Source organism: Actinoplanes sp. NPDC051388 (genome assembly GCF_055586225.1).
The window spans coordinates 56899-111867 of the sequence record NZ_JBVJIP010000014.1 but is presented as its reverse complement, the minus strand read 5'-3'; the positions used below and the strand labels follow the sequence as shown (position 1 = coordinate 111867).

The 54969-nt window shown below is 71.9% G+C and carries 54 protein-coding genes and 3 pseudogenes (2 of these 57 cut by a window edge); 24 read left to right on the top strand and 33 right to left on the bottom strand.

Annotation, left to right across the window (positions count from 1 at the left end):
- From ACZ6TI_RS31275 to ACZ6TI_RS31260, 4 genes are all read left to right on the top strand, one after another.
- On the top strand, nucleotides 1-479 hold the 3' portion of the coding sequence (locus ACZ6TI_RS31275; protein WP_465348770.1) for an energy-coupling factor transporter transmembrane component T family protein. 310 nt of this gene lie to the left of the window's left edge; only the last 479 of its 789 coding nucleotides appear in the window; the start codon falls outside the window, past its left edge; it ends in the stop codon at nucleotides 477-479.
- A 90-nt stretch (nucleotides 480-569) separates the two neighbouring features.
- The gene (locus ACZ6TI_RS31270) at nucleotides 570-2237 is read left to right on the top strand and encodes a histidinol-phosphatase (protein ID WP_465348769.1); all 1668 of its coding nucleotides are present in this window, start codon (nucleotides 570-572) and stop codon (nucleotides 2235-2237) included.
- A complete protein-coding gene (locus ACZ6TI_RS31265; RefSeq protein WP_465348768.1) occupies nucleotides 2234-2620 on the top strand; it encodes a hypothetical protein in 387 nt (128 codons plus the stop codon). The genes ACZ6TI_RS31270 and ACZ6TI_RS31265 overlap by 4 nt, the downstream gene beginning before the upstream one ends.
- Before the next feature lie 26 nt (nucleotides 2621-2646).
- Nucleotides 2647-3375 (top strand): hypothetical protein, encoded by a 729-nt coding sequence (locus tag ACZ6TI_RS31260; RefSeq protein ID WP_465348767.1) that lies wholly within the window; start codon nucleotides 2647-2649, stop codon nucleotides 3373-3375.
- Here the strand turns inward: ACZ6TI_RS31260 and ACZ6TI_RS31255 are convergent.
- Complete coding sequence (locus tag ACZ6TI_RS31255; protein WP_465348766.1) at nucleotides 3356-3745, bottom strand: nuclear transport factor 2 family protein; 390 nt, start codon at nucleotides 3743-3745, stop codon at nucleotides 3356-3358. The genes ACZ6TI_RS31260 and ACZ6TI_RS31255 overlap by 20 nt on opposite strands.
- 19 nt (nucleotides 3746-3764) lie before the next feature.
- Here ACZ6TI_RS31255 and ACZ6TI_RS31250 point away from each other — a divergent pair, with 19 nt between their 5' ends.
- Nucleotides 3765-4286, top strand: coding sequence for a TetR/AcrR family transcriptional regulator (locus tag ACZ6TI_RS31250; protein ID WP_465348765.1), 522 nt, complete (start codon nucleotides 3765-3767; stop codon nucleotides 4284-4286).
- Nucleotides 4287-4290: 4 nt separating this feature from the next.
- Here ACZ6TI_RS31250 and ACZ6TI_RS31245 read toward each other — a convergent pair whose 3' ends face one another.
- Nucleotides 4291-4467 carry a hypothetical protein gene (locus ACZ6TI_RS31245; RefSeq protein ID WP_465348764.1) on the bottom strand — a complete coding sequence of 59 codons (177 nt, stop codon included), beginning with the start codon at nucleotides 4465-4467 and terminating at the stop codon, nucleotides 4291-4293.
- A gap of 180 nt (nucleotides 4468-4647) precedes the next feature.
- Here ACZ6TI_RS31245 and ACZ6TI_RS31240 point away from each other — a divergent pair, with 180 nt between their 5' ends.
- Together ACZ6TI_RS31240 and ACZ6TI_RS31235 are read left to right on the top strand one after the other, a co-directional pair.
- Entirely contained in the window at nucleotides 4648-4956 is a 309-nt protein-coding gene (locus ACZ6TI_RS31240; protein ID WP_465348763.1) for a hypothetical protein, read from the top strand.
- Nucleotides 4940-5386 (top strand): pentapeptide repeat-containing protein, encoded by a 447-nt coding sequence (locus tag ACZ6TI_RS31235; RefSeq protein ID WP_465348762.1) that lies wholly within the window; start codon nucleotides 4940-4942, stop codon nucleotides 5384-5386. Before ACZ6TI_RS31240 ends, ACZ6TI_RS31235 begins: the two co-directional genes overlap by 17 nt.
- A gap of 9 nt (nucleotides 5387-5395) precedes the next feature.
- Here the strand turns inward: ACZ6TI_RS31235 and ACZ6TI_RS31230 are convergent, their stop codons facing one another.
- Nucleotides 5396-5857, bottom strand: coding sequence for a CGNR zinc finger domain-containing protein (locus ACZ6TI_RS31230; protein ID WP_465348761.1), 462 nt, complete (start codon nucleotides 5855-5857; stop codon nucleotides 5396-5398).
- A 71-nt stretch (nucleotides 5858-5928) separates the two neighbouring features.
- Between ACZ6TI_RS31230 and ACZ6TI_RS31225 the strand changes: the two genes are divergently transcribed.
- Nucleotides 5929-7290, top strand: a complete 1362-nt coding sequence (locus ACZ6TI_RS31225; RefSeq protein ID WP_465348760.1) for an MFS transporter — start codon at nucleotides 5929-5931, stop codon at nucleotides 7288-7290.
- Here ACZ6TI_RS31225 and ACZ6TI_RS31220 read toward each other — a convergent pair.
- Both ACZ6TI_RS31220 and ACZ6TI_RS31215 read right to left on the bottom strand, forming a co-directional pair.
- A complete protein-coding gene (locus tag ACZ6TI_RS31220; protein WP_465348759.1) occupies nucleotides 7265-8485 on the bottom strand; it encodes an RNA polymerase sigma factor in 1221 nt (406 codons plus the stop codon). The two genes, ACZ6TI_RS31225 and ACZ6TI_RS31220, sit on opposite strands and share 26 nt — an antisense overlap.
- A complete protein-coding gene (locus ACZ6TI_RS31215; RefSeq protein WP_465348758.1) occupies nucleotides 8482-8838 on the bottom strand; it encodes a YciI family protein in 357 nt (118 codons plus the stop codon). The genes ACZ6TI_RS31220 and ACZ6TI_RS31215 overlap by 4 nt, the downstream gene beginning before the upstream one ends.
- Nucleotides 8839-9394: 556 nt before the next feature.
- On the opposite strand from ACZ6TI_RS31215, the gene ACZ6TI_RS31210 reads away from it, so the two are divergent.
- Genes ACZ6TI_RS31210 through ACZ6TI_RS31200 form a run of 3 tightly spaced genes read left to right on the top strand, consistent with a single transcriptional unit; the run spans nucleotide 9395 to nucleotide 11305 of the window.
- Entirely contained in the window at nucleotides 9395-10309 is a 915-nt protein-coding gene (locus tag ACZ6TI_RS31210) for a hypothetical protein (protein WP_465348757.1), read from the top strand.
- 28 nt (nucleotides 10310-10337) lie between these two features.
- The gene (locus ACZ6TI_RS31205; RefSeq protein ID WP_465348756.1) at nucleotides 10338-10631 is read left to right on the top strand and encodes an MTH1187 family thiamine-binding protein; all 294 of its coding nucleotides are present in this window, start codon (nucleotides 10338-10340) and stop codon (nucleotides 10629-10631) included.
- On the top strand, nucleotides 10631-11305 hold the full coding sequence (locus ACZ6TI_RS31200) for an HAD family hydrolase (protein ID WP_465348755.1): 675 nt from the start codon (nucleotides 10631-10633) through the stop codon (nucleotides 11303-11305). The genes ACZ6TI_RS31205 and ACZ6TI_RS31200 overlap by 1 nt, the downstream gene beginning before the upstream one ends.
- On the opposite strand, the gene ACZ6TI_RS31195 is transcribed toward ACZ6TI_RS31200, so the two are convergent.
- Together ACZ6TI_RS31195 and recO are read right to left on the bottom strand one after the other, a co-directional pair.
- Nucleotides 11295-12074 (bottom strand): isoprenyl transferase, encoded by a 780-nt coding sequence (locus ACZ6TI_RS31195; RefSeq protein WP_465348754.1) that lies wholly within the window; start codon nucleotides 12072-12074, stop codon nucleotides 11295-11297. The genes ACZ6TI_RS31200 and ACZ6TI_RS31195 overlap by 11 nt on opposite strands.
- Nucleotides 12071-12847: a DNA repair protein RecO gene (recO, locus tag ACZ6TI_RS31190; RefSeq protein ID WP_465348753.1), complete on the bottom strand. Its 777-nt coding sequence runs from the start codon at nucleotides 12845-12847 to the stop codon at nucleotides 12071-12073. Before recO ends, ACZ6TI_RS31195 begins: the two co-directional genes overlap by 4 nt.
- A 117-nt stretch (nucleotides 12848-12964) precedes the next feature.
- Between recO and ACZ6TI_RS31185 the strand changes: the two genes are divergently transcribed.
- Together ACZ6TI_RS31185 and ACZ6TI_RS31180 are read left to right on the top strand one after the other, a co-directional pair.
- On the top strand, nucleotides 12965-13744 hold the full coding sequence (locus ACZ6TI_RS31185; RefSeq protein ID WP_465348752.1) for a DUF4097 family beta strand repeat-containing protein: 780 nt from the start codon (nucleotides 12965-12967) through the stop codon (nucleotides 13742-13744).
- A 7-nt stretch (nucleotides 13745-13751) separates the two neighbouring features.
- The gene (locus ACZ6TI_RS31180) at nucleotides 13752-14498 is read left to right on the top strand and encodes a thioesterase family protein (protein WP_465348751.1); all 747 of its coding nucleotides are present in this window, start codon (nucleotides 13752-13754) and stop codon (nucleotides 14496-14498) included.
- Here ACZ6TI_RS31180 and ACZ6TI_RS31175 read toward each other — a convergent pair.
- From ACZ6TI_RS31175 to ACZ6TI_RS31125, 11 genes and pseudogenes are all read right to left on the bottom strand, one after another.
- The gene (locus ACZ6TI_RS31175) at nucleotides 14467-15693 is read right to left on the bottom strand and encodes an MFS transporter (RefSeq protein ID WP_465348950.1); all 1227 of its coding nucleotides are present in this window, start codon (nucleotides 15691-15693) and stop codon (nucleotides 14467-14469) included. The genes ACZ6TI_RS31180 and ACZ6TI_RS31175 overlap by 32 nt on opposite strands.
- Nucleotides 15590-16720, bottom strand: coding sequence for an acyltransferase family protein (locus tag ACZ6TI_RS31170; RefSeq protein WP_465348750.1), 1131 nt, complete (start codon nucleotides 16718-16720; stop codon nucleotides 15590-15592). The genes ACZ6TI_RS31175 and ACZ6TI_RS31170 overlap by 104 nt, the downstream gene beginning before the upstream one ends.
- Nucleotides 16721-16798: 78 nt before the next feature.
- Complete coding sequence (gene era, locus ACZ6TI_RS31165) at nucleotides 16799-17689, bottom strand: GTPase Era (protein WP_465348949.1); 891 nt, start codon at nucleotides 17687-17689, stop codon at nucleotides 16799-16801.
- Between the two features lie 890 nt (nucleotides 17690-18579).
- Nucleotides 18580-18954, bottom strand: a complete 375-nt coding sequence (locus tag ACZ6TI_RS31160) for a cytidine deaminase (protein WP_465348749.1) — start codon at nucleotides 18952-18954, stop codon at nucleotides 18580-18582.
- Nucleotides 18947-20281, bottom strand: coding sequence for a hemolysin family protein (locus ACZ6TI_RS31155; protein ID WP_465348748.1), 1335 nt, complete (start codon nucleotides 20279-20281; stop codon nucleotides 18947-18949). Before ACZ6TI_RS31155 ends, ACZ6TI_RS31160 begins: the two co-directional genes overlap by 8 nt.
- Before the next feature lie 5 nt (nucleotides 20282-20286).
- On the bottom strand, nucleotides 20287-20757 hold the full coding sequence (ybeY, locus tag ACZ6TI_RS31150) for an rRNA maturation RNase YbeY (RefSeq protein ID WP_465348747.1): 471 nt from the start codon (nucleotides 20755-20757) through the stop codon (nucleotides 20287-20289).
- A gap of 56 nt (nucleotides 20758-20813) precedes the next feature.
- Nucleotides 20814-21179, bottom strand: a pseudogene (locus ACZ6TI_RS31145) (PhoH family protein); the annotation flags it as partial.
- A gap of 255 nt (nucleotides 21180-21434) precedes the next feature.
- A pseudogene (locus ACZ6TI_RS31140) lies at nucleotides 21435-21992 on the bottom strand (LAGLIDADG family homing endonuclease); the annotation flags it as partial.
- A 261-nt stretch (nucleotides 21993-22253) separates the two neighbouring features.
- Nucleotides 22254-22961 (bottom strand): annotated as a pseudogene (locus ACZ6TI_RS31135) (PhoH family protein); the annotation flags it as partial.
- A 95-nt stretch (nucleotides 22962-23056) separates the two neighbouring features.
- The gene (locus ACZ6TI_RS31130; RefSeq protein ID WP_465348746.1) at nucleotides 23057-24442 is read right to left on the bottom strand and encodes a serine hydrolase domain-containing protein; all 1386 of its coding nucleotides are present in this window, start codon (nucleotides 24440-24442) and stop codon (nucleotides 23057-23059) included.
- On the bottom strand, nucleotides 24439-24792 hold the full coding sequence (locus ACZ6TI_RS31125) for an HIT domain-containing protein (RefSeq protein ID WP_465348745.1): 354 nt from the start codon (nucleotides 24790-24792) through the stop codon (nucleotides 24439-24441). The genes ACZ6TI_RS31130 and ACZ6TI_RS31125 overlap by 4 nt, the downstream gene beginning before the upstream one ends.
- Nucleotides 24793-24815: 23 nt before the next feature.
- Between ACZ6TI_RS31125 and ACZ6TI_RS31120 the strand changes: the two genes are divergently transcribed.
- The 4 genes from ACZ6TI_RS31120 (at nucleotide 24816) to ACZ6TI_RS31105 (ending at nucleotide 28917) form a co-directional block, all read left to right on the top strand.
- Entirely contained in the window at nucleotides 24816-25616 is an 801-nt protein-coding gene (locus ACZ6TI_RS31120; protein ID WP_465348744.1) for an SDR family NAD(P)-dependent oxidoreductase, read from the top strand.
- Nucleotides 25617-25646: 30 nt separating this feature from the next.
- On the top strand, nucleotides 25647-28025 hold the full coding sequence (locus ACZ6TI_RS31115) for a beta-glucosidase (protein ID WP_465348948.1): 2379 nt from the start codon (nucleotides 25647-25649) through the stop codon (nucleotides 28023-28025).
- Nucleotides 28026-28604, top strand: a complete 579-nt coding sequence (locus ACZ6TI_RS31110) for a hypothetical protein (protein ID WP_465348743.1) — start codon at nucleotides 28026-28028, stop codon at nucleotides 28602-28604.
- Nucleotides 28605-28767: 163 nt separating this feature from the next.
- Complete coding sequence (locus ACZ6TI_RS31105) at nucleotides 28768-28917, top strand: hypothetical protein (RefSeq protein ID WP_465348742.1); 150 nt, start codon at nucleotides 28768-28770, stop codon at nucleotides 28915-28917.
- Here ACZ6TI_RS31105 and ACZ6TI_RS31100 read toward each other — a convergent pair.
- From ACZ6TI_RS31100 to hrcA, 5 genes are read right to left on the bottom strand one after another with little or no spacing between them, the layout of a single operon-like run.
- A complete protein-coding gene (locus ACZ6TI_RS31100) occupies nucleotides 28866-30614 on the bottom strand; it encodes an ABC transporter ATP-binding protein (RefSeq protein ID WP_465348741.1) in 1749 nt (582 codons plus the stop codon). The genes ACZ6TI_RS31105 and ACZ6TI_RS31100 overlap by 52 nt on opposite strands.
- Nucleotides 30611-32284 (bottom strand): ABC transporter transmembrane domain-containing protein, encoded by a 1674-nt coding sequence (locus ACZ6TI_RS31095; protein ID WP_465348740.1) that lies wholly within the window; start codon nucleotides 32282-32284, stop codon nucleotides 30611-30613. The genes ACZ6TI_RS31100 and ACZ6TI_RS31095 overlap by 4 nt, the downstream gene beginning before the upstream one ends.
- The gene (locus ACZ6TI_RS31090) at nucleotides 32278-33012 is read right to left on the bottom strand and encodes a 16S rRNA (uracil(1498)-N(3))-methyltransferase (RefSeq protein ID WP_465348739.1); all 735 of its coding nucleotides are present in this window, start codon (nucleotides 33010-33012) and stop codon (nucleotides 32278-32280) included. Before ACZ6TI_RS31090 ends, ACZ6TI_RS31095 begins: the two co-directional genes overlap by 7 nt.
- Before the next feature lie 3 nt (nucleotides 33013-33015).
- Nucleotides 33016-34158 carry a molecular chaperone DnaJ gene (dnaJ, locus tag ACZ6TI_RS31085; protein WP_465348738.1) on the bottom strand — a complete coding sequence of 381 codons (1143 nt, stop codon included), beginning with the start codon at nucleotides 34156-34158 and terminating at the stop codon, nucleotides 33016-33018.
- A gap of 34 nt (nucleotides 34159-34192) precedes the next feature.
- Nucleotides 34193-35215: a heat-inducible transcriptional repressor HrcA gene (hrcA, locus tag ACZ6TI_RS31080; protein ID WP_465348737.1), complete on the bottom strand. Its 1023-nt coding sequence runs from the start codon at nucleotides 35213-35215 to the stop codon at nucleotides 34193-34195.
- A gap of 538 nt (nucleotides 35216-35753) precedes the next feature.
- Between hrcA and ACZ6TI_RS31075 the strand changes: the two genes are divergently transcribed.
- Complete coding sequence (locus ACZ6TI_RS31075; protein WP_465348736.1) at nucleotides 35754-36089, top strand: DUF4870 domain-containing protein; 336 nt, start codon at nucleotides 35754-35756, stop codon at nucleotides 36087-36089.
- Between the two features lie 24 nt (nucleotides 36090-36113).
- Here the strand turns inward: ACZ6TI_RS31075 and hemW are convergent, their stop codons facing one another.
- Nucleotides 36114-37307, bottom strand: a complete 1194-nt coding sequence (hemW, locus tag ACZ6TI_RS31070) for a radical SAM family heme chaperone HemW (RefSeq protein WP_465348735.1) — start codon at nucleotides 37305-37307, stop codon at nucleotides 36114-36116.
- Nucleotides 37308-37343: 36 nt separating this feature from the next.
- Here hemW and ACZ6TI_RS31065 point away from each other — a divergent pair, with 36 nt between their 5' ends.
- The 3 genes from ACZ6TI_RS31065 (at nucleotide 37344) to ACZ6TI_RS31055 (ending at nucleotide 40839) form a co-directional block, all read left to right on the top strand.
- A complete protein-coding gene (locus tag ACZ6TI_RS31065) occupies nucleotides 37344-38111 on the top strand; it encodes an enoyl-CoA hydratase-related protein (protein WP_465348734.1) in 768 nt (255 codons plus the stop codon).
- A gap of 66 nt (nucleotides 38112-38177) precedes the next feature.
- Entirely contained in the window at nucleotides 38178-39035 is an 858-nt protein-coding gene (locus tag ACZ6TI_RS31060) for a hypothetical protein (protein WP_465348733.1), read from the top strand.
- 160 nt (nucleotides 39036-39195) lie between these two features.
- Entirely contained in the window at nucleotides 39196-40839 is a 1644-nt protein-coding gene (locus ACZ6TI_RS31055; RefSeq protein WP_465348732.1) for a PAS domain-containing protein, read from the top strand.
- Nucleotides 40840-40943: 104 nt separating this feature from the next.
- Here ACZ6TI_RS31055 and ACZ6TI_RS31050 read toward each other — a convergent pair whose 3' ends face one another.
- From ACZ6TI_RS31050 to ACZ6TI_RS31035, 4 genes are all read right to left on the bottom strand, one after another.
- A complete protein-coding gene (locus tag ACZ6TI_RS31050; protein WP_465348731.1) occupies nucleotides 40944-41225 on the bottom strand; it encodes a GlsB/YeaQ/YmgE family stress response membrane protein in 282 nt (93 codons plus the stop codon).
- 124 nt (nucleotides 41226-41349) lie between these two features.
- Nucleotides 41350-43221, bottom strand: a complete 1872-nt coding sequence (gene lepA, locus ACZ6TI_RS31045) for a translation elongation factor 4 (protein ID WP_465348730.1) — start codon at nucleotides 43219-43221, stop codon at nucleotides 41350-41352.
- A gap of 319 nt (nucleotides 43222-43540) precedes the next feature.
- On the bottom strand, nucleotides 43541-44353 hold the full coding sequence (locus ACZ6TI_RS31040) for an MOSC domain-containing protein (protein WP_465348729.1): 813 nt from the start codon (nucleotides 44351-44353) through the stop codon (nucleotides 43541-43543).
- A 39-nt stretch (nucleotides 44354-44392) separates the two neighbouring features.
- Nucleotides 44393-44926, bottom strand: coding sequence for a DUF4240 domain-containing protein (locus ACZ6TI_RS31035; RefSeq protein ID WP_465348728.1), 534 nt, complete (start codon nucleotides 44924-44926; stop codon nucleotides 44393-44395).
- Between the two features lie 55 nt (nucleotides 44927-44981).
- Between ACZ6TI_RS31035 and ACZ6TI_RS31030 the strand changes: the two genes are divergently transcribed.
- Nucleotides 44982-45932 (top strand): phosphotransferase family protein, encoded by a 951-nt coding sequence (locus ACZ6TI_RS31030; protein WP_465348727.1) that lies wholly within the window; start codon nucleotides 44982-44984, stop codon nucleotides 45930-45932.
- A 119-nt stretch (nucleotides 45933-46051) separates the two neighbouring features.
- Nucleotides 46052-46318 (top strand): 30S ribosomal protein S20, encoded by a 267-nt coding sequence (gene rpsT, locus ACZ6TI_RS31025; protein WP_465348726.1) that lies wholly within the window; start codon nucleotides 46052-46054, stop codon nucleotides 46316-46318.
- 9 nt (nucleotides 46319-46327) lie between these two features.
- Here rpsT and ACZ6TI_RS31020 read toward each other — a convergent pair whose 3' ends face one another.
- From ACZ6TI_RS31020 to ACZ6TI_RS31005, 4 genes are all read right to left on the bottom strand, one after another.
- On the bottom strand, nucleotides 46328-47458 hold the full coding sequence (locus ACZ6TI_RS31020) for a phosphotransferase (RefSeq protein ID WP_465348725.1): 1131 nt from the start codon (nucleotides 47456-47458) through the stop codon (nucleotides 46328-46330).
- Nucleotides 47459-47705: 247 nt separating this feature from the next.
- A complete protein-coding gene (locus tag ACZ6TI_RS31015) occupies nucleotides 47706-48257 on the bottom strand; it encodes a hypothetical protein (protein WP_465348724.1) in 552 nt (183 codons plus the stop codon).
- Nucleotides 48258-48262: 5 nt separating this feature from the next.
- Nucleotides 48263-49243, bottom strand: coding sequence for a DNA polymerase III subunit delta (gene holA, locus ACZ6TI_RS31010; RefSeq protein WP_465348723.1), 981 nt, complete (start codon nucleotides 49241-49243; stop codon nucleotides 48263-48265).
- 291 nt (nucleotides 49244-49534) lie between these two features.
- Nucleotides 49535-51922: a GH92 family glycosyl hydrolase gene (locus tag ACZ6TI_RS31005; protein WP_465348722.1), complete on the bottom strand. Its 2388-nt coding sequence runs from the start codon at nucleotides 51920-51922 to the stop codon at nucleotides 49535-49537.
- A 136-nt stretch (nucleotides 51923-52058) separates the two neighbouring features.
- On the opposite strand from ACZ6TI_RS31005, the gene ACZ6TI_RS31000 reads away from it, so the two are divergent.
- Nucleotides 52059-52805 carry a VOC family protein gene (locus tag ACZ6TI_RS31000; protein ID WP_465348721.1) on the top strand — a complete coding sequence of 249 codons (747 nt, stop codon included), beginning with the start codon at nucleotides 52059-52061 and terminating at the stop codon, nucleotides 52803-52805.
- 5 nt (nucleotides 52806-52810) lie between these two features.
- Here ACZ6TI_RS31000 and ACZ6TI_RS30995 read toward each other — a convergent pair whose 3' ends face one another.
- Nucleotides 52811-54969, bottom strand: the 3' portion of a protein-coding gene (locus ACZ6TI_RS30995; RefSeq protein ID WP_465348720.1) for a ComEC/Rec2 family competence protein. It continues 256 nt past the right edge of the window; only the last 2159 of its 2415 coding nucleotides appear in the window; the start codon falls outside the window, past its right edge; the stop codon is at nucleotides 52811-52813.

Genomic DNA, 54969 nt, shown 5'->3' with positions numbered 1-54969 from the left:
CCGGCGTGCTGTCCGGCGCGCTCGCCCTGGTGCTGCGGATCTTCGCGGTGGCGCTGCCCGGGATCATCGTGTTCGCCACCACGGATCCCACCGACCTGGCCGACGCGCTGGTGCAGAACGCGAAGGCGCCGGCCCGGTTCGCGATCGGCGCCCTGGCCGCGTTCCGGCTGATCCCGCTGCTCGGCCAGGAGTGGCAGACGATCACGCTGGCCCGCCGGGCGCGCGGGCTCGAGGTCAACCGGTTGCGGCTCTTCGTCTCGACCGCGTTCGCGCTGCTGGTGGGGGCGTTGCGGCGCGGCGGACGGCTGGCCACGGCGATGGACGCGCGCGGGTTCGACGCGGGCACGCCGCGCACGTTCGCCCGGCGGCAGGTCTTCGGGCTCGGCGACTGGCTGCTGCTCGTGGGCGCGGCGGTGCTCGGCGGCGGTGCGGTCGCGGTGAGTGTCGTGACCGGACTGTTCAACCCGATCATCGGTTGATCTTCGCTCGGGGCAGCTTTGCCGGCGAGTTTGCCCGGCGGCCAACTCGTCGACATCTGCCGTTGGGGCGGCACACCGAGATTGACCTTCATGAGCCACGGCCATCATCACCACCATGACGACCTCGAGCACGGCGCTGCGGACGTACCCGCGGCATTGGATCTGAGCGTCCCCGACAGCGAGCTGTCGCCCGCTGACGTCTCCCGGCGCGGCTTCCTGCGTGGCGCCGGCCTTCTGGGCGCGGGAGCGGCCGCGTCCGTGCTCGGCACGCCCAGCATGGCCTCCGCCTCGTCCGCGAAATCAGACGGCGGGCTGACCTGGTTGGCGGGCGATCACCACATCCACACGCAATACAGCTCGGACGCGCAGTACCGGGTGCTCGACCAGGCCCGGCACGGTCGCGCCTACGGCCTGGACTGGCTGGTGATCACCGACCACGGCAGCAACGCGCACGCCAAGATCGGCGTGGAGAAGGTCAATCCGGACATCCTGGTGACCCGCTCCGAGCTGCCCGACCTGCTGACCTTTCAGGGTCTGGAGTGGAACATCCCGGCCGCCGAGCACGCCACCGTGTTCGTGCATCCCGGCCGCAACGAGGTGTCCGTGCTCAAGCAGTTCGAGCAGACCTTCGACGGCTCGCAGCTGCCGCCGACGAACACCACCGAGCAGAACGAGGCGGCCGCGATCGCCGGCATCCAGTTCCTCGGTGAGCAGGTGCGTGCCCGCAAGGTGGCCGGCGCGCTCTTCCTGGCGAACCACCCGGCCCGGCGCGGCATCGACTCGCCGCACGAGATCCGCAACTGGCGCGACGCCGACCCGACCGTGGCGATCGGCATGGAGGGCGCGCCCGGACACCAGGCGGCCGGCATCCCGGCGCCGAACGGGCGCGGCGGCGCTCGCGGCTACTACGACAACAACCCGTCGGCGGCGTCGTTCCCCGGCTATCCGCCGGAGAGCTACCGCACCTGGGGCGGCTTCGACTGGATGACCGCGACGGTCGGCGGGCTGTGGGACAGCCTGCTCGCCGAGGGACGCGCCTGGTGGGTGACGGTCAACTCGGACAGTCATGTCAACTACCTCGACCAGTCGGACCGCGGGCCGGGCAGTGACTTCGAGCTCAACGGCAGGTACAACGACCCGGTCTACACCGGCACGGTCAACACCGGCGCCGGCGACTTCTGGCCCGGCCTCTACGGGCGCACCAACGTGGGGGCGCGGAACCGGTCGTACCAGGGGGTGATGGACGGGCTGCGCGACGGCCGGGTGTGGGTGGACCACGGCCGGTTGATCAAGAACCTGGACATGCGGGTACGGTCCGGCGGCGGTTCCGGGGTGCCGATCGGTGGCGTGTTGCGCGTCAACCGCGGCGCCACCACCGAGCTGCTGCTCGACATCGACCTGCAGGACGTGCCGAACTGGCGGCAGTTCGTGCCGGTGCTCTCCCGGGTCGACCTGATCGTCGGGACGGTCACCGGTCCGGTCGCCTCGCGCGATGCGTTCACCGCGCCGGACACCCGGGTGGTCAAGTCCTTCGAGATCGCGCCGGGGACCGGCCGGGTCTCGTTGCGGTATGCCTTCCCGCGGCTGGACAAGCCGTTCTACCTGCGGGTTCGCGGGACTGACGGGCGGCGTACGCAGCCCGGGCTGATGGGCGCCGCGATCGACCCGGCCGGCCCGGCGCTGGACGCCATCGGCAACGCCGACCCGTGGAACGACCTGTGGTTCTACACCAACCCGATCTGGGTCCTGCCCCGGTGACGTTCTTCGCCGACGTGGCCGCCGCCGAGCACTGGATCCACTCGCTGGATCCGGTGCCGGCTTTGGCTGGGACCGTGTTCTCTCTTGGCGAGGTCGCCGTCGTTCTGCAGGCGACGCCGGGCGCGCGGGCGGTCCGGTTTCCCGGCGTCAACGAGCTGGCCGGCACTCTGCCGGTCGCCGAGGTGCTCGCCCGTTCGGCGATCACCCGGGTCGAGGTGCTGGGCGGCACGGTCGCTCCGGCCGGGGCAATCCTGGACACTCAGGACTTCGTCCGTCCGGTGTGGAGGGACGACGAGCTGGTGTTGATCACGATGCCCGCGTGCGGCGACGTGCTGGTCCCGTTCGAGACCCGCAACCCGACCCCCTGCTGCGCCGCACATTGAACACCCCTTTTCGATACGGTGACCTCATGGTCTCCGTGTTCTTCGTCGACGCCGGCACCGGCGAGACCTTCGCCCGCAGCGAGATGCCGGCCGGCCAGTTGCCGGAGAGCTTCGCCACGGCGACCACCCTGCAGATCGGCGGTGAGTCGTGGCAGGTCGAGCGGGCCGAGCCGGCGAGTGCCGCGGAGTTCGTCGAGGCCGGGAAACTCGTGCTGACCCTGCGCAAGCTCGACCTGATGCCGCCCGGCGACATCCTCTACTCGCTGCCGACCATCACCGACCGGCTGCCGCCGACCGGTCCGGGCCGGTCCGCCGGACCGTCGCTCGACCTGCACGAGGACGACTGGCGGCAGGTAGAGCTCGTCTCCCGGTCGCTGACCGATCAGGTGGAGGCGGAGTTCGCGCAGGTCCGCGCCGTCTTCGAGGAGCACGCCGAGCGCGACGCGGACGGCCGGGTGGCCGGCTTCCGCCAGATCCACCTGCGTGCGATCGACTCGTTGACCACGCCGGTGCCGTGGCCCGGGCGCGACGCCGGCGAGGTGCGGCTGGGCGGGGCGCCGGTGGCCGGATCGTTCGCGCACAACCTGGGCGCCGCGTGGTGTTACGGCGTGGCCGGGCCGGCCGGGGCGACCACGATCGGTTTCCACCCGCACGCCGCGCCGGTCGCCGACTCGCTGCGGCCGCTGCTGGCCGAGCACGACCTGATCCTGGTCGACTGGGCCCACCGCACGATCGTCAGCCCTTTCGCGGGGTGACCGTGCGGCGCGTGATTCGCCAGCCTTCGGGCCGGCGCTCGACCGTGTCGGCATAGGTGACGCTGCCGACCGTCCCGTCGGCGTTCACGCCGAAGCCTTTGGAGAGCGCGTGCACCGTCGTCTCACCAGCGGGCGTCAGCACGATGTTGGTCACGTGGTGGGCGACCGGGTTGCGATCGCCCAGGGCGAGGGCCGCCTCGCGGATGGCGGCCAGGCCGGCCAGCACGCCACCACCGAGCGCGGTCACGTCATAGGTCACGTCCTCGGTGAAGAGCGCGGCCAGCCCGGCGAAGTCACCGCGGTCGGTCAGATGCCCGTGCAGATTGATCACATCGGTGATGGCGGTCCGGTCCTCGGTGCTCAAAGCCATTCCGGTACCGTAAGTGGGGATGTCCCCGGATAGCAAGCGCGCCGACGCCTCGCGCAACGCCGAGCGCCTCCTGGCCGCCGCCCGCGCGGTGATCGCGGAGAGCGGCAACGACATCGCCCTCGACCAGGTGGCCCGCCGTGCCGGCGTCGGCAACGCCACGCTCTATCGCCACTTCCCGACCCGCGCCGACCTGCTGGCCGCGGTCTACGCCGACGAGGTGGCCGCCCTGTGCCGCCGGGCCGCCGAGCTGGACCTCTTCGCCTGGCTGGACGAGTTCGTGGTGCACGTGGCCGCCAAGCGCCCGCTGGCACAGGCCGCCACCGAGGGCCCGGCCACCCGCCGCACTCCCCTGTTCGACGCCTGGCACGCGGCCATCAACGCCGCGGCCGACGACCTGGTCGCGCGAGCCCGGCCGGCCCTGCGCCCGGGTGTCACGACCGCGGACGTGCTGGCCCTGGCGACCGGCGTCGCGCTGGCCACCGACGAGGCCCACGCCCGGCGGCTGGTCGCGCTCCTCCGCACCGGCCTGACCGATCGGTGAGCCCTCAGGACGCCTCGCGGTCGGGACCCTTGCCGGCAAAAGCCGGTGTGTCCCGGCGCAGCGCGCTGAGGAGCGATCCGAAGAATCCGGCCGGGCTGCGCCGAGGGCGTGCCTGAAAGGCGGCGGTGTCCCGCCGCAATGCGCGGATCAGCTGACCGCCGAAGCCCTCGTCGCGTTGCATGACCAACAGCTAACGGCGGCGCGGTTGCCGATCCCGGTGCCAAATGGTTGCGCGCAGGTTGTCCCCGCTGACGGGTCGGTGACCTCGGGCACATTCGATGCCGCTTACGACGCTACGGGCGCTCGGGTGCAGTTCGGTTGCAAAGCCGGTGCTGTCCGTTTTGCGTGGTTACCTTGAGTCATGAATCCGTGGGTGGCCGCGCTCTGCGGTGCGCTTGGCGGCGTCATTTTGGAGCTCTTGGAGATTCACAGTGCGATACGAAGGACGGGTGGTCTGCCGTGGCGACAACCGGGCGAACCGACCGGGACGGTCTTTCTCTCTTCGGTGGTGATCAGGGTTCTCACCGGCGGAGTCTTCGCGTGTCTCTCCGCTGCGAGCGGTGAGATCTGCAACGAGCTGGCGGCATTCTTCGCGGGCATCGCGGCGCCCGTGCTGATCATGGAAAAGATCCCGGCACTCCTCAGGAGAACAGATGACGCTCGCGGATGATTCCAGGAAGTCCGCGCTCCGGTCGTTCCTGAGCGCACTCGGTGCGGCGCTGCGCCGCGACACGCCGGCGTTCCGAGGAGAGTCCACGAAGACCGACGGCGCGGATGACACCGAGCGACCGGTTCTGCGGAACGCCGGCCTGGACAACGCCGACCTGCACGACGCCCGCCTGGCCCACGCCGATCTGCACGGCGCCGATCTGCGCAACGCCGATCTGGCGAATGCCAGCCTCGACGAGGCCGACTTGAGCGGCGCACACCTCGAGGGCGCCAATCTGATGCACGCCCGGATGGAGAACGTGAACCTCGCCGCGTCTCTGTACACCGATTCGACGCTGTTTCCGGCCGAGATCAAAGAGCAGATCGAGCACAGCTCGACCGAGGTGCGTCCCGGCCTCTATCGGGTGGGCAGGGATTTCGTCGCCCCCTGATCCACTGTCTCAGCGCGCCCGCCGGCGCTCGCGGAAGGCGGCGACCCGGGTGCGGGTCTGGCAGGTGGGTGAGCAGAACCGGCGGTGGCCCGCGGGCGAGGCGTCCACATAGACGTCGGCGCACTGCCGGTCGGCGCACACGCCCATTCGGTCCGGATGTGCGGCGAGGTGTTCCCGCAGGGCGAGCGCGGCGGACGCGATCAGGGCGTCGCCCGGATCCGGCACCGACCACCCGGCGCCGCCGTCCGGCGTCACCTCCGGCCGCACCGCGGTCTCGGCGAGCATCGCGGTGACCAGCCGGGCCCGCTCGGCGATGTCCTCGGCGGCGAAGACGGCGTGCAGCCGGTCGGCGACCGCGATGCTCTCGCCCGGATCGCCGCCCGGCGGCACGGTCCGGCCGCCCACCTCTCGCGGCAGCGTGCCCCAGCCGTTGACCAGCGCCACGAGTTCCGGCAGCTCAAGGGGGTGCATGCCGCCATCGTAACGCAATGAATGGGTTCTTCGCGTTGCGCAATCCGGATCCCGATCGTAACGTGACCAGCATGTCCAATGCGTTACAGGCCTCGAGACGCGCCTGGGCCGGGCTCGCGGTGCTGGCGCTGCCCTGCTTCCTGGTGTCGATGGACGGCAACGTGCTCAACCTCGCCGTCCCCGCGGTCGTCGCCGACCTGCACCCGAGCGGCGCCCAGCTGCTGTGGATCGTGGACGGTTACGTCTTCCTGGTGGCCGGATCGCTGCTCACGATGGGCGCGATCGGCGACCGGATCGGCCGGCGCCGGCTGCTGCTGATCGGGGTGACGCTGTTCTCCGCCGCGTCGCTGGCCGCCGCGTTCGCCGGCAGCGCGGCCCAGCTGATCGTGGCCCGGCTCCTGATGGGGCTGGCCGGCGCGTCGCTGATGCCGTCGACGCTGGCGCTGATCCGGGGCATGTTCGCCGACGACCGGCAGCGCACCACCGCGCTCGGGATCTGGACCGGCAGCTTCTCGCTCGGCGGACTGCTCGGACCGCTGATCGGCGGCGCGCTGCTCGAGCGGTTCTGGTGGGGTGCGGTCTTCCTGGTCGCGCCGCCGGTCACGCTGCTCCTGCTGGTGCTCGGGCCGCGGCTGCTGCCCGAGTTCCGTGATCCGGACGCCACCGGCTTCGACCTGGTCGGCGCCGTGCAGAGCCTGGTGGCGCTGCTCGCTGTGGTGTTCGGGATCAAGCGGGTCGCGGAGGGCGGCGGCCTGCTGGTGGCGGGTGCGGCGGTGCTGTTCGGGCTGGGGCTCGGCGCGGCGTTCGTACGCCGCCAGCGCCGCACCCCAACCCCTCTCGTCGACCCGGCGTCGTTCCGCGGCCGGCCGGTCCGGACCGGCCTGATCGGCGTCGGCCTGACGTTCTTCGCGCTCTACGGCACCCAGGTGGCCATCGCGCAATACCTGCAGTGGGCGCTCGGCCTGACCGCGCTGCGGGCCGGCCTGTGGACGGTCCCGTCCGTGCTCGCCTACCTGCTGAGCACCTCGCTCGCGCCGGTCCTCGCCGCTCGTTTCGCCAAGCTGCGGGTGATCCGCGCCGGGCTGGCCGTGGCGGCCACCGGCTGCGCCCTGTTCGCGCTGGTCGCGGTCGGTGCCGGTCTCGCGGCGGTGGTCGCCGGCACGGTCGTCTTCGGTCTCGGTTTCGGCCCGGTGCACACGCTCTCCACCGACCTGATCGTCACCGGCACCCGGTCCGAACGGGCCGGCGCGGCGGGCGCCGTCGCGGAGACCGGCGCCGAGCTGGGCGGCGGGCTGGGCATCGCGCTGCTGGGCGCGCTGGGCCTGATCGTGGGCCAGCGGTCCTTCGTCGCGATCGCCGTCGCCGCCTCCCTCACGGTCGTCGCCGCGCTGATCGCGATCACCCTGGTCAACCGGCCTCGAGCCGCCCGATGAGAAAGCGCCGCTCGGCATCGTTGTCGGTCAGCGCGAGCGCCTCCGCATAGGCCGCGGCGGCCTCCGCCGCCCGGCCCGACCCGCGCAGGAAGTCGGCCCGGGTCGCGCTCAGATACGGGTACGTGGCCAGCGCCGGATCGTCGAGCAGCGGAGCCAGCGCATCCAGCCCGGCCCGCGGACCGTCCCGGAAACCGATCGCCGCGGCGTGGTTGAGCCGCACCACCGGCGACGGCCACAGCCGCAGCAACAGCTCGTAGAGCGCGACGATCTCCGCCCAGTCGGTTGCCTCCCAGGACGGCGACTCGGCGTGCACGGCGGCGATCGCGGCCTGCAGCGAATACCGGGTCGGCGGCCGCCGGCGCAGCGCATCGGAAAGCAGCGCGGCGCCCTCGCCGATCAGCGCGGTGTCCCAGCGGCTGCGGTCCTGCTCGGCGAGCAGCAGCATCCGCCCGTCGTCCGAAACCCGGGTCGCCGACCGCGCGTCGATCAGCAGCATCAGTGCCAGCAGCGCACTCACCTCGGCGTCGGCCGGCATCAGCAGGTGCAGCAGCCGGCCCAGGTCGAGGGCGCTGTCGAGCAGATCGTGCCGCATCAGCCGGGGGCCGATCGGCGCGGTGTGCCCGGTCGTGAAGATCAGATGGACGACCTCGAGCACGGCCGCCACCCGCTCGGCGAGCTGATCGACGGCCGGCACTCGATAGGGGATCCGGGCCGCCGCGATCTTCTTCTTCGCGCGGGTGATCCGGGCCGCCATGGTCGGCTCGGACACCAGGAACGCCCGGGCCACCTCGGCAGTGGAGAGCCCGCACACCAGCCGCAGGGTGAGCGCGGTCTGCGCCTCCCGGGACAATGCCGGATGGCAGCACGTGAAGATCAGCCGGAGCCGGTCGTCGTCCAGCACGTCCTCCGGGCCCGGCATCGAGTCGTCGGTGACCAGCAACGGCATCCGCCGGCGAAACCCGGTCTGCCGGCGCAGCACGTCCCGAGCCTGGTTGCGGGCGACCTGGGTGAGCCAGGCGCCGGGCCGGGCCGGCACCCCGCTGCGCGGCCAGACCGTCAGCGCCTGCACGAACGCGTCCTGCGTGCACTCCTCGGCCAGGTCGAGGTCGCCGGTGACCTGCGCGGTGGTGGCGAGCACCTGGGCCCACTCGCGGCGGTGGGCCGACGCCACCGCCGCGGTGACCGTGTCGCTCACCCGTGATCGACCATCGGGCGGATCTCCACGGCGCTGTGCGCGGCGCGTACCTCGGGCAGCAGCGCGGCCAGCTCGAGCACCTCGTCGAGGTCGGCGGCCTCCAGCACGTAGTAGCCGCCGAGCGCCTCCTTGGTCTCCAGGAACGGCCCGTCGGTGGTGATCAGGCCCCCGTCGACGTCGGCGCGCAGCGTGGTCGCCGTCGGCGCGAACTCCAGCTCGCCACCGCCGATGATCCGGTCACCGGCGGCCTTGCTGAACGCCGCGTGCGCGGCATCGTGAGCGGTCCGCTCGTCCGGCGTCATCGCCTCCCATTGCTGATCGTCGCCATAGATGAGCAGGGTGTACTTCGCCATGTCCCTAACCTTCCCGCAGTCGGTTCCACTTTCACTGCACCGACGTCCCACCGACCCCCGAATTCGACAAGCGCAACCAGAAAGCTCAGCGCGACACCCCGACGGACAGCCGCTCAAGACCCGCGCCCGGCTCCCACAGCCTGCCTGAAGCGCGCCGTCGTCGACGAAACCGCCTTGTCCACAGCCAAGCCGACCGGCGTCGAAATCTGTCACACCCCAGCCCTACATTGATGCCCACCCAGTGCCGGGGTGGCGGCGGCGGGGCGGCGAGAGCAACGGCGGCGCAAACGACAGCGGACCGCAACAGCAGCGCGAGCGACAGCGGGCCGCAACGGCGGCGACGGCCCGGGTTCGAGCGAGGCGATCGGCCCGGCCGGTCGCGCGCAGCGCGAAGGAGAGTGGGCACTCACTCAGCCGGCAGGGAGCGCAGCGACCGGTGTCGGCGGGAGCAGCGACCTGCACCCACCACCCACCTGCGACCTGATCTGCTGTTTCGGAATGACCGCAACCGGCCACGGATCGCCCCGTCGGCGCCGAGCGTCCACACTGGAACGCGATGGTTGACGCACATGAGGAACGACGCAGCGCGGTCGCGGCCGTGCTGGCCCGGGCGCTTCCCCGGGCTGCCGCCGACGTCCCGCTGGCGATGGCGCGTGAGATCCTCGCCGTGCTGCCCGATCTGCATTTGCTCGACCAGGCGCGGCAGGCGGGCGCCGCGATCGAGCAGACGCTCGAACGGATCCACGCCGAGCTCGACCGGCGGCCCTGGGAGGTGGAGCTGCCCCCGCCGGGCACCACGCTGCGGGAGGCGGTGGCGGCCGAGGCGGAAGCGTTGCGGCGGAGCACCGCGGCCATGTCCGGTGCTTACGCGATGGGCTTCGGCGCCGGGCGCGACGCCTTCGTCCGCGCGCTGCAGGCCCGGGCCACCATGGCCGGCCACGACCGGCGGCCCGGTCTCGCCGATGGCCCGGCTGATCCGGTGACGCCGGACGATCGGCCGCACAACGCCCGGCTCGCGATCACCCAGCGCATCGCCGCCCAGCACGACGACCCGGCCGATCGCACGCAGCGCCGGCGCGTGCTGGTGGCGAACGAGCTCATCCGATTCGAGTTCGACACCGGCGTGCGATCGACCGAGGCCGCGACCCACACGGCGGACCTGGTGCTCGCCGCACTGCCGGAGATCGACGCGCTGGCGGCGGCGGCCGACACGCTGCGCGGCCAGGAGGCCGAACTGCTCGCCGGGTGGCAGCGGCTGGCCGCCGTGCAGGCCGAGGCCGGGCTCACCGAGGCCGAGAAGCGCTGGCGCAACGCGTTCGCCGGCGAACTGAGCCTGCAGGCCGCGTCGGTCACCGCGAACTCCGGGATGGCGGACAGCTTCACGATCGGCTACAACCTGGCGAGCAACGGCCTGGCCCGCAAGGTGCGGGCCCGCGCGGACGAGATCCGGTGCCTGCTGATCTCCGGATGACAGCGCGCACGACCCTACGATGGGCGGCATGCTGGTTGCGTTCTCAGTCACGCCGATCGGGGCGGGCGAATCGGTCGGTGACGCGGTCGCCGAGGCGGTGCGGGTGGTGCGCGCCTCCGGGCTCCCCAACCGCACCGATGCCATGTTCACCACCATCGAGGGCGAGTGGGACGAGGTGATGGCCGTCGTCAAACAGGCGGTCGACGTGCTCAACGAGAAGGCGCCGCGGGTCAGCCTGGTGCTGAAGGCCGACATCCGGGCCGGCGTGACCGGTGCGCTGGAGAGCAAGGTCGCGCACGTGGAGCGGCGGCTGGCGGAGTAGTGCGCACCCTGGTCATGTGGGACATCGACTACACGCTGCTGCGCGGCGGCGGGCTGGCGCTGCGGGCCTGGCGGACGGCGTTCGCCGAGGTGACCGGGGTGGCGTGGCACACCACGCCGCACTACGGCGGGCGCACCGACCTGGATCTGTGCGCCGAGGTGTTCAGCACGCACGGTGTCACGGACTGCACGCCGGAGATGTTCTTCGCGCGCTATGTCGAGGAGGTGCTGGCCGATCAGCATCTCTTCGCCGAGCAGGGCGCGCTGATGCCCGGCGTGCGCGCGGTGCTGGCCGAGCTGAGCGCCGACGACACCGTGGTGCAGACGCTGGTCACCGGCAACCATCCGGCGGTGGCCGCGGCCAAGGTCGGCGCGTTCGGGCTCACCGACGTGTTCGACGTGGAGGTCGGCGGCTATGGCACCGACGACGCCGTGCGGGCCACCCTGGTGCGCCGGTCCGCCGAGCGCGCCGCCCGGAAATATGGCGAGGACTTCCGCGCCGTGGTGATCGGCGACACCGCGAACGACGTGGCGGCCGCGCTGGCCAACGACGCCGTCGCGGTGGGCGTGGCGACCGGCGGGGTGAGCGCAGACGAGCTGCGCGAGGCCGGCGCCCACGTCGTGCTGGACGATCTGTCCGATGTGGCCGCCGCGCTGCGGGCGATCAGGGCTTGACCGGGTTGGGGACCGCGCCCCCGAACCGCCGGTCGCGACTGGCGAAGAGCTCGCACGCATACCAGAGGTGACGCCGGTCGAAGTCGGGCCACAGCGTGTCGAGGAAGACCAGCTCGGCATAGGCCGACTGCCAGAGCAGGAAGTTCGACGTGCGCTGCTCCCCGGACGGCCGCAGGAACAGATCCACCGCCGGCACCTCGGGGTGATAGAGGTATTTCGCGATCGTCTTCTCGTTGATCCGGTCGGCCTTGAGCCGGCCGGCCACCACGTCACGCGCGATCGCGGCGGTCGCGTCGGCGATCTCCGCCTGCCCGCCGTAGTTGACGCAGAACTGCAGGGTCAGCTTGGAGTTGCCGCGGGACATCTCCTCGGCGGTCTGCAGCTCGCTGATCACGCTCTTCCACAGCCGCCCGGCCCGGCCCGACCAGACCACCCGGACGCCCAGGTCGACCAGCTGGTCGCGGCGCCGCCGGATGACGTCGCGGTTGAAGCCCATCAGGAAGCGCACCTCTTCGGGCGAGCGTTTCCAATTCTCCGTCGAGAACGCATATGCCGACAGATAGGGAATGCCCAGCTCGATCGCGCCCTCGATGGTGTCGAAGAGCGAATGCTCACCCTGCTCGTGGCCCTTGGTGCGGGACAGCCCGCGCTCCTTGGCCCAGCGCCCGTTGCCGTCCATGACCAGCGCGACGTGCTTGGGCAGCGCGTCACGCGGGATCTGCGGTGGTGTGACACCGGAGATGTGCGGGGTGGGCGGACGTGGGCTCACGGACTCTCCCGTCGATCGACCAGCGGCAGCGAGCGCAGCGCCCGCTCCATGTGCCATTGCAGATGCGCCGCCACCAGGCCGCTGCACTCGCGGCGGACCGGCGGCTCGGCGGCGTCGGCGACCGGCCAGTCGCCGGCGGTGAGGGCGGCCATCAGGCCGATGGTGGCCGGCGCGGGATGCGCGGCGCCGGGCGGGCGGCAGTCGGGGCAGACCGACCCGCCCGCCGGCACCGAGAACGCGCCGTGCTGCCCGGGATCGCCGCAGACCGCGCACTCGGTCAGCGCGGGCGCCCAGCCGGCGGTGCCCATCGCGCGCAACAGATAGGCGTCGAGCACCAGCGGGCCGGCGTGCTCACCGGCGGCCAGCGCCTTGAGCGCGCCCAGGGTGAGCTGGAACATGCGCAGCGACGGCTCACGCTCGATCGGGGTGAGCCGCTCGGCGGTCTCGGCGATCGCGCAGGCCGCCGTGTATCGCGGGTAGTCGGCCAGGACCTGCTTGCCATAGAGCGCCACCGCCTCGACCTGGCTCACCGAGTGCAGCGAACTGCCCACCCCCTCGGGCGAACCGGCGAGCTGCAGGTCGACGTGGCCGAACGGCTCGAGCCGGGCGCCGAACCGGGACATGGTGCGGCGCACTCCCCGGGCGACCGCGCGGAGCCGCCCGTGCCGCCGGGTGAGCAGCGTGATGATCCGGTCGCTCTCGCCGAGTTTCTGCACGCGCAGAACCACCGCGTCGTCGCGGTAGAGCTGGCGTCGATATCCTCCGGCGGGCACCCGGTCATTCTGCATGGTCGGTACGACAAACCCTGAGGAGTCTCAGGGTGTTTTCGGGGGCGGGTGGGTGATGGGACCGATGGCGTCCGCGGAGGCGCAGGTCATAGCGTCTACGGCATGACCCGCAGAGTGCTCGCCGTCACCCTGATCGCCGCTGCTGCCGCCACCACGCTCGCCGGGTGCGGCGGGGTCGGCGCCCGGCTCACCTTCAGCGACGTGGAAAAGGTGAAGGTCACCGAGATCGTGGTGACCGGCGACAGCGGCGACGTGCTGGTCCGGACCGCGGCGATCGCGGAGACCCGGATCAACCGGGTCATCCACCGCAGCACCGACCCGGACCCGTCCTATCAGCTGGCCGGCACCGTGCTGACCATCGACACGCACTGCGGGCCGGACTGCACGGCGTCCTACGACATCACCGCGCCGGAGGGCGTGCTGGTGCGCGGCGAGCTGCAATCGGGGGACATCGGCCTGACCGGCGTCCGCTCCGCCGACATCACCCTCACCTCCGGCAACGTCGCGGTGCGCGGCGCCACCGGAGACGTCGCGGTGCACGCCACCTCCGGCGACGTCGACGTGCTCAACGCGGCCGGCAAGGTCACTGTGGAGTCCACCTCCGGCGACATCCGCGCGATCAACGTCGCCGGGCCGGTCGACGCGCAGGTGAGCTCGGGCGACGTGGAGATCAAGCTCAGCGCGCCGGCCTCGGTGAAGGCCGCCGCCTCCAGTGGCGACGTCAACGTGCTGGTGCCCGCTGGCAGCTACAACGTCACCGTCGACGCGGACTCGGGCGAGCAGACGATGGCCGGCGTGACGCCGGACGCCGGGTCGAAGTTCGTGCTGGATCTCACCGCGGACAGCGGCGATGTCACGGTCGCCGCGGTCCCGGCGGCATGATCGGTGAATGACCGCGTTCTATCAGCCGCTGGGTGACAACCGCTTCGAGCCGACCGGATCGACCGAGAGCCCGTGGGACTCGCGGATGCAGCACGGCGGGCCACCGGCCGCGCTGCTCGGGCACCTGATGGCCCCGGGTGGCGACCTGCGTCTGGCCCGGATCTCGGTGGACTTCCTCGGCCCGATCCCGCGCAAGCCGTTGTCGGTGGAGGTCGCGCCGGTCAAGCCGGGCCGGCTCACCGCGCTGATCGAGGCCCGGATGCTGATCGACGGCAAGACCGCGGTGGTGGCCCGGGGCTGGCATCTCGCGGCCGGGCCGAAGCCGCCGGTGGTCACCAGCTATGCGCCCGTCCCGGAGATCGGCGGCTCGACGGCGCCGTTGATGAGCGGGTGGGGATACGGCGAGTCGATCGAGTGGCGCTTCCAGGACGATCGCACCCCGGGATATGCGAACGTGTGGACCCGGGTGAAGCACCCGCTGATCGAGGGCGAGGACCTCACCGGGCAGGCGCGGGCACTGATCGTGGCGGACTCGGCCAACGGCGTGTCCGCGGCGCTGCCGATGAACGAGTGGCTCTCCATCCCGCCGGGCATGACCACCACCCTGCTGCGCCCGGCCGACGGCGAGTGGGTCCAGCTGGAATGCCGCAGCGAGCTGACGGACGACGGCCTGGGCCTGTGCAGCGGCACCCTCGCCGACCCGGCCGGCAAGATCGGCGAGGTCAGCCAGCCACTGCTGGTGCGGGAGCGCTGACCTCCTGCTCGTCGGCCGGCGCCCGCTCCCGGCGGGACAGCCAGACGAACGGCATCGCCAGCGCGGCCAGCAGTGCGGAGAGCCCGAAGGACACCGGGTAACCCCACGCGTCCGCGGACCGGCCCAGCAGCGGCTGGGCCGCCGCGCCACCGGCCGACGCCATCAGCGAGTCGAAGGAGAGCAGGGTGGCCCGCTGCTGGGACGGGATCATCCCGTTCAGATAGGCCTGCCGCACCGGCATCTCCGCGGTGCTCGCCAGTCCCCAGATCACGATGAACACCAGCACCAGCCAGAAGCTGGGGACGGCGGCGATCAGCACCACGGCGACCACGGTGATGCCGGTCATCGTGAGGATCATGCCGGTGCGCCGCCGGAACAGGTGGCGCACCCGGCCACCGAGCAGGCCGCCACCGATCTGGGAGGCGGCCAGCAGGGCGGCGGACAGACCGGCCACCCAATAGGCCCGGTCGTCGCCCCAGAGGTCGAGCAGATGCGGCTGCAGCGCATAGCCCACATAGATCCCCACGCCACCGGTGGCCAGCCCGGCCACCATCAGCCAGCGCACCGGGCGGACCCGCAGGCCGTACCGCACCGAGTCACGGGTGATCTTGCGCATCTCGGCGAGCGCGCCGTGCCCCCGCTCGGGCGTGAAACCCAGGTCGCGCATCAGCATCGCGGCCACCACGAACATCACCACCAGCACCGCGGCGCGCAGCAGGTAGGGCGCGCCCAGGCCGAGCCACTGGGCCAGGAACCCGCCGCCGGCCGAGCCGATCAGCATGCCCGCGCCCATGAAGACCTGACCGCGGGCGAACACCGGGTCGAGCGGGCTGTCGTCGCCGGTGGCGTGCAGGGCGTCGACCAGCCACGCCTCGACCGCGCCGGAGAAGAACGTGAAGCCGAGCCCGATCAGCAGCGACGACACCGCCCACGCCCAGAACGGGCCCTGCACCGACCAGAGCCACACGTAGAACACCGTGGTCACGGCCAGCGTGACCGTGCCGAGAAGATAGGAAGCCCGGCGCCCCCAGGAGTCGGCGACGATGCCGGTCGGCACCTCGAAGAGCACCATGCCGGCGGAGAAGAGCGCGTTAGCGGCGAACGCCTCGAAGTTGGACAGGCCGGCGTCGAGCAGAAAGATCGTGTTGACGCCCCAGATGAGCGACGCGGCCAGGGTGTTGCCGAAGCCGAGCACGTAGTACGTGCGCCGGACCTGGGCGGACGTGGACGTCATGCCGACCATCTTGACTCGCGGGTACGACATTCGCCGGGACCAGCACGGGCTTGCGCCCACCGGCCAGATCCTCGACCCAGCCCACCGCCAGCACCACGAGACCCAGCATCGCGAGCACCACGACGAGCCGCCAGCCGACGCCCACGCCGCCGCGCACCGGCCAGCCCGCCGCCTCACCGGCGTGCGTGATCGCCACGATGATCGGCACGTGCCACAGATAGATCGTCAGTGCCCGCGCGTTCAGCGCGGTGATCACCCGGCGGGGCTGGATCACCGGCGAGAACCGCAGCAGCACCAGCATGAACGCCAGCGACCAGAGGGCGTTGCCGAGCGGCACGTCGTTGAGGTCGAAGCCGCGCGGTCCGGGATGGGTCACCACCCACGCCACCGCGGCCAGCGCGACCGCCGCCGCTGCCCAGAGCAGCTTGCGGGCGCGGAGCAGCCCGTCGTGGTGGGCGAAGCCGATCAGCCAGGCGCCGCCGTAGAGCGCCATGTCCCGCACGATCGGGTGCGGGGTCAGCCCGGCGAACGTGATGACCGCCAGCGCGACATAGGGCGTCGCGATGGTGAGCAGCGGAAACTTCCGGAAGATCGGCAACAGCACCGGCGACAGCAGCACGAACCACAGGAAGTCACGCAGGTACCACATGGCGCTCAGCGCCTCGGTCCACACGCCGCCGGCCGGCGGGTCCTGCAGTGGGAAGAACCACAGCAGCAGCCGCGGGTCCCAGGCCAGCCCGTCGAGCATCATGGCCGGCACCGCCACCGCGGAAAGCACCCAGACCGACGGCAGCAACCGGCGCATCCGGCTCTCCACCGCGATCGGCCCGGACCGGTCGAGCGATGCCGCCATCATCGAGCCGGCCAGCGCGAACATCACCGACATCGCCGGGAACACGATGGTCAGCAGCGGCCAGCCGGTCACGTGATAGAGCACCACCCGGCCGACCGCGGCAGCACGCAGCAGGTCCAGGTACCGGTTTCGCATGACTCCACCAGTACCCATCCGGGGGGCCGCGATCAAACCAGCGTGACAGAACCCACATAACCGATAGAAAAGGGTTAATTAGAACCCAAGCTTGCGCAGCTGCTTGGGGTCACGCTGCCATTCCTTGGCAACCCGCACGTGCAGATCCAGGTAAATTCGCCGGCCCAGCAGCGCCTCGATCTGAGCGCGCGCCTTGATCCCGACGTCCTTCAGCCGCGCGCCCCGGGTGCCGATCACGATCGACTTCTGGCTGTCCCGCTCGATGTAGAGATCGGCGAAGATGCGCAGCAGGTTCTCCTCCTCGACCATCTCCTCGACCAGCACCGCGATCGAGTGCGGCAGCTCGTCGCGCACCCCTTCGAGCGCCGCCTCGCGGATCAGCTCGGCGATCAGCACCTGCTCCGGCTCGTCGGTCAGCACGTCGTCCGGATAGAGCTGCGGCGATTCCGGCAGGTGCCTGATCAACACGTCGACCAGCGTCTCCACCTGATGCCCGGAGACCGCGCTGACCGGCACGATCTCGGCGAAGTCATAGAGCGCGCTGACGTCCAGCAGCCGCTGCGCCAGGGTCGCCGGATCGACCAGGTCGACCTTCGTGACGACCGCGATCACGGTGGCCTTGAGCTCGGCGACCTCGGAGGAGATGAACCGGTCGCCCTTGCCGATCGGCTCGTCCGCCGGGAAGCAGACGCCGATCACGTCGGTCTCGCTCCAGACCTCTTTGACCAGGTCGTTCAGCCGCTCCCCGAGCAGCGTGCGGGGCCGGTGCAGCCCCGGCGTGTCGACCAGCACGAGCTGCGCGTCCGGCCGGTGCAGGATCCCGCGGATCACATGCCGGGTGGTCTGCGGCTTCGACGACGTGATCGCGATCTTCTGCCCGATGATCGCGTTCGTCAGCGTCGACTTGCCCGCGTTGGGCCGCCCCACAAAACAGGCGAAACCCGCGCGATAGACATCCGCCACGGCCACCTGCCGCGCCGCCGCCTTGTGCCGGCCCTTCTTCTTCCCGATACGCGCGCCGCTCTGCTCGGCCAACGGACGGGCCCCAGTCTTCCCGCCTCCCCCGGCAGTCCCACCATCGGCATCGTCCCGCCGCGCATCAGCACGCGCTGTGCTCACGGCTCCGCCGCTCCGCGCAGTGCTGGCTCCGCTGCGCTCCGCCGCTCCGCCCTGCTCCGCACCCACAGCTGCGCCGCTCCGCGAGGTGCTCCCGGCTCCGCCGCTCCGCGAGGTGCTCCCGGCTCCGCCGCTCCGCGAAGTGCTCCCGGCTCCGCCGCTCCGCACCCCGCCTGCGGCTCCGCCGCCCCCGGCCTGCGTCTTACCCGGCAGCCCAGCCGCCCTCCGAGAGCGACGCTCCTGGCGAAGCCGCTCATTGCGCTCCCCCGGCGTCAGCCGCCGCTCCTGCCCACCACCGGCCCCACTCACAGCAGCCCCGCCCGCAACGCCCACTCCCGCCGCGACCCCAGCCCCGGCCCCGGCCTTGGCCCCACCCGCAGCCTTCGCCCCGCCAACAGCAGTGGCCCCGCCCGCAGTCCTTGCTACGCCCGCAGCCTTAGCCCCGCCTGCAGCCTTAGCCCCGCCCGCAGTCCTTGCTACGCCCGCAGCCTTAGCCCCGCCTGCAGCCTTAGCCCCGCCCGCAGCCTTAGCCCCGCTCGCAGCCTTAGCACCGCTCGCAGCCCTTGCCCCGCTACCACCGTGGGCCCTGCTCGGAGTCTCGGCCCCACGCGCGGTCTTTCCGCCGCCAGCAGCCTCGGCCCCGCCCGCGGCGTTCACTCCGCCAGCAGACTTGGCCCTTCCCCGAACCTTGGCCGCGCCCCGCCGCTCAGGCTGTGCCGCTCGCTTGGGTCCGTCCGAGTCGGTCATGTGGTTACCGTGCCGAGCAGTGTCCCGTTCGGGGCCGCCACGTGGATCGGCGCCTCGGGTCCCAGGTCACGCACCGCGGCGTGCCCGGCGCCCTCCAGCGTCGACGCCTCGGTCACCACCGCCGCCGCCTCCAGGGACTTCGCTCCCGCGGCCGCCGCCGAGGCCACCGCCAGCTGCAGGGCGGTCACCGCCAGGCTGGGCAGCGCGACACTCGCCGCCGCATACGTGCGGCCGTCCTGGTCGCGTACCGAAGCACCCTCCAGCGCGCCCACCCGGGCGCGCGAGCTGCGTGCCAGGGTGACCAGCTTCTGATCCTCCGCGCTCAGCGGATCGCCGGCCGTCGACGACGGAACGGTGCTGCCCTCAAGCATCGGCGTGCTGCCTCTCCTCGGTGTCGGAATTGTCATCGGCCTCGTCCGGTTCGGCGGGCGCGATGCGATGCACCAGCACCGAGTCGATCCGGTTGCGCCGGCCGGTAGTGCCCTCGGCGACCAGGTGCAGGCCGTTCACGTCGACCGACGCTCCCGGGATGGGCACCCGGCCGAGCGTCTGCGCGAGCAGGCCGCCGACCGTCTCCACCTCGTCGGCCGGCAGCTCGACGCCGAAGATCTCGCCCAGGTCCTCGATCGGCAGCCGCGCGGTCACCCGCACCGCGCCGTCCTCCAGCGTCTCCACCGGCGGGCGCTCCACGTCGTATTCGTCGGTGATCTCGCCGACGATCTCCTCGAGGATGTCCTCGATGGTGACCAGGCCGGCGGTGCCGCCGTATTCGTCCACCACGATCACCAGGTGGGTGCGCGCCGCCTGCATCTCGGACAGCAGGTCGTCGACCGGCTTGGACTCCGGCACGAAGGTCGCGGCCCGCATCAGCTCGGCCACCGGCATCGCGGTCGCCGCCGGATCGCCGTTTTGCGTGCTCCGCACGACGTCCTTCAGATAGACGACGCCGAGGACGTCGTCCACGCTCTCCCCTATCACCGGGATGCGCGAGAAGCCCGACCGCAGGAACAGGTACAACGCCTGCTGCAGCGTCTTCGCACTCTCTATCCACACCATCTCGGTGCGCGGCACCATCACCTCGCGGGCGATCGTGTCACCCAGCGCGAACACCGAGTGGATCATCTCGCGCTCGCCGTGCTCGACCACGCCGCGCTGCTCGGCCAGGTCGACCAGCTCACGCAACTCGACCTGGCTGCCGAACGGCCCCTCCGGGAAGCCCTTGCCGGGCGTCACCGCGTTGCCGATCAGGATCAGCAGCGACGCCAGCGGGTTGAACACCCGGCCGATCCAGCGCACCAGCGGCGCCGTGGCCCGGCCCACCACATAGGCGTGCTGGCGGCCCACCGTGCGCGGTGCGACGCCCACCACCACGAAGCTGACCAGCGTCATCGCGCCGGCGGTGACCAGCGCGGCCTGCCAGCCGGCCCCCCACGTGTCGACCGCGACGAGCGCCACCAGCGTGGTCGCGGTCAGCTCGCAGAGCAGCCGCAGCAGGAGCAGCAGATTGAGGTGGCGGACCACGTCGCCGGCCACCGCGGTCAGCGCCGCGGCGCCCCGCTTGCCCTCGCGGGCCATCTCGGCCGCGCGGGCCGACGAGACGGTGGCGAGCGCGGCATCGGTCATCGAGGCGAGCCCGGCCAGGAACACCAGGATCACCGCGTAAATCAGCAGTTGAAGATCGGGAAGGCCGCCGTCCATGGGGATCAGCCGGCCCGCCGTCCGGATCGCCAGCTCTGCAGCAGCCGCGCCTGGAGCGCGAACATCTCGCGCTCCTCCTCCGGCTCCGCATGGTCGTAGCCCAGCAGGTGCAGCACCCCGTGCACGGTCAGCAGGTGCAGCTCGTCCGCCGCGGTGTGCCCGGCGGCCGCCGCCTGTTTCGCGGCCACCTCGGGCGCCAGCACGATGTCGCCGAGCAGCGCCGGCTCACCGGTGCCGGCCTCACCCGGACCGTGGTCGACGCTGCCCTCGTCCATCGGGAAGGCGAGCACGTCGGTCGGGCCGTCGCTGCCCATCCACCGATGGTTCAGCTCGGTCATGTAGTCGATGTCGACGAGGAGGATCGACAACTCGGCGAGCGGGTTGACCCCCATCTCGTCGAGCGCGTGCCGAGCCACCGCGAGGATCGCGTCGGTGTCGACCTCGACTCCGGACTCGTTGGCGATCTCGATGGACATTAGGACTTTCCTCTGTAATGCGGCGAAGCCGCTTCGGTGGCTCTCATTGTCGTGATTCAGCGCCGCCGGCCGGCGCGGCCGCCGCCGGCGGCTCGACCCGGCACGGCACGCACGGATTGCGCGGCGGCCTGCTCCTCCTGCGCATCGTCGAATCGCGCATAGGCATCGACGATCTCCGCCACCAGCCGGTGCCGCACGACGTCGGAGCTGGACAACTCGGCGAAGTGCACATCGTCGACGTTGCGCAGGATCTCCCGGACGATCCGCAGCCCACTGGTCGTGCCACCGGGCAGGTCGACCTGCGTCACGTCACCGGTGACCACGATCTTGGCACCGAACCCGAGCCGCGTCAGAAACATCTTCATCTGCTCGGGCGTCGTGTTCTGCGCCTCATCAAGAATGATGAACGCGTCGTTGAGCGTGTTGTGGGTGACGATCAGATCGTCGGTGATGTAGAGCGAATCCTCCGCCGCGACCTGGATGCACACCGTCTCGTCCTCGCCGATCGGCTCGATCGAGTGGATGAAACGCATCGGGCGACCGCCGCCGCTAGCGTCGTAAAGTGCACGCTTGCGCGCCAGCCGGAACGGATCGAGGTTGGCCGGCAGGCGGATGTCCAGCACGAATGCGTCGTTACGGTGGTGCACCTCGCGTCCCCGGGCGAGGCCGGGCTTACGGCCCTCAGCGACCCGGCGGCGCACATACGCCACCCCGCCCAGCGACCTGACCAGGAAGATCACGTCGTCGCGCAGCCGCTCGGAGGATGTCGTGTACTGAATCCGACAGGTGCGCCCGTTCTGGACCACCGGGCCGCCGTCGCTGTCGAGGAGTCCCTGCAGCAGGTAGAGCCGAGCCACCCCGCTATTGATCTTGTAGATCTCCGGCACGAACTTGGTGTCCGACCGCGTGCCGGCGAGGCCGAGTTCACGCAGGGCGACGGTCACCGGGTTCGCGGTGATCACACCACCGCGCCCACCCGACTCGTTGTGCAGCACATAGTCCACCTCGTTCTTGCGGACCACGGTGATGCCGGGCAGTGCGCGTTCCAGGCTTTCGGCCAGCTCAGGGTCCGCGGTCGTGAACGACGGCGTGGTGCTCGTGGTCAGGCAGCCGTCACCCAGCAACAGGCCCAGCGCATACGGATCGATCGGCAGCTCAGGGCTGATGAACTCGGCCGGCTCGGTGAGCGGCAGCTCGTACCGGTGAACCGCGCCGCGGCGCAGCTTGCCGATCATCTCCTGGGTTTCGAGCGTCCGCCACGGTCGGCCGTGGCTGCGGTCGTCCACGGTCCGCACGGTCCATAGGTGCTCGCCGCACGCCACCGTCGAGGCGCCATCCTGCGTGGTGACCCGGTAGACCTGCTTCCGGCCTTGCGGGTAAACGCCCAGCACCGGCGTGGGCAGTCCGTCGGAGGCCACCACCATGTCGCCGACCCGCAGGTCGCCGATCTGGCGCCAGCCGACCGGAGTGAGCACCTTGGCCGTCAGCGGCTGCGCCCGGCCTCGCATGTACGCCAGCGGCGCGACCTCGATCGTGCCGGCCTGCATCAGGCGCGGGATCGACTCGGGGTCGAGCATGTCGTGCAGGGCGTCGTAGAGCGGCCGCAGATAGGGGTCGATCTTCTCGTTGAGCGTGCCGGGCAGGAAGCCCAGCCGCTCGCCCGCCTCGACCGCCGGCCGGGTCAGGATGATGCGGCTGACCTGCTTGGCCTGCAGCGCCTGGACCGCCTTGGCCATCGCCAGGTAAGTCTTGCCGGTGCCGGCCGGGCCGATGCCGAAGACGATCGTGTTCTCGTCGATCGAGTCCACATATCGCTTCTGACCCAGGGTCTTGGGGCGGATGGTGCGCCCGCGCCGGGAGAGGATGTTGAGCGTCAGCACCTCGGCGGGGCGCTCCGAGGTGTTCTGCTCGAGCATCGCGACGGTGCGCCGGACGGCGTCGACGGTCAGCGTCTCGCCCTTCTCCACCAGCTCGATGAGCTCGGAGAAGAGACGCTCGGCGGTCGCGTTGTCGGCCGGCGAGCCGGTCACGGTGATCTCGTTGCCACGGACATGCACGTCACTGGTGAGTGTGCGCTCGATCAGGCGCAGGATCTCGTCCTTGGCGCCCAGCAGGTTCACCATGATCTTCGGATCCGAGACCGAGATCCTGGTTTGCACCCGAGCCGCGCCGGACGCGCTCGAAGGGTGGTCAGTGCTGGTCATAGGGGCGGCCCCGGGGGCCTACGCCACCTGCTCTCTGTCTTGCGCCGTAAGGACCGTGCCATCGTATCCGCTCGCCGCCGCACACGCCGACACCATTAGGGCCGCTCACCGGCTGATGCGGGAACACCGTCGAAGGCTTCCAACTGCCGGGTGAGGCGGTAGGTGGCCCAGTGCATCCGCGTGGTCACACCGCGCTCATCACGGTCGAGCCGGAGCAACTCGCCGGCCTCCCGCCCGGAGATCGTGCGGAGCACGTCGGGGTTGTCCGGCAGCGGCCGGAACACGGCCGGCGGCCGGTCGGCGGGGGCGTCCGGCGCGCGCGCCCGCAGGGTGCCGTCATGCCAGGAGAACACGAACGGGAAGCCCTCGCTCCACCACTGGCCGAGCACCGACTGATAGGCCGCCGGGGCGGGCTCGCCGATGCTCCACGCCTTGATCGCGGCCGGCTCGAGCTCGATGGCGAGCCGCAGCAGCTCGTGCGGCAGGTCGCCGATCGAGGCGGCGGTGCCGGAGGAGGCCAGCACCGCGCAGCCGAGCGCGCCGGGGTTGCCCTCGCCTCCGCGCCGCCCATAGACCGCGGCGAGGAAGCCGGGCATCGCGCCGTCGTGGCCGACGTGCACGACCCGCTTGCCCATCGGCTGCAGGATCAGGCCGAGGCCGAAGCCGGCGCCCCAGAGCTGCTCGTCGGTGGTGGTCAGCGGCCAGCGCATCTCGTCGACCGAGTCGGCGGCGAGCACCTCGCCCTTGGGGTCGACGATCTCGGGGCTGGTCAGGAAGGCGGCCCATCGGGCCTGGTCGGCGGCGGTGCTCCAGAGCTGGGCGGCGGGTGCGGCGCCGCCTGCGTCCACCCGGGGCTCGGGGTGCGCGGCGTCGGAGAAGGCGTCCACCAGCCAGCCGACGGCGGCGTGATCGGTCGGCTCATAGGTGGTCGCGTCGAGGCCGAGCGGGGTGAGCACGCGCTCCTGCAGCACCTCGGCCCAGGTGCCGCCGCGCAGCCGGGCGACGAGCTGGCCGAGCACGGCGAGGGCGAGGTTGGAGTAGTGGAAGCGGCGCGCGTTGGGCAGCACCCGCTCGGCGCGCTCGAGGTCGGCGAGCATCCGGTCGGGGGCCGGCATCTCCAGCTTGTCCCACACGTCGCCGTGCGGCTCGCGCTGGAAGCCGGAGGTGTGCGAGAGCATCCGCCGGATCGTGGCGTCGCCGTGCGCGGGCACGTCGAGGTGCCGGGACACCGGGTCGTCGAGGTCGAGCAGGCCGTCGTCGCGGGCCTGCATGACCAGCACCGCGGTGAACGTCTTGGTGACCGAGCCGATCCGGAAGCGGGAGTCGGCGTCGAGCGGGTGCCCGGTGTTGCCGGAGTCGCCGATCGTGCAGGTCCAGAGGCTCTGGTCGGCTCGGTGCAGCGCGACCGAGAGGGCGGGCACCCGGGCGTCGGCCTGGACCTTGCGGACGGCCCGCTCGAGGCGGGAGTGGGCGGCGCTCACCCGGCCACCACCATGGGTCCGAGCGGACGGCCGCCGACCACGTGACCGTGGGCGTGGAACACTTCCTGGCCCGCCCATCCCCCGTTGTTGAAGATCAGCCGGAATCCGTCGCCGCGCAGCCCCTCGGCCTCGGCGACCGCGGCGGCCGCGGCCAGCACGTCGGCGGCGCCGGCCGGGTCGGCCAGGGCGAGCGCGACCACGTCGGAGTGATGCTCCTTGGGGATCACCAGGACGTGCACCGGCGCCTTCGGGTCGATGTCGCGGAAGGCCAGCGTGGTGTCGGTCTCGTGCACGACCGTGGCCGGGATCTCCCCCGCGACGATCCGGCAGAACAGGCAGTCGTTGTCCACCCGAAAGATCCTAGGGTGCTGGTATGACAAATCGCGCGGTACTGGTGACCGGTTCATCGCGGGGGCTGGGCAGGGCGATCGCGATGCGGTTCGCGGCGGGCGGCGATCGGGTCGCGGTGCATCACCGCGCTTCCGCGGCGATGGCCGAGTCGCTGGTCAAGGAGCTGCCCGGAGAGGGCCACGTCGTGGTCCGGGCCGACATGGCAGACCCCGAGGGGGTACGCGCCATGGTGGACGACGCCGCGGCCCGGCTCGGCGGCCTGGACGTGCTGGTCAACAACGCCGGAATTTACGGTGCCTTCAGTCCGGTCAAGGGTGGCGGCGGGGCTGTGGATGGCAGCCCACCGGCCGTGAAGTTTCTGGAGAACGGCTACGAGGCGTGGCAGCGGATGTGGAAGGACACCTTCGACGTCAACCTGTTCGGCGCCGCCAACGCGTCCTGGGCCGCGGTCCAGCACATGCGCACGGGCGGCGGCCGGATCGTCAACGTCTCGTCCCGCGGCGCGTTCCGGGGCGAGCCGGAGCAGCCGGCCTACGGCGCGTCGAAGGCCGCGATGAACTCGATGGGCCAGTCCCTGGCGGTGGCGCTGGCGCCCTACGGGATCGCGGTGGCGACCGTGGCGCCGGGCTTCATCGAGACCGACATGACCAACGAGCACCTCAAGGCCGAGCGCGGCGACGCGATCCGGGCGCAGAGCCCGTTCCACCGGGTGGCCCAGCCGGACGAGGTGGCGAGCGCGGTGCACTGGCTGGCGTCGCCGGACGCGCTCTGGGCGTCGGGCGCCATCGTCGACATGAATGGCGCTTCGTATCTGCGCACGTGAGAGGGATGACAGGATCATGTCGTGAGCGACATGATCGACGGCCTGGTGCGGGAGCTGACCCTCGAGGAGAAGGCGGAGTTGGTGACCGGCCGGGACTTCTGGTCGTTGCCCGCGATCCCGCGGATCGGCCTGCGGTCGCTGATCATGTCGGACGGCCCGGTCGGCGTGCGTGGCACCGGCTGGGCGCCGGAGGACCCGTCGATCGCGCTGCCCAGCCCGACCGCGGTGGCCGCGACCTGGGATCCGGAGCTGGCCGGGCGGGCCGGCCGGGTGCTCGGCCAGGAGGCCCGGCGCAAGGGTGTGCATGTGCTGCTGGCCCCGACGGTGAATCTGCACCGCACCCCGCTGGGTGGCCGGCACTTCGAGTGCTATTCGGAGGATCCACTGCTCAGCGGCGAGATCGCGGCGGGTTTCGTGGCGGGGGTGCAGGCGCACGGCGTGGCCACGACGGTGAAGCATCTGGTCGGCAACGACTTCGAGACCGCGCGCATGGAGGCCGACGTGCGGATCTCGGAGCGGGCGCTGCGGGAGATCTATCTGGCGCCGTTCGAGCGGGTGGTGCGGGCCGGCGGCTGGGGTGTGATGTCCGCGTACAACGGGGTGAACGGGCTGCCGATGGCCGCGCACGGGCCGCTGCAGCAGGGCGTGTTGAAGGACGAGTGGGGCTTCGACGGGTTCGTGGTGTCCGACTGGCGGGCCGCTCGGGACACGGTGCCGGCCGCGCTGGGCGGGCTCGACGTGGCCATGCCCGCGCTGGAGAGTCCCTGGTCGGAGGGCCGGCTGGCGGCCGCGGTGCGGTCCGGCGCGGTGCCCGAGGCGGTGCTCGACGACAAGGTGCGGCGGGTGCTGCGGCTGGCGTTGCGGGTGGGTGCGCTGGACGGCGGGCCGGTGGTGACGCCGCCACCCGAGCTGGACGGTGCGGCGGTGGCGCACGAGGTGGCGGCGCGGTCCTTCGTGCTGCTGCGCAACGAGGGCTACACGTTGCCGCTGGAGGCGGCGGCGCTGACCCGGGTGGCGCTGATCGGCGCGCTGGCGATGGACGCGCGGGTGCTCGGCGGCGGCAGCGCGACGGTGACGCCGCCGCACGTGATCTCGCCGCAGGACGGGCTGGGCCGGGCACTGTCCGGGGTGGACGTGCGCTATGCGATCGGCGCCGACCCGCGGCCGTTCCTGCCGCCGGCGCGCGGTCCGGAGTGGACCGGCATGACGGTGGCGGTGAGCGGCGCGGGGGTGCGGCACGAGTTCCCGGTCGAGCAGGCGTCCCTGCGCTGGCTCGGTGACCTGCCCGGGCGGCTCGATCCCGAGGTCGTGACCGAGGTGCGGTTCGGTGCCACGTTCACGCCTTCGGTGGGTGGGGAGCACTGTTTCGCGGTGTCCGGGTTCGGCAGTTACGAGCTGACCGTGGGCGGGCAGCGGCTCTATCAGGGCAGCCTGCATCCGCCGGGGGCGTTGCGGGCGGAGTTGCTGCTGGATCCGCGGGAGTTTCGGGCCGACGTGACGCTGCCGGCGGGCGTACCGGTCGAGGTTGTCCTGACCAGGACCAATGCGCCTGGCTTGGCGCACACGGTGGCGGCGACGCTGGGGCACCGCGGGCCCGGACCGGACGCTGAGGGCCTGATCGCCGAGGCCGTCGGCCTCGCGGCCGAGGCCGACGTCGCGATCGTGGTGGTGGGCACGACCGAGCAGACCGAGTCCGAGGGCTTCGACCGCAAGTCACTCTCGCTGCCGGGCCGGCAGGACGAGCTCGTGGTACGCGTGGCCGCCGCGAACCCGAAGACGGTGGTGGTCGTGAACGCCGGCGCCCCGGTGCTGATGCCCTGGGCGGACGACGTGGCGGCGGTCCTGCTCACCTGGTTCCCGGGCCAGGAGGCCGGCGCCGCCCTGGCCGACGTGCTGCTCGGCGTGACCGAGCCGGGCGGCCGCCTGCCGACCACCTGGCCGCGCCGCGCGGAGGACTGCCCGATCCTCGACATCGACCTGCGCGACGACGTGATGTCCTACGACGAGGGTGTGTTCGTGGGTTATCGCGCCTGGCAGCGGTCCGGCGCGACCCCGCACTTCGCCTTCGGGCACGGCCTGGGCTACACCTCGTGGCAATACGAAGAGTTGCGGGTGGACGACGGCCTGGCGGTGGTGACGGTGACCAACACGGGCGCGCGGGCCGGCCGCGAGGTGATCCAGATCTACGTGTCCTCGGCCGACTCCGAACCCGAGCGCCCGGCCCGCTGGCTGGCCGGGTTCGCGCCGGTGCAGGCGCATCCGGGCGAGAGTGTGACGGTGCACGTGCCGTTGCCGGACCGCGCGTTCCAGATCTGGGACGACGGCTGGCGGACGATCAAGGGGACCTATGCGATCACCGCGGCGCACGCCCTCGACGACCCGCGCCTGACCGCCGATCTGGAGGTCTGAATGCTGTTCCGGCAGGACGCGCTGGACAAGATCCGGGACGGGCGGGTGTCCGTGGTGTTCCGGCGGTGGCGGCACGCCCGGGTGCTGGCCGGCAGCCGGCTGCGCACGATGATCGGCGTGATCGAGGTCAAGGCCGTCGATCGCATCTCGCGGATCTCCGCGGCCGACGCGAAGCTCGCCGGCTATCCCACGGCGACCGCAGCGACCGCCGACGTGCCGGGACAGGGCGATTTGTTCCGGGTGGAGGTCGGCTTCGCCGGGACCGACCCGCGCATCGCGCTGCGTGCGGATCTCTCCGATCTGGAGGCGGTGATCACCCGCCTGGACCGGATGGACGCGACCAGCAAGCGGGGGCCGTGGACCCGGCGCATTCTCGCGCTGATCGCGGCGAAGCCCGCCGTCCGGGCCGGCGACATCTTCGCCGAGGCCGGCTATCCGGACATGCTGACCTTCAAGCGCGAGGTGCGGCGGCTCAAGGAGCTGGGCCTGACCGAGAGCCTGGAGGTGGGCTACCGGCTGTCGCCGAGGGGCGCGGCCGTCTGGGCCCGGATGCCGGAGAGCAACAGCCCCAATCCATAGGAGAACTGATCTCGCCTATCTGTTCCGGAACGACTCGTGGCGGGCGGACAACCCGTTCCTCGCGCCCGACCTGATTCTCTGCGCCGCGCTGCTGATCGCCGCCGCGACACCGGACCGGGTCGCCCGGATCGCCCTGCCGGCCGCGTTCTGCTACACCGCCGGCGTGTTCGTCACCTCGGTCGCGTCCTATGCGGTGGACGGCCGGCTGGGCGTGCCGAGCCTGGTCGGGGTGCTGGTCTCGGTGGGGGTGGTGGTGGCCCTTCAGCTGCGGCCGGGGCCGCGCGACTCCCAGGCGCGGAACAGCCGGGCGTAACGGCCGCCGGCCGCGACCAGGTCGGCGTGCGGTCCTTCCTCGACGATCTCGCCGTGCTCCAGCAGGATCACCCGGTCCGCCGTCGCCGCCTGGGTCAGCCGGTGCGCCACGATCAGCACGGTCCGCCCGGCGGTGGCCGCCCGGGCCGCCTTCTCCAGGTCGCGGGCGCCCGCGCTGCCCGCCTCCGCGGTCGCCTCGTCCAGCACCGCCACCGCGGGATCGGCCAGCACCAGCCGGGCCAGCGCCAGCTGCTGCGCCTGCGCCGCGGTCAGCGCCCGGCCACCCTCGCCGACCTGAGTGTCCAGCAGTTCCTCGGCCCAGCCGCGGGCCCCGACCGTGGCCAGCGCGGCGAGCACCTCCGATTCGGTGGCGCCCGGCCGGGCCAGCCGCAGATCCTCGATCAGCGGCCCGGCGAAGACGTGTGTCTCCTGGCTCACCACCGCGACCGCCGACGCGGGCAGCCCGGCCGCCGGCACTCCGCCGATCAGCGCGTCGCCGCCGTCCGGCCGCAGCAGCCCGGCCGCGATCGACGCGACAGTGGTCTTGCCCGCGCCGGTCGAGCCGACCAGCGCCACCCGCTCCCCCGGCGCCAGCCGCAGGCTCACCCCGCGCAGCACCGGCGTGCTGCCGTCATAGCTGAAGTCCACGTCGCGCAGCTCGAGGCTCGAGTCCCGCGGCCGGGCGGTCGGCGGCGGCGCGATCAGCCCGGCCAGGTTGCGCACGCCGACCACCCGGGCCAGGCTCGCCCCGGCCTCCTGCACGTCGTCGAAGGTGTAGAGCAGCATGCCGATCGGGTTGAACAGGCGGTGGAACAGCACCGCCGCGGCGGCCGTCTCGCCGACCGTGCCGGTGCCGGTGCGGACCAGCCAGAAGCCGGTGATCAGGATCGCCGCCAGCCCGATGAACTCACTGCGGTTGGCCCGCCCGACAAACCTGGTGAACAGCGTGAACACCCCGACCTCGAGCCTGCGGGCGGCCGTCGACGCCTCGTCCAGCGCCTCCAGATGCCGCTGCTCCCGCCGGTACGCGTGCACCGTCCGGACCCCCTGCATGCTCTCCACCAGCAGCTGCGACCGGTTGGCGACGGCCACCCGCTCGGCCGCGTAGACCGGCGCCGACCGGGGCAGGTACCAGCGCAGGGCCAGCACATAGGACGGCGCCGCGAGCAGTCCGGCCAGGCCCAGCCGCCAGTCCAGCCCGACCATCGCGGCCAGGCTGAGCACCGCCAGCAGCAGCGCGCCCAGGACGTTGGGCAGCACCCCGGCCGCCGAGTTGCCGATCGCGGCCACGTCGGCGCCGACCCGGGACAGCAGGTCACCCCGGCCGGCCTGGTCCAGCACGGTGGTCGGCAGGCGCAGGGCGATCTCGACCGTACGCTCGCGCAACCCGGCCAGGATCCGCTCGCCGAGCCGGGTGATCAGCCAGGCGGACAGTCCCGTGGCCAGCCCACCGACCACGGCGGACACCACGATGACCACGGTGATCGGCACGATCGCGCGCACCCCGGCGCCGGCCCGCACCTGGTCGACCAGCCGGCCCAGCGCATAGACCGGGATCACCGAGGTGGCCGCGGCGAGCAGCCCGGCCAGCACGGTCGACGTCAGCTCACCCCGGCGGGCGGCGAGCTGGCGGCGCAGCCAGGTCCAGGTCTGCCCGGCCGACGCGATGGGCAGCCCGGTCGTCGCAGATCGGGTCATCGCAACACCGCCGCTTGATAGGCCGGATCACCGGCGGCGAGCGAGGCGTGCGAACCCTCGGCGGTCACCGTGCCGTCGCCGATCAGTACCACCCGGTCGGTCTGCGCGAGCAGCGCCGGGCTGCTGGTCACCACCACCGTGGCGTGCCCCGAGCCGGGCCCGTGCCGCAGCGCCCGGATGCCCTGCGCGATGGAGTGTTCGGTGACCGCGTCCACCGCCGTGGTCGGGTCGTGCAGCACCAGCAGCGGCGGCGCCGCCATCAGCGCCCGAGCCAGCGCCAGCCGCTGCCGCTGCCCGCCGGACAGCGACATGCCGCGCTCGGCGACCGGATGCTCCAGCCCGGCCGGGTGCAGCGCGACCACGTCGTCCGCGGCCGAGGCGCGCAGCGCGGCCGCGACATCGTCCGCGTGATCAGGGTCGGGGGTGATGTTCGAGCGGATCGTGCCGGTGAAGAGGTCGGTGTGGTGCGGCTCGACCAGCAGCACCTCGCGGGCCTCGTGCGGGGACGCGCCGGCCACCGTGATCGCGCCGTGGTCGGGCAGGCGGCGGCCGCCGAGCAGGTCGACCAGTTCCTCGGCGTCGGCCGGTCGCAGGGCCACCACCCCGACGAACTCGCCGGGCCGCACCCGCAGGTCGAGCTGCCGCAAGGGGCCGCTGCGCAGGTCGCGGACGGCGAGCTCGGCCGGGCCGGACGCCGGGGTCGCGGCGGTTTCGGGCAGCAGGTGCCCGGCGCCGAGCACCAGGGCGAGCCGCCGGGCCGAGCCGCGCGCCTCGGCCAGCCAGCCGGGCACGATGGCCAGCGTGTCGAACGGCTCGGCGAGGAACTGGGCCAGCCCGATCACGGTGATGAACTGGCCGGCGGTGATCCGGCCGGTGAGCGCGAACCAGCCGGCCAGGATGGCCACACCGCAGGCCAGCAGGGTGCTCACCGTGGTGCTGCCGGCGGCGAAGCCGGCCCGGAAGCGGGCCGCGTGCAGGGTGGCCCCCAGCGCCTGCCGGCTGACCTCCCGGTAGCGCCGGGCGGCCGCCTCCTGCGCGCCGATCCCACGCAGCGGTCGCAGCCCGGTGACCAGGTCGGTGGCGAGCGACGACGAGCGCCCGGCCAGGCGTTGCTGCTCGCCGTAACGCCGGGTCATCATCGGGGCGCTGAGCTGCAGGGCGGCCAGCACGGCCGGGGTGCCGATCAGCACCGCCAGGCCGAGCGGCACCGAGATCGCGAACAGAGCGGCCGCGCTGACCCCGGTCGCCACCAGGGCGCCGATCACCCGCGGCAGGTGATCCAGCAGATAGGCGGTCTGGCCGGTGTCGTCCGTGGTGATCGTCAGCAGGTCGCCGGCCTGCAGATCGGTGCGCAGGCCACGCGGGTCGATGATCCGGCCGGCCACCTCGGAGCGCAGCCGGTGCGACTCGCCGGCGATCGCCTTGACCAGCTGCCGCGCCCCCTGCCGATAGGCCGTGGTGAGAAACAGGAAGAGCACCCCCAGGGCGGCGATCGAGCCGGCCAGCTGCCCGAGGTCGCCGGTCGCGACGGCCCGGTCGATGGTGACCCCGATCAGGATCGGCACCGACGCCTCGCAGGTCTGGTGCAGGGCATAGAGCAGGGTGCCCACGGTGACGCGACGCTTGTTGCGGCCCAGGGTCCGGCGCAGGATCCGGGCCGGGGTCACCATCGGCGCAGGCGCGTGGACAGGACGGCGATCGCGGCGACCCCGGCCGTGCTGGTGCGCAGCACCGTCTCGCCGAGCCGCACGGGGGTGGCGCCGGCGCCCGCGAAGACGTCGAGCTCGGCGTCCGCGATGCCGCCCTCCGGCCCGACCACCAGCACGATCTCGCCGGCCGGCGGCAGCTCGACCCCGGTCAGCGGCTCGGTCGCGGCCTCGTGCAGCACGAACGCGCCGGCTGCGGCGGAGAGCCGGGCGGCCACCTGCTTGGTGCTCGCGTCCGGGTCGCCGGAGACCAGTGGCAGATGGGCGCGGCGGGCCTGCTTCGCCGCCTCGCGGGCGGTGGCCGACCACTTGGCGCGGGCCTTGTGGCCGCGGTCGCCGCGCCACTGCACGATCGACCGGGTCGCCGCCCACGGGACGATCTCGTCCACGCCGACCTCGGTCATCGCCTGCACGGCGAGCTCGCCTCGGTCGCCCTTGGGCAGGCCCTGGATCACCACGAGCGCGGGGTCGGGCTTCGCTTCGAACGACCTGCTTTTGATCAGGAGCGTCACACTGCCGCGGCCGACCCCGGTGACCTCGGCCGACGCGGTCGAGCCCCGGCCGTCGGCGAGGGTGACCTGCTCGCCGGGCCGGACCCGCTGCACGTCGGCGGCGTGGTGGCCCTCGGGGCCGTCGAGCGTCGTCAGGTCACCCGGTGGCAGCTCGGCCACCAGGAAGAGGGGTGCGGACATGACCTAGTGGCCGTTGAAGGCGTCCCGCATCCGCGAGAAGAAGCCGCCCTGTTTGCTGAGCTCGGCGACGTCCTCGCCGCGGGTCTTGGCGAAGTCGCGCAGCATCCGCTCCTGCTCGGCGGTCAGCTTTGTCGGGGTCTTCACATCCAGGTGCACGAACAGGTCGCCGCGGCCGCCGGACCCGCGCAGATGCGGCACGCCCTTGCCGCGGATGCGCAGTGTGCTGGCCGGCTGGGTGCCGGACTTGACCTCGATGGCCTCTTCGCTGTCCAGCGTCTTGATGGTCAGCCGGGTGCCCAGCGCCGCCGCGGTCATCGGCAGCGTGACCCGGCAGTGCAGGTCGTCGCCCTTGCGGCTGTAGACGTCGTGCGGCCGCTCGTGGATCTCCACATAGAGATCGCCGGCCGTGCCGCCGCCCGGACCGACCTCGCCCTGCTGGGCCAGCCGGATGCGCATGCCGTCCTCCACGCCGGCCGGGATCTTCACGGTCAGGCTGCGGCGGGTGCGGATGCGGCCGTCGCCGGCGCAGGTCGGGCACGGGCTCGGGATCACCGTGCCGTGGCCCTGGCAGACCTGGCACGGGCGGGACGAGACGACCTGGCCCAGGAACGTGCGCTGCACGCTCTGCACCTCGCCCCGGCCGCCACAGGTCTCGCAGGTGGCCAGGTGGGTGCCGGGGGCCGTGCCGGCGCCGGAGCACTGGGTGCAGAGCACCGCGGTGTCGACGGTGATCGGGGCCTCCACGCCGAACGCGGTCTCCACCAGGTCGAGCTCGAGGCGCAGGATCGCATCGGCCCCGGCGCGCGTGCGCGGACGCGGGCCGCGCGAGGCGCCACCGGCGGCGGACCCGAAGAACGCGTCCATGATGTCCTGGAAACCGACGAACGGGCCGGCGCCGGGGCCACCCGGACCCGCGCCGCCGCCACCGGGAGCCAGGGGGTCACCGCCGAGATCGACGATCTGCCGCTTCTGGTCGTCCGACAGGACCTCGTACGCCGCGTTGATGTCCTTGAACTTCTCGTGCGCCTCCGGATCGGGATTCACATCCGGGTGGTACTGGCGGGCCAGCTTGCGGTAGGCGCGCTTGATCTCGTCGTCGGTGGCTTCCCGGCTGATGCCGAGAATTCCGTAGTAGTCCTTCGCCACGGGCTTTGGAGTCCTCAATGTAAGCGCAGATCAATCAATTCTGGGCCAGTAGGTCGCCAACGTAGCGTGCCACTGCACGCACGGTGGCGATCGTGCCGGGGTAGTCCATGCGGGTCGGGCCGAGCACGCCGAGCCCTCCCACGATCGTGGTGCCAGGGCCATAACCCGAGCTCACCACCGATGCCGACCGCAGGTTGTCGATCTCGTTCTCGTCACCGATCCGGACCCGGGTGGTGCTCGGCTCCACCTCGCCGATCAGCTTGAGAAGGATGACCTCCTCCTCCAGCGCCTCGAGCACCGGGCGCAGCGTGCCCTGGAAGTCGAGCACGCCACCACGGGTCAGATTAGCCGTGCCGGCCAGCGCCAGCCGCTCCTCGGACCGCTCCACCAGCGTTTCCAGCAACACCGACGCCAGACAGGCCATCGTCGTGCGCTTCTCCGGTGCGCTGTCGTCGACCAGCGCCTGCACCAGCGGCGGGGTGTCCGCCAGCCGCTGTCCGCAGAGCTTTTCGTTCACCTTGCGGCGCAGATCGGTCACATCCTCGGCGGCGGTCGGCACCGGCAACTCGACCAGCCGCTGCTCGACCCGGCCGGTGTCGGCGATCATCACCAGCATCACCCGGGTGGTGGAGATCGGCACCAGCTCGAGGTGACGCACCGCCGAACGGGCCAGGCTGGGATATTGCACCACCGCGACCTGGCGGGTGAGCTGGGCCAGCAGGCGCACCGTGCGATGCACCACGTCATCGAGATCGACCGCGCCGACCAGGAAACGCTCGATCGCCCGCCGCTCGGCCGGGCTCAGCGGCTTGACCCGGGACAGCCGGTCGACGAAGAGGCGGTAACCCGCGTCGGTGGGCACCCGGCCGGCGCTGGTGTGCGGCTGCCGGATGTAACCCTCCTCCTCGAGGACCGCCATGTCGTTGCGCACGGTGGCCGGGGAGACACCGAGCTGGTGGCGCTCGACCAGGGACTTGCTGCCGACCGGCTCCTGGGTCGCGACGTAGTCCTCGACGATGGCCCGGAGGACGTCGAGCTTGCGGTCGTCCAGACTCATCCGGCCCCTCCCCCGCTCGCTGGCACTCCTGATCGCAGAGTGCCAGTCTACGTCGCTGCTGGCCGCCGCGCGATGATCGCGAGGAGGCGTCGTCGGATGTCTATTCTCGGACGTTGACAGCATGTTGCTCTCGACGGTATTGAGCTGCGGTCCTACGGTGTCAGCCATGACTGAACCACCTCGCCCGCCCGGTGACGGTAATCCTTACGACCCGACGGCACCGATGAACCCACACCCGGGTAACGATCCGACCTCGGGATCAGCCCCGCCGCCAACGTACGGCTCGCCGCAGCCGCCAACGTACGGCTCTCCTCCGCCGTCCTCGGGCGCAGGCGGTTACGCACCTCCGCCGTCCTCCGGCGCGGGTGGCTACCCGCCGCCTTCGTCCGGTGCCGGTGGTTACGGCCCGCCGCCCGGCTCCGGTGCGGGTGGCTACGGCCCGCCGCCCGGCTCCGGTGCGGGTGGCTACGGCCCGCCGCCCGGCTCCGGTGCGGGTGGCTACGGCGCCTACGGTGCTCCGCAGGGCGGTCCCGCGCCCATGGGATATGCCAACAACGACGAGAAGACCTGGGCGTTGATCGCGCACTTCGGTGGCATCATCGTCGGGTTCATCGCGCCGCTGGTGGCGATGCTGGCCAAGGGCAACGAGTCGCCGACCGTGCGCGCGCACTCGGTGGAGGCGCTGAACTTCCAGATCACCTGGGGCGTCGCCACGATCATCGCCTCGGTCCTCGCGGCCTGCACCTTCGGCGTGCTGTTCTTCCTGCCGCTGGTGACCTGGGTCGTGGTGATCGTCTTCTCGATCCTCGGCGGCATGAAGGCCAACGAGGGCGTCCTCTACCACTACCCGATGACCTTCCGACTCGTGAAGTGAAGTGCCGATCTGCTGCCCTGGGTCTCAGGGCAGCAGGTCACGCACCACCGCGTCGGCGAGCAGCCGGCCGCGCAGGGTGAGCTCCAGCCGCCCGCTCGCAAAAGCCTCAGGATCCAAGAGCCCATTCGCGTACGCCCGGGAAGCGCCGTCCGCGTCCACGTCCGCGAGGGCGATGCCGTCCCGCAGGCGCACCCGCAGCATCACGTCCTCCACATGCTGGTCGTCGGCGGTGAGCAACTCCCGCCCGTGGCCCGGCGAGACCCCCTCGGCGAGCCGGCCGGCGTACGCCGAAGGGTGTTTGACGTTCCACCACCGCACGCCGCCGACGTGGCTGTGCGCGCCGGGCCCGAGCCCCCACCAGTCGCCGCCGGTCCAATAGAGCATGTTGTGCGCACAGCGCGCCGCCGGGCCGGTCGCCCAGTTGGACACCTCGTACCACTCCAGCCCCGCCCTGGTCAGCGCCTCCTCGGCGGCCAGGTAGCGGTCGGCGGCCACGTCGTCGTCCGGATAGGGCAGCTCGCCGCGGCGCATCCGGGCGGCCATCCGGGTGCCGTCCTCGACGATCAGCGCATAGGCGCTGACGTGATCGACGCCGGCCCGGACCACCGCGTCCAGCGACCCGGCGAAGTCCTCCGCGGTCTCCCCCGGCGTGCCATAGATCAGGTCCAGGTTGACGTGCTCGAACCCCGCCTCCCGCGCCTCGATCGCGGCCTGCGGGGCGCGCCCGGCGGTGTGCTTGCGGTCCAGCACCCGCAGCACGTGCGGCGCGGCCGACTGCATGCCCAGCGAGATGCGGGTGAAGCCGGCCCGGCGCAGCGCCCGCAGCGAGGCCGGGGTGACCGACTCGGGATTGGCCTCGGTGGTGATCTCCGCGCCCGGCGCCAGCCCCCAGGTCGCGTCGATGCCGTCCAGAATGCGGGCCAGCTCGACCGGATCGAGCAGGGTCGGGGTGCCGCCGCCGACGAACACGGTGTCCACCCGCTCGGGGTTGATCACCTTGCCCGCCATCCGCAGCTCGCCGGCCATCGCCTCGAGATAGCCCTCCTGGCCGGCCTCCGAAGCCGTGTACGTGTTGAAGTCGCAGTAACCGCAGCGGGTGGCGCAGAACGGAACGTGGACGTAAACCCCGAAACCGTTCCGCCCGGCCCGCGCGGCGGCGGCGTCGGGCAGCGAGCCGTCGGCGGGGACGGGCTCACCTTCGGGCAGCGGACCGGGCATCCGTCAAGTGTGCACCGCCGCCGATAGGGTCTCGGCATGGAGTTGGTCCGCACCGCCACCGCCGCCGGCGTCACCACCCTCACGCTGGACCGGCCGGAGAGCCGCAACGCCCTGTCCACCGCCCTGATGACCCAGCTGCTCGACGGGCTGACCGGCGCGCTCACCGACGCGACCGTGCGGGCGGTGGTGCTCTCGCACACCGGCCCGGTCTTCTGCGCCGGCGTCGACCTGCGCGAGACCGCGGCGGCCGGAGCGGGCGACAGGGTGCCGGCCGAGATGCTGGCCGACGTGCTCGCCGCGCTCTGGGAGTTCCCCAAGCCGGTGATCGCCCGGATCGGCGGCCCGGCGCGGGCCGGCGGGCTGGGCCTGATCGCCGCGGCCGACATCGCGGTCTGCACGCCGGAGGCGACCTTCGCGTTCTCCGAGGTGCGGCTCGGGGTGGTCCCGGCGGTGATCAGCGCCACCGTGCTGCCCCGGCTGGCCCCCCGCGCCGCCGCCGAGCTCTATCTGACCGGAGACGTCTTCGACGGTGCCCGGGCCGCCGAGATCGGGCTGGTCACCGCGGCCGTGCCGGCGGAGAAGCTGGACGACGCGGTGGCCGGCTACTGCGCCTCGCTGGTCCGGGGCGGCCCGCTGGCGCTGGCCGGCACCAAGCAGATCCTGCGCCGCACCCCCGCCGGATCGGTCCGCGCCGATCTCGCCGACCTCGCCGCCCGGTCGGCGGGTTACTTCAAATCCGAGGAGGGCCGCGAGGGAGTCGCGGCATACCGGGAGAAGCGACCGGCGAGCTGGATTCCCCAGTGACCCGTTGATCGTGCACTCGTTGACTACGCTTGGCGGTCACGTCTTTTCGTTCGGAGGGAGGCAGCGTTGCACAAGAAGCCGATCGCGGCGCTCGCCGTCCTCGGGATCGTGCTGACCGTGGGCGTGGTCGCGCTGATCAACTCGTTCTCCGGATCGATCCAGCTGCCGCAGATCCAGCTCGGGCCGGCCTGCACGGTGCGCGCCGACGGTGAGGTCACCCTCGACGCGGTGCAGATGGCCAACGCGGCGACCATCACGGCGGTCGGGGTGCGGCGCAAGATGCCCGAGCAGGCCGTGGTGATCGCGCTGGCCACCGCGTTGCAGGAGTCCAAGCTGGAAAACCTGGAGGACGGCGACCGCGACTCGCTGGGGCTGTTCCAGCAGCGGCCCAGTCAGGGCTGGGGTGACCCGGACGAGATCCAGGACCCGCGATACTCGTCCGGCAAGTTCTATTCCTCGCTCAAGAAGGTCAAGGGCTGGGAGAAGATGCGGGTCACCGACGCGGCGCAGCGGGTGCAGCGGTCGGCCTATCCGAACGCGTACGAGAAGTGGGCGGACGAGTCGGCGGTGCTGGCCCGCGCCCTGACCGGCCGGGCCACCGGCGCGGTCGAGTGCACGGTGACCGGCGAGCCGGTGTTGCGCGGGGCCGCCGCGGCCGCCGCACTGGCCGAGGGCATGCGGCTCGACTGGGGCAAGGGTCTGGGCAAGACCGTCGCGCAGGCGGCCGGCTTCTCGGTCACGGTCGCCGACAAGAGCGCCGGCTGGCGTTATGCGCACTGGCTCGTCTCACACTCCGGCGACACCGGTCTCGAACGGGTGCGTTTCGCCGACCGCGAGTGGCACGCGCCGACCGGAAAGTGGCAGCAGGTAACCGGCGACCGCGTGGTGGGTAACGGCCGGGTCGTCGCCGAGGTCTTCAACTGAACTGATTCCACCTGTGCATCGACGGCGGTGAGCACCGGGATGAGTGCGACGGATCCTCATCTTCACGTCGCTCTCGGTGATGCGGATGGATCTTGCAGGTCATAGCGCTGCGTATACACCGCCATGGACAGATAGCGAACCGCACTGGTACTAGTTAGGCGTGCTAAGCGCCCTCGAATGGATCTTGCTGGGATCGGGCAGCGCGGCGGCGATCCTCTATGGCGTCCGCCGCCACCGCCCCAGCCGGATCGGACCATGGCTGCTGCTGGCCGGGTCGGTGCTGATGCTGGGCGTTGGCGACGTGCTCCTGGCCCTGCATCAGGACGTCGCCGCCGAGGTCTGCTACTACGGCATGTTCGTGCTGGTCGCCTCCGGCCTGGTGCAGTTCACCCGCGGCGGTTCGGTGCTGGCGGCCCGGGCCCGGCTGATCGACCTGCTGGCCTTCGCCTGCGCCACGCTGCTGGTGGTCTGGGTCTTCGTGATCGGCGACAGCGGCGATTTCGGCAACGTCTCGGCCGCGGACGTGATCGGCGACCTGCTGCTGATCGGCGTGTCCCTGCGGCTGCGCATCGCCACCGGACGCAACGTGTCCGCCACCCTGCTGGTGGCCGGCGCCGTCGGCATGCTGCTCAGCGACATCTTCTGGGGTCTCTATCCGGTCACCCTCGCGGAGACCGGCTACGTCGTGCTCTATCTGTGCTGGGGCGCGGCCGGCCTGCACCCGTCGATGAAGCGGCTCACCGCGCCGAAACCGGCCGAGGCGACACCGTGGCGCGGGCACTGGGCGGTGCTGCTCTGCGCCTCGGTCGCCACCCCGCCGGCCGTGCTGATGATCGAGGCGCTCCTCGGCGAGGTGCGCGACGGCGTGGTGATCGCCGTGGCCGGCGCGCTGACGCTGCTGCTCACGGTCACCCGGCTGGCCGACTCGATCGCCCTGAACAGCCGCGCGCTGTCCCGCGAGCGGGCCCTGCGCGAGGCCAGCGCGGCCCTGGTCGCCGCGGCGGACTCCGACGACGTGGACGAGGCGGTGCGGGCCGCGATCGGTGCGCTGATGCCGCCGGCCGCGGTGCAGAAGGTGGTGTTCGCCACCGACGACCGCCAGCTGACCCTCGAGGCGGTGCGGCCGGCCGGTTCGGATCCGCGCCCGCGCAGTTGGTGGGTCGAGGAGTCGGACAACGACACGGCCGCGACGCTGGTCTGTCCGCTGTGGCTGGAGCCGCTCGCGGTGGCCCGGCCGAGCGGCGGCGCCCTGGTGCTGGCCGGCCGCCACGAAGACCTGACCGCCTGCCAGGACGCCCTCGAGGTGCTGGCCGGCCAGGCCGCGCTGGCCCTGGACCGCATCTCCCTGGTCGAGGCGGTCGGCCGCCGCGACAGCGACCTCTATCTGAGGGCCGTGATCCGCAACACCGCCGACATCGTCCTGGTGATCGACGAGGACCAACGCATCCGGTACGCGAGCCCGGCGCTCCGCGACCTGCTGGAGGTCGAGGAGCTGCCGCCGCTGGCCACGCTCTCGGACCTGGTATATCCCGCGGACCGCATCCAGGTCCGCCAGGCCCTGCAGAGGGGCGACGGCGACGGCGTGCTGCACTGCGCGCTGCGCCTGCCGGACGACCGCCAGGTGCTGGTGGAGGCCACCTACCGAGACCTGCGTGACGACCGCCTGGTCCAGGGCTTCGTGGTGACGATGCGCGACGTGACCAGCGGCCACCAGCCCGACGACCACCGCCCCCAACGCGACCAGCTGGACCAACTCCCGGCGTGGGTGAACCGCCGCAGCGCCCAGCACAAGTTCCGCTACTGATTCCCTGCACAGCTTCTCCACACAGCGAAGCGCCGGATCGCGGTGGCGATCCGCCGCTTCGTATGTGGCAGTGCGGTTCCGCGGGCGGCGTCGGCCGCCCGAGGTCAGCGGGTCAGGCGGCGACGGCTGCCGATGCCGGCGACCAGCGCGACGCCGATGGCCGCGAGCACGATCTGGAAGGCCAGCTCGGCCCAGTTGATCGTGCCACCGGCGGCCGTGTCGACACCGAACGCGCGGGCGAGCACCGTGCCGAGCAGCGCGGCGACGACACCGATGACCATGGTCAGCCAGATCGGGATGTTCTGCTTGCCGGGCACGACCAGGCGGCCCAGCGCACCGATGATCAGGCCGACGATGAGCGCGGTAATGATGCCGGTAACAGTCATTGGGGGTCCCTCCTCAGGGGGTGGAGCATTTGCTGCGTCCGTCGATCCGAGGAGTTCCCGACCCTTCCGAAAACCAAACCGCTCGATCTAGATCAAGCCCCTGATGTGGTGATTCGACCACAAATTATTTCTTGTTCGCCCCTTTTGTATCCCCGGCGTCTCCGGTGGACAGCGCCGCGATGAAGGCTTCCTGCGGCACCTCGACCCGGCCCACCATCTTCATCCGCTTCTTGCCTTCCTTCTGCTTCTCGAGCAGCTTGCGCTTTCGGCTGATGTCACCGCCGTAGCACTTCGCGAGCACGTCCTTGCGGATCGCGCGGATCGTCTCGCGGGCGATGATCCGGCTCCCGATGGCCGCCTGGATCGGCACCTCGTACTGCTGCCGCGGGATCAGCTTCTGCAGCTTGGTGGCCATCGTCGTCCCGTACGCATAGGCCTTGTCCTTGTGCACGACGGCGCTGAACGCGTCCACCGGCTCGCCGTGCAGCAGGATGTCCACCTTGACCAGGTCGGCCACCTGGTCGCCGGAGGGCTCGTAGTCCAGCGACGCGTAACCCTTGGTCTTGCTCTTGAGCTGGTCGAAGAAGTCGAAGATGATTTCGCCGAGCGGCAGCGTGTAGCGCAGCTCGACCCGTTCCGTGGACAGGTATTCCATGCCCAGCATCTGCCCGCGCCGGCCCTGGCACAGCTCCATCACCGCGCCGACGTACTCGTTGGGCACCAGCACCGTGGCGCGCACCACCGGCTCGCGGATCTCGGCGATCTTGCCTTCCGGGAACTCGCTCGGGTTGGTGACCGTGACCTCTTTCATGTCCTCGGTGATCACCTGATAGACCACGTTGGGCGCGGTGGAGATCAGGTCGAGGTTGAACTCGCGCTCCAGCCGCTCGCCGATGATCTCCAGGTGCAGCAGCCCGAGGAAGCCGCAGCGGAAGCCGAAGCCGAGCGCCAGCGAGGTCTCCGGCTCGTAGGTCAGCGAGGCGTCGTTGAGCTGCAGCTTGTCGAGGGCGTCGCGCAGGGCCGGGTAGTCCGAGCCGTCGATCGGATAGAGACCGGAGTAGACCATCGGCTTGGGGTCGGAGTAGCCGCCGAGCGCCGTCTTGGCCGGCCGGTTGTGGCCGGTCACGGTGTCGCCGACGCGGGACTGGCGCACGTCCTTCACGCCGGTGATCAGATATCCCACCTCGCCGACGCCGAGCGCTCCGGCCTTCTCCATCTCGGGCGAGACGACGCCGATCTCGAGCAGCTCGTGCACCGCGCCGGTGGACATCATCTTGATCTTGTCGCGAGCTTCGATCCGCCCGTCGATCACCCGGACATAGGTGACGACGCCGCGATACACGTCGTACACCGAGTCGAAGATCATCGCCCGCGCCGGACCGGTCGCGTCGCCGACCGGCGGGTCGAACTGCCGGACGATCTCGTCGAGCAGGTGGTCGACGCCCTGGCCGGTCTTGCCGGAGACCCGGAGCACGTCGGACGGCTCGACGCCGATCAGCTTGGCGAGCTCCTCGGCATATTTCTCCGGCTGCGCGGCGGGCAGGTCGATCTTGTTGAGCACCGGGATGACGTGCAGGTCGTTCTCCATCGCGAGATAGAGGTTCGCGAGGGTCTGCGCCTCGATCCCCTGCGCCGCGTCGACCAGCAGCACGGCGCCCTCACAGGCGGCCAGGCTGCGGGACACCTCATAGGTGAAGTCCACGTGCCCCGGGGTGTCGATCATGTTGAGCACGGCCGAGTCGCCCTGGCCGTCCCCCGCACGGATCACCCAGGGCATCCGCACGGCCTGCGACTTGATGGTGATGCCACGCTCGCGCTCGATGTCCATCCGGTCGAGGTATTGCGCCCGCATCTGCCGCGGATCGACCACCCCGGTGATCTGCAACATGCGGTCGGCCAGCGTGGACTTGCCGTGGTCGATGTGCGCGATGATGCAGAAGTTGCGGATGCGACCGGGGTCGGTCGCTCCGATGATGTTCACGCCGGGGTCGGGCACGGTCGTCCGTTCTTGTCGTTCTCAGCGTCCGGTCAGCACGCCGGGCATCCAGGCCCGGCCACCTCCTATCGTCCCACGCCCGCCCGCTCCCCTCGGATCACACCCGCACGACCGCCCGCGGCAGGCTCGCCCCCGCAGGCGTCACACGCGCCCGAAGGACTCGCGCGTCCCCAGCCCCGCACGCGTCACACGCGCTCGAAGGACGCGTGCCGCCCAGCCCCGGCAGGCGTCACACGCGCTCGAAGAACTCGTGCCGCCCCAGCCCCGGCAGGCGTCACACGCGCTCGAAGAACTCGTGCCGCCCCAGCCCCGGCAGGCGTCACACGCGGTCGAGGGGCTCGTGTGGCCGCGGAGGCAACTCGACCGAGATCGCATCGCCCGGCCGGATCGCACCGCCGCGCAGCACCACGCCCATCACACCGGCCTTGCGGATGAACCGCCCCTCCGAGTCCTTGTAGGCGACCTCCTTGAGCAGCCCGTTCTCGAACCCGTCGATCTGCCCGCACGGGTTCCGCAGCCCGGTGATCACCACCGCGGGCCGGTCGTCGGTGCCGCCGCCCGCACGTCGCACCGCACCCTCGAGCGCCACCACGGCCTGTTCGAACGCCTCACTCAACGACGTCCGGCGAGCGGCCGCGATGACCTCCTCGGCCGACCCGAAGCCCGCCATCTGCCCACCCGACCCGCCCACAACACCGGCGGCCGCAACGTCCGCCAAAGCCGAGCCACCAGCCAAGGCTGAGCCGTCCGCCAACGCCGAGCCACCAGCCAACGCCGAGCCGTCCGCCAACGCCGAGCCCTCGGCCGGCGGGCCGAACCGCAGCACCGTCCCCCGAGACAACCCGATCAGATCCACCCCCGAGGTCGTGACGTTCTCCCCCAGATCCCCCGGAGCCACCCGGAACCCGCGCTCATCCACCTCCAAGAACAACTCCCCCTGAATCAGGTGGACCTGCCGAAGATTGGGCTGACTCGGATCGGCCCGCACCCGGCTGCGATGCCGCACGGTCACCCCGGCATGCACGTCCCCCTCCACGCCGAGGCCCGGCACCAGCACGATCTCGTCCCGCCGCGGCTTGCTGAACGTGTAGGCCCCGTTCCGGCTGACCGCCTCCACCCGTGCGTCACTCATGCGCCGATTCTCGCGGCCCGCCGCCACCGATTCAAAGCCTCACTCCGGCGGCTCCAGGAACAGCGCCGACAACCGCGGCAGCCGCTTGCCCATCTCGTCCTCGTCGTCGAAATCCCACAGCTCGGCCGGGTCGGGCCGGGTCACCGTCACCTCGGACGGCGGCAGCTCGGACCCGGTGGCCTGCTGGTAGGCCTCTTTCGCGATGCCGAGAACCTCGGCCGCCTCGAACACCGCGCCGCTCGCCGCCGCGCCGCGCACCGCCGGCAGCTCGGCCAGCGCATCGGGCTCGCGCACCGACCGCGCCACCACGTCGCGCCCGTGCGCGATCAGCCACCCGCGAAAGGCGTCGAAGCCCTCCTCGGAACAGCCGCCGTTGATCAGATAGGCCGCCGCCCACAGATCCTCTTTGCCGGACGCGGCCATCACCTTGTCGAGGTGCCGCCCCCAGGCGACGATCTCCTCGGGGTCACGCCCGGTCAGCTCGGCGACGGCACGCTCGGCCACCACGGCGGGTGAGCCGGGCCGGTCCGCGGTCGCGCGGTCGATGACCGCCCAGAAGTCGTCGGTTCTCATGGAAGAGGATGGTGCCAGCGAGGTACGACAAAATTCGGGACGGCAGGATGAAGTCATGCGCCCGGTGTCGCTCCCCGAGATCTCCTACGCCGCGACCGCCGTACGCCCGGCCTGGGAAGATCTGCCCACCGCCGTGCGTGCCGCGATCGCCGGCCGCCTGGGCGGAGAGGTCGCGGCCGCGACCTCCGCGACCAGCGGTTTCACCAGGGCGTTCGCCGGTCTGGTCAAGACCGCCGCGGGCCCGGGCGCGTTCGTCAAGGCCGCGCCTTTCGGCCCGGTCGCCGACGCGTACGCCCGGGAGGCCTACGTCACAGCCGAGCTGCCCACCGGGGTACGAGCCGCCCGCCCGCTCTGGACCCTGCAGGAATCGGGTTATTTCGCCGCCGCATTCCAGCCCGTCCCCGGCCATATCCCGGATCTCCCCTGGTCCGCCGGCGATCTTGACGCCGCGCTCACCACCTGGTCGGCAGCCGCCGAGGCACTGGCTCATCCGACCACTCGGGGCCTGCCGAGACTCCCCGACCTGGTGCGCGACGAGCTCTCCCTGTGGTCCAGCCCCGAGCCGCCTCCGACGCCCACGTGGGCAACGCCACACCTGGCCGAGCTCGCCGATCTCGAACGCGCCCTGCCCGCCCTGGTCGCCGGCGACGGCATGCTGCACGGCGACCTGCGCGTGGACAACGTGCTGATCGATCCCACCGGCGACGCCTGGCTCTGCGACTGGACCTGGCCGTGCCTGGGCGCACCCTGGTTCGACACCGTGACGCTGCTGGTCAGCGCCTGGGCGAGCGGCCACGACGCGGACCGCCTGCTGGAGCCGTGGCGACCTCCGCCGGGCGCGGTGGACGGCGCATTGGCGGCGATGAGCGGATACTGGCTGGATCGGGCCGCCGGCGATCCCGGCAGCGCCTCCCCGCACGCCCGCCAGCACCACCGATTCAGCGGCACGCAGGCGCTCACCTGGCTGGCCGCCCGGCGCGGCTGGGCCGTTTTGCCGGAGGGATAGCAGCCCTGGTAACGTGGTTCCTCGCGTGTGGTGACGCGCCGCTGCTTGCTGGCGTGACCCACTGCCGAGACATCATCCGTAAGAGGCTTCATCCGAACTAGTCAGGACAAGGCTGTCGCGTGGCGAACATCAAGTCCCAGATCAAGCGCAACCGGCAGAACGAAAAGGCCCGGCTGCGCAACAAGTCGGTCAAGTCGTCGCTGAAGACCGTCATCCGCAAGCTCCACGAGGCGAGCGATGCCGGTGACACCGCGACCGCGACCACGCTGCTGCGTGACGCCTCGCGCAAGCTCGACAAGGCCGTGAGCAAGGGCGTCATCCACAAGAACCAGGCGGCGAACCGCAAGTCGGCCATCGCCAAGAAGATCTCCGCGCTCTCTTCCTGATCGCACTGATCATCCCCGGGCATCGCCGGAGCTCACCTGAGCGTCCGTGGCGGTGCCCGGTGTTGTGTCCGCCGGCCGGCGAGTGCGAAAAGCCGGAGCGAACGGCAGCACGGAGGCACCCCACCGATCGGTGAGCGCGCCGTGCAGACTCCTCGCCAGGGCCGCCAGCGCCGGCGTCTCCACTGATCGCCCGGCCAGCGCGAGCCGGTGCAGCAGGGCCGCCCGGCGTCGCGGCGACCGCCCTTGCCTGCTGATCTCGGAGTCGTGCAGCAGCGCCCCCGGCAGAAACCACGACACTCCGACATAGACCCAGCCGACCGCCGCGATTCCCACGTCCCGCCGGAACTCCGGCGACGAGACATACGCCCCGCCGGCTGCCGCCACATAGGCGTCGAAGGCCCGCGCGGCTGCGTCGTCCGGCAGCCGCCACGAGCACCAGCAGGTGGGCCACGGCACCGCGAGATAGGCGACGTCCCAGGCCACGTGCCGCCACTGCCCGCCCTCGAAGTCGATCAGCGCCAGCCCGTCGGCGGTGCCGATGTTGTTGTCCGGACAGGCGTCCGCCGGGGTCAGCGCGGCGTTCCGGTCATTGCCGAGGCGGTCGGCCAGACCGCGCAGCTCGTCCATGGTGCCGGGGGCGACCTCGATCCCGAGCTCGCGAGCGTGCTGCCCGATGACGGTCGCGGCGTGATCCAGGTCCTCCTCCAGCGAGGACTCCGGCGCGCGTCCGGCCAGCGCGGCCACGAACGCCTCGCGCGAGCCCGCAGTGGCCCGGTGCAGGCCGGCGATCGCCGTCGCCCAGGACACCAGGGTGTCGGAGGCGACCTGGGCGTCACGACCCAGCAGGACGTCCGCGAGGCTGGCGCCGGAGCCGACGTCGGACATCACCACGGTCGGCGGCGCCGGGCCGGAGGCGATGAACTGCGGCGCCCGCGTGCCGCTCGGCAGAACCGACAGGGCCGCGCACTCCCGCACCCAGCCGTCGCCCTCGCCGAGGTATTCCTTGACGATCACCGCCCGGGCGCCGGCACGCACGCGCCGCACCCGTGATCGCCGGCTGCCGCCGAGTTCCTCGATCGGCTCGACGAGCTCGCCGGGCAACAACTCCCGCACACTGTCCAGGTCGTCCGCTTCGCGCACGCCCGGGATCCTAAGCGAACCCGTCCGCGTCGCCAGCCCCATTTTCCAAGGCCGGCAGAAGCACGCGAGCGGGCCTCGACGCGGGCCGGACTGGCCGACGCCGGGCCGAGGCCTGGGGGGTCGTCCGGCCGCGCGTCGTGGCCCAGCTATCCCTGTGAACTGGCCTCAGCGTCACTTGTGGCGGCAAGCGGACCGGCGGGCTGCAGCGTCACTGTCACCACGGGCCGCGGACCGGCGGGCCGCAGCGTCACTCGTAGCGGCGGGCGGCGGACTGGCGGGCGCGCAGCTCGCGCGGGTCCACGTCGTCGGCCCAGGTGGCGCGGGTGGCCGGCGGCCCGTTGAGCGGGCTCGCGTCGACCGCGGTCGCGAGCGGGCTCGCCGCCGCGGCGCCGTGCGAACGGCTGCCGCCCGGGTGCCGCAGGTCGACAGTGCGGGCGCGGGACAGGGACGCCTCGTCCATCGAGAACTCCGCCGTGTGCGCCGCGGCCGGGCGCAGCACCGGGCGGGCGCCCGCCCGGGCCGGCACCGGCCCGGAAGCCGTCACAGCGACCGGGGCGGTCTGGCTGAGCGCGCCGGCGACCACGTCGTTGAGCTTGATCACCAGGGCGATGGTGACCGGCAGCACCAGCACACCCCACCAGTTGACCAGCTCGGCCAGCGCGAGCAGGATGCCCAGCGCGATGCCGCCCTCGAGGAAGACGAAGCAGAGGAAACCGCTCGGAGCGAGGTGCCGCAGACCGAGCAGGCGAGCATAAAGCGGCAGGTCACGGGACACCTCGGCGCGGCGTGACCGGATCATGCGGCTCACCGCGACCCGCCCTGGCGCGCCGCGGCCACCTGGAACACGGCCTGCTCGAGCGCCCAGCCGCGGTCCTCGGCGCCGCCCTTGACCGCCGCGTTGCAGTCGGCCGCCGCGCGCATCGCCACGGCCAAGCCCTCGGGGCTCCAGCCGCGGGCACGCTCCTGCGCCTTCTGGATCTTCCAGGCCGGCATGCCGAGTGAGCTGGCCAGCGAATAGGGGTTGCCGCGACCGGCCGAGGCGACCCGTGCGACGGTGCGCACCCCGTCGGCGATGGCGTCCGCGATCGGCACCGGGTCGACACCGACGTGCAGCGCCCACCGCAGCGCCTCGAGCGCTCCCGGCACGTCGCCGACCATCGCCGCGTCGGCGACCGAGAAGCCGCTGGCCTCGGCGCGGCCCTTGTAATAACGCGCGACCACCGCCGCATTGATCTTGCCGTCGGTGTCCGCGAGCAGCTGGGAGCAGGCGGCCGCGATCTCGCGCAGGTCGTTGCCCACCGCCGCGAGCAGGGCGGACGCCGCGGCCTCGTCGCACCGGCCACCGTGCCGGCGGAACTCGTCACGCACGAACGCGACGCGATCGCGCTCACCCTTGAGCTTCATCGCCGCGACCACGGTCGCGCCGGCCGCTTTGAGACCGTCGGCGAACGCCTTGCCCTTCGCCGCGCCGGGGTGGGTGACGATCAGGCTGACCTCGGGGTCCGGGTTCTTCGCATACGCCAGCAATGCGGCGGCCAGGTCTTTGCGCGCGTCCTGTCCACTGCGGATCACCAGCACCCGGCGGCCACCGAACAGCGACGGGCTGAGCATCTCGGCGACCTCGCCGCCGGACAGGTTGCCCGCTTCGTATTCGCGGACGTCGGCACCCGGGTCGGCCAGACGGGCCGCGGCCACGGCGGCCTCGACGGCGCGCGCGGCCAACAGCTCCTCGTCGCCTTGGACGAGCAGCAACGGGGCGGGGGGTGCGTCGGTCACGCCCAACATCGTTGCACGCGGCTATGACAACCTCGCACGCCTCACCCCTGAGTCCTAAGCGCTCGCACACCTTGACAATGCGGACATATCGGCAATCGGGCATGGCTGGGAAACCGTAAATCCCCTCGATCAGGCTGAATGTCTCCGCGGCCGCCTCCGAAGGCGTCCCGTGACATCGAACCCGATCGTGGGATCCGATTCCATCCCGATGGCTTAGCCCGGGCGTGTCACGCCGGGCCGTCGCGGTCTTGCGACCGGGACAGCCCGGCGGTGCACGCGGAGGTCTCCACCGCCTGGCCGTCAGTGGTCGACGGGCAGGTCTTGGGTACGCGTACCGAAGGAGGGGTTGGGGTTTGTGCCAAGGTCGAAGGTGATCGTGCCGCCGCGCTGGAGGAAAGTCTCGGGCAGCCACGAACGGGTGAGCGCGGCGCCGCGGAAGCGCACCGATTGCACATAGGTCTCGGTGCTGTCGGCGTTGACGGTGAGGCGCACCCCGTTGCTGCGGTCGACGATCACGCGGGGGAAGATCGGGCTGCCGATCAGCAGCTCAGCGCGCCCGGGGACCTGCGGAAACAGGCCGATCGCGGCGAACACGTACCACGCGCTCATGGTGCCGAGATCATCGTTGCCGGGCAGGCCGGCCGGGCCGACGCCATAGGCGGTGTCGACGATCTGCCGCACCGTGGCCTGCGTCTTCGCCGGTTGGCCGAGCCCGTTGTAGAGCCACGGCGCGTGGATGCCGGGCTCGTTGGTCGGGTCGTAGCGCAGCGGGCTGCCGCCGAGCACCGCCCAGTTGCCGTTCGCGTCGTGGAAGAACCCGTCGAGCCGGGTCGCCGCGGCCTCCCGGCCGCCCATCGCCGCGGCCAGGCCGGCCACGTCCTGCGGGACCATCCAGGTGTACGTGGCGCTCGAGCCCTGCGCGAAGCCGACGTCGGTGGACGGGGTGAAGCCGGGCTGCCAGCTGCCGTCGGCCTTGCGCGCGGCCTGGTAGCCGACCGCCGGGTTGAACGTGTTCTTCCAGTAGTCGCCGCGCGGCAGCAGCCTGCGGTAGAGATCGTTGCGCCCGGCCCGCTTGGCCCACATCGCCAGGGAGAAGTCGGCGAGCGAGTTCTCCAGCGTCTCGGCCGCGCCGCCCCAGCAGTGGCAGATGTCGTTCGCCGCGTAGTGCAGCGCCAGATAGGTGTCCAGCGTCGGCCGCTGCCCGGTGCACTGGCCCGGGCAGCCGGCGTCGGAGAGCGCCTGCGGGTTCTGCACGGTCGCCTGCTTGGCCAGCGAAGTGAGGGCCGCGTCGACGTCGAAGTTGCGGACGCCCATCGCGTGATATGTGGCCAGCGTGGGTGCGGCCGGGTCACCGGTCATCACGTGGGTGGGCGCGCCGAGGTGCAGCCAGCGATCCCAGATGCCGTTGTTCTGCTCGGCGAACGCGATCATCGACTGTGCCATGTCACCGGCCACGTCCGGCCGCAGGATCGCCAGCAACTGGATCTGCGCGCGATATTGGTCCCAGCCGGAGAAGGTGCCGTAGACCGCCTGCTGGCCCGGCGTCCTGGTGTGGATCTGCAGGTCGGCGCCCAGGTAGCGGCCGTCCACGTCGTTCATCGTCTGCGGCTGCATCAGGGAGTGGTAGACGGCGGTGTAGAACGCGCGGGTGCGGTCCTCGGTGCCGCCGCCTACACGGATGCGCTTGAGTTCGGTGGTCCACGCATCGCGGGTGGCCTGCGCGACCTGGGCCACGGTGGCGCCGGACGGGATCTCCGCCTCCCGGTTGGCGACGGCGCCGTCCAGGCTCACGTAGGAGATGCCGACGCGCATGCGTACGCTCCCGGAGCCGAAGCCGACCCAGCCGCCGGACCCGCGCCCGGCCCGATCAGCGCCGGTCAGATAGCCCTCGCCGCCGGTCGACTCGGTGCCGCCCGGGGTGATCGTGCCGTTCTGCCACGTGCCGGTGCTCGCGAAGTCACTGTCGAAGACGGCGCTGAAGTAGAGCCGGTACCAGGATCGCCGGTTCGGATTGGTCGCGCCGCCGCCGTTGCCGCGCCGCCCGCAGAACCCGCCGGTCAGCACCGAGCCACTGACCGTGCGGGTGGCCGCGTCGATCACGGTCGTCGCGTCCTCGCTGCCGTTCAGGCTGTTCGAGGTGCGGAAGAGCAGGTTCGCGGGCGAGCCGGCCGGGAAGGTGAACTCGCCCACGCCGGCCCGCGTGCTGACCGCCAGGTCGGTGCGCACGCCGTTTGCCAGCCCGACCGTGTAGCGCCCCGGACTCGCGGACTCGTCGGCGTGCGAGAAGTTCGCGGCGTATTTGGCGTCCGTGGTGTCCGCGGTCGGCGAGGAGTCGACCGCACCGACGAACGGCATGATCGGCACGTCCCCCGCCGCGCCCGGATGACACCCGGCGCCGTTGACGTGCGTGAGGCTGAAGCCGCGCACCCGGGTCGCGTTGTACTCGTACCCGTTCGCCGCCGCCGTGTTGGTCTGGTCGCCGGTGGTGCTGGTCGGGCTCCACGCGATCATGCCGAACGGCCGGATGGCGCCGGGCCAGGTGTTGCCGCCGCGGGTGCTGCCGATGAACGGGTCCACATAGCTCGCCGGATCCTCGACGAGCGGCACCGTCACGGCCGCCACGGCGGGTGACAGCGGGACCACGAGCAGCGCGCCGATCGACGCCGCGAGCAGGCTCTTCAGCCTCATGAAAGAAACCTCCAGGAAGATCGTCACGGCGGACGCTACGGCGGCCGGCCCACGGCCGGGTGAACAGCAAGGTCATCCTCGTCGATCTCTGCGCGACCGGCACGTCGTGGACCGGGGCGCGCATAGGATCGCCGGCATGGCTCTGCGACCTGCTCAGGTGAACATCAAGGCTCTTGATCACGTGGCGGTCGGCCGGTTCTGGGCGGAAGCGCTCGGCTGGAACGCCTACCGCGGCGAATCCGGCGTCACCACCTATGTCGGACCGGCCGGCGGCCTCGTCTGGCCGGACCCGGTCGTCCTCGGCATCGACATCATTCCGGTGCCGGATCCCAAGCCGGCCACGAAGAACCGGGTGCATCTCGACCTCGCCACCACCTCGGCCGCCCATCAGACGGAGTTGGTCGCGCGCCTCCGGACCCTCGGCGCGACGCCCGCCGACGTGGGCCAGGGTGACGTGCCGTGGACGGTGCTCGCCGACCCGGAGGGCAACGAGTTCTGCGTGCTGGAGCCCCGAGAGGTTTACCGCGACACCGGCCCGGTCGCCGCGATAGTCGTCGACTGCGTGGACCCGCGGGCGATGGCCCGCTTCTGGGGCGAGGCGATCGACTGGACCGTGCTCGACGTGACAGACGATCATGCGGAGTTGCGCAACGCCAAGGGCACCGGCCCCTATCTCGAGTTCCTGCGCACACCCGGCGAGCAGACCGCGATGGGTCGCATCCATCTCGACCTGTTGCCCCACCCGGGCAACGACAAGGCCGCCGAGGTGGACCGGCTGAAGGCCCTCGGCGCCACCGACCTCGACATCGGCCAGGGCGACGTCTCGTGGACCTGTCTGACCGACCCGGAGGGCCACGAGTTCTGCATCCTCGGCCCGTCCTGACACGTTCATCTCCGCTCCGCCGGGGCGTCGCCGCGGGCCACCACCGCGAGGCCGTCGCCGGAGGCAATGGCGGCCAGGTCACCGGACTCATCGGTACGCAGCACGCGAGCGCCACCGCGACGCAGCCGGTCGAGCAGCGGGCCGTTCGGATGCCCGTAGTCGTTGCCCAGCCCGACCGAGACCAGCGCGACCGCCGGATCGACCGCATCCAGGAACGCCGGCTCCTGATAGGCGCTGCCATGGTGCGAAACCTTCAAAATGTCCGCTCGCGCCGCCTCCCGGCCGAGATGGGTGAGGATCGCGTCCTGTTCCTCGGTCTCCGCGTCGCCGGGCAGCAGCACCGAGCGGCCGCCGACAGTGGCGCGCAGCACCAGGGAGTTGTTGTTCGGGTCGGACGAGGTGCCGTGCATCGGTTCGGGCGGGCCGAGGACGGCCAAGTGCAGGTCGCCGAGCCGATAGGTCCACCCTGGACCGACCGCGAGCATCGGCGCGCGACGCCCGGCGGCCTGTGCGGCGACCGCGGCCCGCCCGGCCGGCGGATCGGGCCAGTCCGGCGTGACCACCGCCGCGACCGCCCGGCCGCGGAAGACACCGGCCACGCCGCCGATGTGGTCCACGTGGAAGTGGCTCACCACGAACAGCGCGACCTTGCCGATCCCCAGCCGGCGCAGGCACCCGTCGACCGCGGTCGGCTCGGGTCCGGCGTCGACGACCACCGCGCGCCCGTCCCCGGCCGGCAGCACCACGGCGTCGCCCTGACCCACCGCGCAGGTGACGACCAGCCACCGCGGCGGCGGCCAGCCCGGTGCCAGCAGCCGCACCGGCAGCGCGCCGAGCACCCCACCGAGCGCCACCACCGCGACCAGCCGCCGCACGATCGGACGGCGCGCGGCGATCAGCAGCGCCACGGTCATCACCCCCAGCAGCAGCGCGCCGACGATGCCGCCGGGCCACGGGATCGCGCCGGCCGGGACCCGTGCGCCGTAGGTGGCCACCACCACCAGCCACCGCGCCGGCCAGTGGCCGACCCAGGCCGCGAACTCGGCGCCTCCTGGCCAGACCGGCGACAGCACCGCGGCCGCGATGCCGGACAGGGTGGCCGGCGCGATCGCCGGGACGGCGAGCAGATTAGCCGGGATCGCCACCAGGCTCACCGAGCTGGACAGGCCGGCGACCACCGGTCCACACGCGACCTGCGCGGCGGCGGGCACGGCCAGCGCCTCCGCGGCGCCGGTCGGCCAGCCCTTCCGGCGCAGGGCGTCGCGCCACTTCGGGGCGAGCAGCAGCAGACCACCGGTGGCCAGCACGGACAACGCGAAGCCCGCGTCGCCGGCCAGCTCGGGGTCGGCGACGACCAGCACCGCGACGCCGGCGGCCAGCGCCGGGAGCGCCGCTCTGGGCCGGCCCGCGGCGAGGCCGAGCAGCCCGATGGCACCCATCGCGGCGGCGCGCACGACGCTGGGCGATGGCCGCGCCAGGATCACGAAGCCGACCAGCGCCACCGCGCAGACGATCGCGGCGACCACCGGGCCGGCCCGCGCACGCCGCACCACGAACAGGACGACGCCCAGGACGATCGCCACATTGGCCCCGGAGACGGCGTTCAGGTGGGTCATGCCCGTCGCCCGGAAGTCCGCCTCCAGCCCCGGATCGAGACGACTGGTGTCGCCGACCACCAGGCCGGGCAACAGGCCACCGGCGTCATCCGGCAGCGGCTCGCAGGCGCGTTGCAGCCCGGCGCGGAGGACGCCCGCGGCCCGCTGCGCCCACGACGACCGCCCGTGCAACTGCGGCGGCTCGCGCACCGAGATGACCGCGGCCCGCAGGTCGCCGCCGCGCGGTGCGAGCAGGCGGCCGATCGCGGTGGCCCGCTGGCCGGGCAGCAGCGGACGCCACCCGGCGTGGCTGCCCAGCACCAGGGCTCGGGCGTGCAACCGCAGCGCAACCGGCGGCTCCTCGCCGGTGATCGCGACCAGGTCGACCGCCACCAGATAGGTGGGCGGCTGCCCCGCCGACGTGCCGATCGACCGCGGGTCTTCCCGCACGACGACCTCGGCCCGCACCGTGGATCCGTTGCCCACCAACGCCCGCAGCGGCCCCGACTCGCGCACGAGCACCCGCGCCGCGGTCGCGACCGCACCGCAGCCGATGCCGACGAGCACGG

What these genes read in the sequence shown, in the direction of transcription:
- ACZ6TI_RS31270 (WP_465348769.1), top strand. Translation starts at nt 570, where the DNA reads ATGAGCCACGGCCATCATCACCACCATGACGACCTCGAGCACGGCGCT.
- ACZ6TI_RS31260 (WP_465348767.1), top strand. Translation starts at nt 2,647, where the DNA reads ATGGTCTCCGTGTTCTTCGTCGACGCCGGCACCGGCGAGACCTTCGCC.
- ACZ6TI_RS31255 (WP_465348766.1), bottom strand. Translation starts at nt 3,745, where the DNA reads ATGGCTTTGAGCACCGAGGACCGGACCGCCATCACCGATGTGATCAAT.
- ACZ6TI_RS31250 (WP_465348765.1), top strand. Translation starts at nt 3,765, where the DNA reads ATGTCCCCGGATAGCAAGCGCGCCGACGCCTCGCGCAACGCCGAGCGC.
- ACZ6TI_RS31245 (WP_465348764.1), bottom strand. Translation starts at nt 4,467, where the DNA reads ATGCAACGCGACGAGGGCTTCGGCGGTCAGCTGATCCGCGCATTGCGG.
- ACZ6TI_RS31240 (WP_465348763.1), top strand. Translation starts at nt 4,648, where the DNA reads ATGAATCCGTGGGTGGCCGCGCTCTGCGGTGCGCTTGGCGGCGTCATT.
- ACZ6TI_RS31235 (WP_465348762.1), top strand. Translation starts at nt 4,940, where the DNA reads ATGACGCTCGCGGATGATTCCAGGAAGTCCGCGCTCCGGTCGTTCCTG.
- ACZ6TI_RS31230 (WP_465348761.1), bottom strand. Translation starts at nt 5,857, where the DNA reads ATGCACCCCCTTGAGCTGCCGGAACTCGTGGCGCTGGTCAACGGCTGG.
- ACZ6TI_RS31225 (WP_465348760.1), top strand. Translation starts at nt 5,929, where the DNA reads ATGTCCAATGCGTTACAGGCCTCGAGACGCGCCTGGGCCGGGCTCGCG.
- ACZ6TI_RS31215 (WP_465348758.1), bottom strand. Translation starts at nt 8,838, where the DNA reads ATGGCGAAGTACACCCTGCTCATCTATGGCGACGATCAGCAATGGGAG.
- ACZ6TI_RS31210 (WP_465348757.1), top strand. Translation starts at nt 9,395, where the DNA reads ATGGTTGACGCACATGAGGAACGACGCAGCGCGGTCGCGGCCGTGCTG.
- ACZ6TI_RS31205 (WP_465348756.1), top strand. Translation starts at nt 10,338, where the DNA reads ATGCTGGTTGCGTTCTCAGTCACGCCGATCGGGGCGGGCGAATCGGTC.
- ACZ6TI_RS31185 (WP_465348752.1), top strand. Translation starts at nt 12,965, where the DNA reads ATGACCCGCAGAGTGCTCGCCGTCACCCTGATCGCCGCTGCTGCCGCC.
- ACZ6TI_RS31180 (WP_465348751.1), top strand. Translation starts at nt 13,752, where the DNA reads ATGACCGCGTTCTATCAGCCGCTGGGTGACAACCGCTTCGAGCCGACC.
- ACZ6TI_RS31170 (WP_465348750.1), bottom strand. Translation starts at nt 16,720, where the DNA reads ATGCGAAACCGGTACCTGGACCTGCTGCGTGCTGCCGCGGTCGGCCGG.
- ACZ6TI_RS31160 (WP_465348749.1), bottom strand. Translation starts at nt 18,954, where the DNA reads ATGCTTGAGGGCAGCACCGTTCCGTCGTCGACGGCCGGCGATCCGCTG.
- ACZ6TI_RS31155 (WP_465348748.1), bottom strand. Translation starts at nt 20,281, where the DNA reads ATGGACGGCGGCCTTCCCGATCTTCAACTGCTGATTTACGCGGTGATC.
- ybeY (WP_465348747.1), bottom strand. Translation starts at nt 20,757, where the DNA reads ATGTCCATCGAGATCGCCAACGAGTCCGGAGTCGAGGTCGACACCGAC.
- ACZ6TI_RS31120 (WP_465348744.1), top strand. Translation starts at nt 24,816, where the DNA reads ATGACAAATCGCGCGGTACTGGTGACCGGTTCATCGCGGGGGCTGGGC.
- ACZ6TI_RS31115 (WP_465348948.1), top strand. Translation starts at nt 25,647, where the DNA reads ATGATCGACGGCCTGGTGCGGGAGCTGACCCTCGAGGAGAAGGCGGAG.
- ACZ6TI_RS31110 (WP_465348743.1), top strand. Translation starts at nt 28,026, where the DNA reads ATGCTGTTCCGGCAGGACGCGCTGGACAAGATCCGGGACGGGCGGGTG.
- ACZ6TI_RS31100 (WP_465348741.1), bottom strand. Translation starts at nt 30,614, where the DNA reads ATGACCCGATCTGCGACGACCGGGCTGCCCATCGCGTCGGCCGGGCAG.
- ACZ6TI_RS31095 (WP_465348740.1), bottom strand. Translation starts at nt 32,284, where the DNA reads ATGGTGACCCCGGCCCGGATCCTGCGCCGGACCCTGGGCCGCAACAAG.
- ACZ6TI_RS31090 (WP_465348739.1), bottom strand. Translation starts at nt 33,012, where the DNA reads ATGTCCGCACCCCTCTTCCTGGTGGCCGAGCTGCCACCGGGTGACCTG.
- hrcA (WP_465348737.1), bottom strand. Translation starts at nt 35,215, where the DNA reads ATGAGTCTGGACGACCGCAAGCTCGACGTCCTCCGGGCCATCGTCGAG.
- ACZ6TI_RS31075 (WP_465348736.1), top strand. Translation starts at nt 35,754, where the DNA reads ATGGGATATGCCAACAACGACGAGAAGACCTGGGCGTTGATCGCGCAC.
- hemW (WP_465348735.1), bottom strand. Translation starts at nt 37,307, where the DNA reads ATGCCCGGTCCGCTGCCCGAAGGTGAGCCCGTCCCCGCCGACGGCTCG.
- ACZ6TI_RS31065 (WP_465348734.1), top strand. Translation starts at nt 37,344, where the DNA reads ATGGAGTTGGTCCGCACCGCCACCGCCGCCGGCGTCACCACCCTCACG.
- ACZ6TI_RS31050 (WP_465348731.1), bottom strand. Translation starts at nt 41,225, where the DNA reads ATGACTGTTACCGGCATCATTACCGCGCTCATCGTCGGCCTGATCATC.
- ACZ6TI_RS31040 (WP_465348729.1), bottom strand. Translation starts at nt 44,353, where the DNA reads ATGAGTGACGCACGGGTGGAGGCGGTCAGCCGGAACGGGGCCTACACG.
- ACZ6TI_RS31035 (WP_465348728.1), bottom strand. Translation starts at nt 44,926, where the DNA reads ATGAGAACCGACGACTTCTGGGCGGTCATCGACCGCGCGACCGCGGAC.
- ACZ6TI_RS31030 (WP_465348727.1), top strand. Translation starts at nt 44,982, where the DNA reads ATGCGCCCGGTGTCGCTCCCCGAGATCTCCTACGCCGCGACCGCCGTA.
- ACZ6TI_RS31015 (WP_465348724.1), bottom strand. Translation starts at nt 48,257, where the DNA reads ATGATCCGGTCACGCCGCGCCGAGGTGTCCCGTGACCTGCCGCTTTAT.
- holA (WP_465348723.1), bottom strand. Translation starts at nt 49,243, where the DNA reads ATGTTGGGCGTGACCGACGCACCCCCCGCCCCGTTGCTGCTCGTCCAA.
- ACZ6TI_RS31005 (WP_465348722.1), bottom strand. Translation starts at nt 51,922, where the DNA reads ATGAGGCTGAAGAGCCTGCTCGCGGCGTCGATCGGCGCGCTGCTCGTG.
- ACZ6TI_RS31000 (WP_465348721.1), top strand. Translation starts at nt 52,059, where the DNA reads ATGGCTCTGCGACCTGCTCAGGTGAACATCAAGGCTCTTGATCACGTG.